Here is a 57,671-nt window from a genome sequence, read left to right on the forward strand (position 1 = left end):
ACACGAAAGAGCGGCGAGTCCGTCCACATCTCGGAATCGTCGCTGGTGGCGGGCAAGATCGTGCCCCCGGCACCGGCCAGGCGGCGGGGTCCCGCGGCCTCTTTCGAGGAGCTGGCGAGGGTCGGCGCGCGGGCCTGGCAGCCGCTGGAGAGCGAGCCGCTGGGCGAGTGGACGCTGCGGGCGGCCGGCGGCTTCACCCGGCGGGCCAATTCGGTGCTGCCGCTCGGAGACCCGGGGGTGCCGCTGGACGAAGCACTCGCGCGAGTGACGTCCTGGTACGCGGAACGTGAACTTCCGGCGTACGTGCAGACGGCGACCGGCGCGGTCGGCACGCAGGAGCTGCTCGGCGCGGAGCTGGAGCGCCGGGGCTGGGTGAACGAGGTGTCGGCGGAGGTCCGGATCGCGGCGCTGGCGCCGATCGCGGACGTGGACACCGGTGCCACCGCCTCCGAGGTGCGGCTGACCCGCGCCCCGGACGAGGAGTGGCTCGGGATGTACGGGCGGGTCGAGGACCCGGAGGTGGCCCGGCGCGTGCTGGTCGCGGGGCCGTCGGTGTGGTTCGCGACGCTGCCCGGGCGGGCGATAGGGCGGCTGGTGGTGGACGGCCGGTGGGCCGGCTTCGCGGCGGTCGAGGTCGACCCGGAGCACCGGCGCGGAGGACTGGGCACGGCGGTGATGGCGGTACTGGCCCGGCGGGCGCTGGAGGAGGGCGCGTCGGCGGCGTGGCTCCAGGTGGAGGCGGACAACGCGGGGGCGCTGGCGCTGTACGACGGGCTCGGCTTCGCGACGCACCACGCGTACCACCACTTCCGCAATGCCGGGGCTGCGCGATGAGCGCGGAGTCGCGGGCGCGGTTCGCGGAGGAGGCCCGCTCGGAGCGGCCGGACCTCGCCCTGCTGTGCCTGCTGCTGGCCGCGGAGGCGGATCCGGAGCTGGACGAACGGGCGATGGACTGGGCGCAGATCGAGCTGGACCGGCTGGCGGGGATGCTGCCGTACGGACTGCGCGGCGCAAAGGCCTGGGCCTCGGCGGTGACGGAGCTGCTGGGCGGCCGGATGGGCTTCCACGGCACGCCCGCCGACTACGACCGGCTGTCGTCCTCGCTGCTGCACGAGGTGCTGCGGCGGCGCCGGGGCCTGCCGATCCTCCTGTCCGTCGTCTGGCTGGAGGTCGCGCGGCGCGCGGGCGCGCCGGTGTACGGGCTGGGGCTGCCGGGGCACTTCGTGGTGGGGTTCGGGGACCCGGACGAGGGGCTGGTGGTGGACCCCTTCGCCGGGGGCGCCTCGCTGGGGGCCGGGCCCGCGGAGCAGGCGGCCGAGCCGCGGACGCCCGCGCGGACGCTGGACATCGTGCTGCGGATCCTGAACAACATCAGGGCGTGGGCGGCGGCCCGGCCGGAGCAGTCGGGGGTGGCGCTGTGGGCGCTGGAGCTGTCGCTGCTGCTGCCCTCGCATCCGGCGTCGCTGCGCTACGAGCGGGCGAAGCTGCTGGTCGAGCGGGGGCAGTTCGCGTTCGGCGCCGCCGAGATGGAGTCCTACGCGGAGGTCGTCGACGCGATCGATCCGCCGGCCGCGGCGCGGATCCGCAGCGAGGCCCTGTCGGCCAGGGCCCTGCTGAACTGACCGCCCGGGCCGACCGCCCGGGCCGACCGCCCGGGCCGACCGCCCCGCGCCGCCGCGCGGGGCGGATGCGCTACAGCCAGCCCTTTTCGCGGGCCGTGCGGATGGCTTCCGCGCGGTTGCGGGATGCCAGCTTCTGGATCGCCGTCGACAGGTAGTTGCGGATGGTGCCCTGGGAGAGGTGGAGGCGGGCCGCGAGTTCGGCGTTCGTGGCGCCGTCCTCGGCCGCGCGCAGGACTTCCCGTTCGCGGTCCGTCAGCGGGTTCGCGCCTTCCGCCAGGGCCGCCGCCGCCAGGGTGGGGTCGATGACGCGCTCGCCCGCCAGGACCTTGCGTACGGCCTCGGCCAGCTGGGCGGCCGGGGCGTCCTTGACCAGGAACGCCGAGGCCCCCGCCTCCATCGCCCCGCGCAGGTAGCCGGGGCGGCCGAAGGTGGTCAGGACGACGATCTTGAGGTCCGGGACCGCGGTCCGCAGGGCCGCCGCCGCCTCGATGCCCGTCATGCCCGGCATCTCGATGTCGAGCAGCGCGACGTTCACGTCGTGCGCCCGGGCCGCCGGCACCACCTCGTCGCCGCGGGCGACCTGGGCCAGTACCTCGATGTCCGGCTCCAGCCCGAGGAGGGCCGCGAGGGCTTCCCGGACCATGGACTGGTCCTCCGCCAGGAGGATCCGGATGGGGCGTGCGCTCATGATCCCGATCCTAGGGGGACGCGGGCCAGCAGGCGGAAGCCCTTCTTGCCCGTCTGTCCGGCCGACAGGGTGCCGCCGACCGCCTCCAGGCGTTCGGTCAGGCCCGTCAGCCCGTTGCCCGCCTCCGCGGGTCCGCCCCCGCCGTCGTCGGCGACCGACAGCTCCACCACCGGTCCGGCCAGGGTCTGCAGGGTCTCCAGCCGGACGGTGCACCGCTGTGCGCCGCTGTGCCGGACCACGTTCGTCACCGCCTCGCGCAGCGACCAGGCCAGCGCCGACTCCACCTCCTCGGGGAGGTCCTCCACCGGCTCCGCCGGGAGGTCCGCGACCACGCCCGCCGCCGTCAGCGCGGTGCGGGCGCCCGCCAGTTCGCCCGGCAGGGTCGGCCGCCGGTAGCCGCTCACGGCCTCCCGTACGTCGACCAGTGCCTGCCGGCTGACCTGCTCGATGTCCGCCACCTGGCGGGCCGCCTGCTCGGGGTGCTCCGGCAGCATCCGCCCCGCCAGCTCGCTTTTCAGCGTGATCAGGGACAGCGAGTGGCCGAGGAGGTCGTGCAGGTCCCGGGCCATCCTCAGCCGTTCCTCGTTCGCCGCGAGCTGCGCCACCGTGGCCCGCGCCTCGCGCAGTTCCATCGTCGTGCGGATCATCGCGCGGATGCCGACCATCGCGAATCCGCCCATCAGGGCCGGGATCAGCAGCCCGGCCAGGTACTCGTCGCCGCCCGGCACCGCGAAGGCGGTCAGCGCGAGCAGGGCGGTGGCGCCGGGCACCGTGAACCGGGAGATCTCCCCCGGCAGCGCGGCGCCGGAGGCGATCGCCACGTACACGAAGAGGACGAGCCATTCGCGGCCCAGCGACAGCGACAGGATCGTCGCCTGCGCGGAGAGGACCGCGACCGAGAGCAGTACGCGCCGCACCTCGGACTGCCGGGCGGTGCGGAAGACGAGGACCAGGTACCAGGCGACGAAGGCCACGAGGCCCAGGCCGCCGAGCAGCCGGGCCCCGAGGCTGTGTCCGCCGCTGACCAGGTCGGTGACGGGAGCGCTGAGGTAGAACAGCCAGACGCTGATCCACAGCGACTTCACGATCTTCTGCCGGCGGTTCTCGGGGCGGAGCCCGACCCGGGGGCCGCCTTTCGTTCCCATCAGACCGGTCTCGGTCATCGGCTCCGCCGCACCGGTTCCACCGGTCGACCCCGTCGCACCCATCACGCTCGTCACACCCGTCACGCCTTCAGCGAGTCCTTGCGGTACAGCCATGCGGCGGCACCGGTGAACAGTACGAAGTACACCGCCAGGATCGCCACGTCCTTCAGGTGGGGTGCGCCCCCGAGCTCGATGGCCTGGCCGAGGCCCGCGTAGGCCCGGGTCGGCAGCCATTCGCAGATGTTCTGCAGCCACTGCGGGAAGTTCGCGGTCGGCATCCACAGGCCGCCGAGGATCGACAGGCCGAAGTAGAACAGCATCGTGATCGGGCGGACGGTGTCGCCGCTCGCCAGGTAGCCGATCGCCACGCCGAGCGCGGCGAAGACCAGGCTGCCGGCCCAGATGGAACCGGTCAGGGCGAGCCACTGCCAGGCGTCGAACCGTACGCCCTTGACGAGCGCGGCGACCGCGAACACGACCAGGATGGCGGGCAGCGAGAGCACGCCCGCGCTGGCGGTCTTGCCCAGGACGTAGCCTCGGCCGGGCAGCGCGGTCAGCCGCAGCTGGCGGACCCAGCCCTTCTCGCGCTCCTTGGCGATGCGCTCGCTGTTGCCCATCAGGACGGCGGTCAGGGCGCCGAAAGAGGCCATGGCGACCATGTAGAAGGCCGGCATGGTCAGTTCGGTGCCCATGACCTTCGTGGTGCCGTTCAGGGTGCCGCCGAGCATCAGGAACAGCGCGGCCGGGTAGAGGACCGTGAAGAACAGGTACTTCTTGTTGCGCAGGGCGCGGCTGATCTCCAGCTTGATGAGCTGGAGCGTTCCGGTGGTCGGCATTACTTGGCCTCCTCGGCCTCGGTGAGGGCGAGGAAGGCCTGCTCCAGGCCCAGCCCTGCGACTTCCAGGTTCCGGGGGTAGAGCCCCAGCGCGTACACGGCGTGGACGGTGGCGTCGGCGTCGCGCGACTGCAGCCTGACCGTGTCGCCGCGGCGCTCGTAGGCCGTCAGGTGCGGGAGGGCGCGCAGCGCCGTCTCGTCCACGGGTGCGTCCGCGGCCAGGTCGAAGGCGATCCGGCGGGCGCCGGCCCTGGCCTTGATCTCTGCGGCGGTGCCGTCGGCGAGCAGCCGGCCCTTGTTGAGCACCAGGACGCGGTCCGCGATCGCGTCGGCCTCTTCCAGGTAGTGGGTGGCGAACAGGACCGTGCGGCCCTGCGCGGCCTGCTCCCGCATCGTGGCCCAGAAGGCCTGGCGGGAGGTGACGTCCATGCCGGTGGTCGGCTCGTCGAGGACGATCAGGTCGTTGTCCCCGGCGGTGGCGAGGGCGAAGCGGACGCGCTGCTCCTGGCCTCCGGAGAGCTTGTTGACCATGCGGTCGGCGATCTCGGCGATCCCGGCGCGGCCGAGCACCTCCTCGACCGGGTGGCGGCGGGGGTGCAGGGCGCAGCCGAGGGCGACGATCTCCCGTACGGTCACGTCCTCCATCAGGCCGCCGCTCTGGAGCATCGCGCCGACCCGGCCGGCCGCGATGGCCTCGCGGGGGGCGGTGCCGAAGAGCCGGACGGTGCCGGAGTCGGCGGGGCGCAGGCCCAGCAGCAGGTCGAGGGTGGAGGACTTGCCGGCGCCGTTGGGGCCGAGCAGGGCGACGGTCTCGCCGGGGTGGAGTTCCAGGGAGAGGCCGTCGACCGCGCGGACCGCGCCGTAGCTCTTGGTCACGTTGCGGAAGGCCACCACGGGACCGGTGCCGTGGCCGGTGTCCTTCGCGGCGGCGGTGTGCGCCGAGGTCGTCGTCGTCATGACCGAAGATTCCCTCGTACGGGGGTGCGCGCGGCAGTGTCTGCGGTCGTGACTGGTGGATGACGGATGTCATGTGGCGGGCATGACAGACGCTGCGAGCGGCCCGCCCGGGGGCCGGCCGGCGGGCCGCGGGGCCGGCGGCGGACATGGCGCAGCCCCCGCCCGAGGGATCGGACGGGGGCTGCGGCGGGCCGGTTCGGCCGCCGGGTCGTGTCGTCGAAGTCCCGTCCGGCGGGCGGGTCCGGCGGGCGGGTCCGGCCCGCACGCTCCGGACGCCGCGGGCCCGGGCGGGGCTGTGCGGACGCCCCCTAGCTGCCGTTGGTGTTGATCGCGACCGTCCGCTCGGCCGCGGTCTTGCCGCGCAGCGCCTGGCGCAGGGCGCCGACGACGTCCTGCGGGGTGACGGCCGTCTTCTCGCCCGTGCCGCGCGTGATCAGGACCCCGTCGAAGGCGTTCCCGTACGTCGCCTTGAGCGCTTCCAGGTCGTACTTCTCGGTCAGGTGCCCGTCCACGACCTGCATGCTGAGGATCTTGGGCAGGGACTTGGCGCCGAACGGGAGGGACTTGCCGCCCGCCTTGACGGTCGCGACGCCGGACATGGCGGGCTCGGCGAACTCCTTCATGGCCCGGTCCAGTTCGGCCTGGTCGACGACCGGGTTCCTGGTGACGACCGGGAGTTCGACCGGGGCCGCCTTGCCGGTGGCGACCAGATCGCGGAAGGCCTTCTTGACCAGCTCGGCGGAGGCGCCCGCGTCCAGGGTGGTGCCGGGCTTGCCGGGGACGGCGACGGCCTTGCCGGTGTCGAAGGTGATGGTGCCCTCGGTGACGGTGCCGGCGGTGCCGGCCAGCTCCTGGAGCGCGACCTGGAGCTTCTCCTCGTCGACCGGCAACTCGGCTTCCGCGATGCGCTCGTTGCCCAGGAGCGAGCCGATGACCGTGACGGGGTTGTAGTCGCTGCCCGCCGCGTTGCGGACGGTGGTCTGGGCGTCCAGGCTCAGACCGGCCTTCTCGGGCTTGAGCTCGACCTGCTTGCCGCCGACGGTCAGCGTGAGCGGCGTGGCGGCGCGGTTGGCGAAGGCCGTCTGGAGCTTGCCGACGGCCTCGTCACGGCTGCCGCTGATGTCGACGCCCATGACGGTGGTGCCCTTGGGGACGTCGGAGTGGTTGAGGAGCAGCCCGGCGCCGTAGGCCACGCCGAGCAGGGCGATGATGCCGCTGCCGAGGAGGACCAGCTTGGAGCGGCCCTTCTTGACCTTGGTCGGCGTCATGGAGGCCGGCTTCGGGCGTGCGGGGGCGGCCGCCGCAGGGGCGGGGGCCGGTGTCGGGACCGGCATCGGGCCCCGGCCGGGACCGCCCGGGCCGGGGATCGGCGGGAGCGCATCGTCCAGCTCGGGACCGGGCCAGCGGGAGGCCCCGTCGCCGCGGGGTGCGCCGACCGGGGCGGAGCCGAGCGCGGGGCCGCCGGTGGGGCCCGCCGGGGCGCCGGTACCGACCGGGCCGCCGTACGCGGGGAACGCCTCCGTGGCGGGGCCGCCGTCGGTGTCGGGGTAGCCGGGGTGGCCCAGGGGCGTGCCGACGCCGGGGCCGCCGGGCATCCGGGGGGCGAGCGGCGCCTCGGGGCCGGGGCCCGGGCCGTAGCCGGAGCCCGCCGGGGCTCCCGTACGGGGACCCGGGCCGGCCGGGCGGCCCGGTGCGAAGCCGGCCCCCGGGCCGGGCGGCGGCACGGGGCCGGGGCCGGGGCCCGCCGGCGTACGGGTGGGCAGCACGGGCGCGGGACCTGCCGCGGCCGGGGTACGGGTCGGCAGCGCCGGGGGCGGAGCCGCGGCGGACGCGGGCGCCGGGGCGGGCGACTTGCGGGGGGCGAACCAGTTGCTGGCCGCCTCCTCGGGCTCGGCGGCGGGCGCGCTCCCCGCGGGCTCGGCCGCGGGCTGCCCGGCGACGGCGTCGGTCTCGGCCGCCTCCTCCGGCTCCGGCTCGGCGGCGGCCGCCACCGGCTTGCGTACGACCACCGGCGGGATCGGCCGCGAACCCGGGATGTTGATCCGGATCCGGGTCGTCAGGGTGGTCTCGGTCTTCGGCCCGTCGGTGTCGGGCGTGGACGGGTTCGAGGTCACAGGGTTCTCCTCCGAGGCAGTCGCCGCGCCAGGCCCAGGCGGCACAGGCAAGGACGGGTTTCGGCCGGTTCCGTACGGCGGTGTACCCGAGGGGTAGGCGGCTCCACCGCGCCCTTGGGGCCCGGAGGACGAACTGTCGGTTTCACGACTCAAGGCAGGTTCTCCCGGTTGGCTCCGCCGCCCGCGTGCCGTGCGCGGGCAGCTCGGCGGCCCGACCACCATACTGGCCGCCGCCCTCGCGCAACTGTCCTAGGGGAATCAGGGGTTCCTCTTCAACCCCCTCGTGCCCCCTCCGAGCAGCTCGCGGACCCCCGTCCAACCCCCGTGAACGCACACCCCGACCGAGTTCAACGGCACGTCACTTGCCGGACCGCGAGGCCGAAACCGGCCCCTCGAACGGGCCGCGCAGCGTGGCACACATCACAGCCAGCACCGCCCCACCCAAAAGGTAGACGTACATGCCGATTCCGGACGAACCGAGCAGGAAGTCCCCCTCGGGCCGCGGCACGCCGAGCACCACGTACGCGAGGAACCAGCCGAGCGCTCCGGCGCCCACGCCGAGCCCGGTCCCGACGGCGATCCGGCCTCCGAGGAACAGCCCGAAGAGCGCCAGCAGTCCCAGCAGCAGCCCGGCGGGGAACCACAGGTCCACGACGAGCCAGCCGGCCGCGCCGGTCAGCAGGCCGGCGACCAACAGGCCGAGCAGGGTGGCGATCCGCCCGGGGGTCAGGGTGCCGGTCACGCGTCCACCCCCGCGAACAGGTCGTGCTCGCGCTCGCCCGCCGGGGCGCCCGGCCGGCCCGCGACCAGTTCGTAGTACTCGCGGGCGAACAGCGGCTGGGCGAGGTCGTTGGAGAGCGCGAAGAAGGGTCCGTCCACGGCGATCTGGGTGGCGTGTGCGCGCATCGCGGCCGCTTTGGCCTCGACGAACGCCTCGTCGGCCGCGATCTCGGCGGTGACCCGGTCGTCGGCGACGACACCGGGCACGTCGTCCGGCGAAGCCAGCCCCGGGAAGGGCGCCTCGCCCTCCCCCCCGGCCGCCGTGGGACGGTGCCCCCGGGCGGCCTTCAGCCGGGCGAAGCCCTCCTCGACCACCGAGCGCGGCACCCGGTTCCAGTAGATCTTGTCGATCCGCCAGGGGTCGCCGAGGTCCCGGCGGTACGTGGCCTCCGCGGCCAGCTCCGCGCCGCGCATGGCGACCCGGTGGGCCTGGATGTGGTCGGGGTGTCCGTAGCCGCCGTCCGGGTCGTACGTGACGAGCACCTGCGGGCGGACCTCGCGGATGACCTCGACGAGATGTGCGGCGGCCTCGTCCACACCGGTGGACCAGAAGGACCCGGGCCGGAGGTTCTGCTCGGCGCCCATCATCCCGGAGTCCCGGAAGCGGCCGGGGCCACCGAGGAACCGGTGGTCGGTGACGCCGAGTTCCGCCATGGCGGCGGCGAGCTCGCCGACGCGGTGGGGCCCCAGCGTGTCGTCGCGGTCGGGCGCCAAGTGCGCGAGACCGGGCGGGATGACCTCGCCCTCCTCGCCGAGGGTGCAGGTCACGAGCGTGACGTGGGCGCCCTCGGCCGCATACTTGGCCATGGTGACGCCGTTGTTGATCGACTCGTCGTCCGGGTGCGCGTGCACGAGGAGCAGCCGACGGGCGGGAAGACCGTTCATGGGGCCAAGCCTACGATCAAGCGGCGCGCGGCCTACAGCTTGAGGCCGCTGATCATGCTGGCCACGTTGGTGGTCAGCTGGCTGAGGGTCGGCGCGATGGTCGAACTCGCCAAGTAGAACCCGAGGAGCACACAGACAGCGGCGTGGCCCGCCTTCAGGCCCGACCGGCGGACCAGCAGGAAGACGACGATCGCCAGCAGCACCACGGCCGAGATCGAGAGTGCCACGGCGTTTCACCTCCACGTCGAGCGGACATCGGTACGCGTACTCGTACTCAGTGCTCGGCGGAGTACATACCCACCGTGCGCTACGGATCATAACTATCCGTACCAGCGCATCGATCGAATTCCGGCAGCACGAGGGGCGCACGCCGCGCATGCGCAGGGTCACGGGGGAGGCCGGCCAGGGAGTCTGTACGCCTCCCCGGCCGGCTGTCGGCACCCGCACGGCCGCACGGGACCCAGGCTGCACGCCCCAGATCTCGGGACAGAAACGGTCAAGTTGCCTGCGTGTAAACCGGGTTGGCGGGAAGGTGACCCTAACGGAGCGAATCCGCGCGGGGTGGCCGGATTTCGCCTGCGAAGTGACAGGCCGAAGGGTGGGCCGCCGGACCGGAGGGGAAGGCCTCCGGAACCGCCAGCAGCGGGACCTCCTCCGTGCACCGCGGCTGGGCCTTCCAGCACCGGGTGCGGAACGGGCAGCCGGAGGGCGGATTGGCCGGGGAGGGGACGTCGCCGGCCAGGATGATCCGCTCGCGGTGGGCGCGGGCCCGCGGGTCCGGAACGGGGACGGCCGACAGCAGGGCCTGGGTGTACGGGTGGGTCGGGTGGTCGTAGATCTGCGTGTCGGTGCCGATCTCCACGACCCGGCCCAGGTACATCACGCCGACCCGGTCGGAGATGTGCCGCACGATCGAGAGGTCGTGCGCGATGAACACGTAGGAGAGGTCGAACTCGTTCTGGAGGCGCTCCAGGAGGTTGATCACCTGGGCTTGGACGGAGACGTCGAGCGCGGACACCGGCTCGTCCGCCACGATGACCTCCGGCCGCAGGGCGAGGCCGCGGGCGATGCCGATGCGCTGGCGCTGGCCGCCGGAGAACTGGTGCGGGTACCGGTTGATGTACTCGGGATTGAGCCCGACCACGTCGAGGAGTTCCTGGACCCTGCGCCGCCGGTCGCCCTTCGGGGCCACCTCGGGGTGGATGTCGTACGGCTCCCCGATGATGTCGCCGACCGTCATGCGCGGATTGAGCGAGGTGTACGGGTCCTGGAACACCATCTGGATGTTGCGGCGGACGGCCTTGAGGGCCCTGCCGGACAGCTTGGTGATGTCCTCGCCCTTGTACGAGATCGCCCCGGCCGTCGGGCGTTCCAGGTGGACCAGCATCTTGGCGACGGTGGACTTGCCGCAGCCGGACTCGCCGACGATGCCGAGCGTTTCGCCGCGCGCGAGGCCGAAGGAGACCCCGTCGACCGCTTTGACCGCGCCGACCTGCTTCTTGAACAGGACGCCCTGGGTCAGCGGGTAGTGCTTGACGAGGTCCTTGACCTCCAGGATGGTCTCAGCCACCGAGGCACTCCTTCCAGAAGAAGCACGCGCTGGCGCGGTCCGGTCCCACCTGCGCGAGCGGCGGGACGTCGGTGCGGCAGACCGCCTGCGCCATCGGGCAGCGCGGGTTGAAGGCGCAGCCGGGCGGGATGGCCAGCAGGTTCGGCGGCAGGCCCTTGATGGCGTACAGCTCCTGGCCCTTCTGGTCGAGGCGCGGGATGGAGTCGAGCAGGCCGCGGGTGTACGGGTGCGCGGGCGCCGCGTAGATCTCGTGGACGGGGGCCGCCTCGACGATCCGGCCCGCGTACATGACGGCGATCTTGTCGGCGACGTCGGCGACCACACCGAGGTCGTGGGTGATGAGGATGAGCCCCATGTTGAGCTCGCGCTGGAGCTCCGCGAGCAGGTCCATCACCTGGGCCTGGACGGTGACGTCCAGGGCCGTCGTCGGCTCGTCCGCGATGATCAGGGAGGGCTCCAGGGCCAGCGCCATCGCGATCATGATGCGTTGGCGCATGCCGCCCGAGAACTGGTGCGGGTAGTCCCCCACCCGCTGCCGCGCCGCCGGGATCCTCACCCGGTCCATCAGCTCGACGGCCCTGGCCTTGGCGTCCTTGCGGGACATGCCGCGGTGGACCTCGTACATCTCGCCGAGCTGGGCGCCCACGCTGAGGACGGGGTTCAGGGAGGACAGGGCGTCCTGGAAGATCATCGCCATCTCGGCGCCGCGGATCCTCCGCCGCTCCTCCTCCTTCATCTTCAGCAGGTCCTTGCCCTTGAAGAGGATCTCGCCGCCCGCGATCCGGCCGGGCGGCACGTCGAGGATGCCCATCACGGCCTGGGCGGTCACCGATTTGCCCGAGCCGGATTCGCCGAGCACGGCGAGCGTCTCGCCCTCCTCCACCGAGTAGTTGACGCCGTTGACGGCCTTGGCGACTCCGTCCCGCGTACGGAACTCCACATGGAGGTCGCGGACTTCGAGCAGCATGGTGACCACTCCTCAGCGCAGCTTGGGGTCGAGGGCGTCGCGGACCGCGTCGCCGAGCATGATGAACGCCAGCACGGTCAGGCTCAGCGCGCCCGCCGGCCAGAGCAGCATGTGCGGGGCGTTGCGGATCTGCGGGGCCGCGTTGGAGATGTCGATGCCCCAGGAGACGGTGGGCGGCCGCAGGCCGACGCCGAGGAAGGACAGGGTGGCCTCCAGGGCGATGTACGTGCCCAGGGCGATGGTGGCGACGACGATGACGGGGGCGACGGCGTTGGGCGCCACGTGCCGCAGCAGCATCCGGCCGTTGCCGGCGCCGAGGGCCCGGGCGGCGTGGACGTAGTCGTTCTGTTTGGCGGTGATGACGGAGCCGCGGCCGATGCGGGCGATCTGCGGCCAGCCGAGGAGCACGATGAAGCCGACGACCGGCCAGACGGTGGTACTGGTGACCACGGACAGGAAGACGAGGCCGCCGAGGACGACGGGGATGCCGAAGAAGATGTCCGCGACCCGGGAGAGCAGCGAGTCGCCCCAGCCGCCGAAGAACCCGGCGAGCCCGCCGAGCAACGAGCCGAGCAGGGCGGCGCCGAGGGTGGCGCAGACGCCCACGGTGATGGAGGCGCGGGCCCCGTAGACGGTACGGGTGTAGACGTCGCAGCCCTGGGTGTCGTAGCCGAAGGGGTGGCCCGGCGAGGAACCCTGCTGGGACTTGGACAGGTCGCACTGGAGCGGGTCGCCGCTCGCGATGAGCTGCGGCCAGATCGCGATGATCACGAGGAACAGGATCAACAGCGAGGAGATGATGAAGACGGGGTTGCGGCGCAGCTGGTGCCAGGCGTCGGACCACAGGGAGCGGGCCTTCTCGCCCGGACCGGTGGGCGCGTCGCCGAGCGTCTTCTCCAGGCTCTCGGCCTCGTCGAGGGCCAGATCCATGGGGCCGCCCTGGCCGGTGGGGGCGATGGCCTCCCCCTTCGCGGGTTCCAGTGGGTCGTAGGCGGGCTCGTTGCGCTCAGGCATAACGGATCCTCGGGTCCAGGACCGCGTAGAGCAGGTCGACGAGCAGGTTCGCCAGCAGGAAGACGATGACGAGGATGGTCACGAAGCCGACCACCGTCGGGGAGTTGTTGCGCAGGATGCCCTGGTAGAGCTGGTATCCGACGCCGTGGATGTTGAAGATCCGCTCGGTGACGATGGCGCCGCCCATCAGGGCGCCGATATCGGTCCCGATGAAGGTGACGACGGGGATGAGCGAGTTGCGCAGCAGGTGGCGGGTGACGACCCGGCGGCGCGGCAGGCCCTTGGCGACGGCGGTGCGCACGTAGTCGGCCTTCACGTTCTCGGCGATGGAGGTGCGCGAGAGCCGGGTGACGTAGGCGAGGGAGACCAGCGCGAGCACGATGCCGGGCAGGATCAGCTCGTTGAAGGGGGCGTCCGGGGAGACGGTGGGCCGGACCCAGCCCCATTTGACGCCGAAGAGGTACTGGAGGAGATAGCCCGTCACGAACGTCGGCACGGAGATGACGACGAGGGTGAGCACCAGCACGGAGGTGTCGACCGACTTGCCGCGGCGCAGCCCGCTGACCACGCCGAGGGTGATGCCGATGACGATCTCGAAGAAGATCGCGACGATGGTCAGGCGCAGGGTGACGGGGAAGGCCGAGGCCATCAGCTCGGTGACCGGCTGGCCGTTGAAGGCCGTGCCGAAGTCGCCCTGGAAGATCTGGCCCATGTAGTGGAGGTACTGCTCCCACAGGGGGCGGTCGAGGTAGAGGTCCTTGCGGATGCGCGCGGCGGTGGCGGGGTCGGGCGCCTTGTCGCCGAAGAGGGCGGCGACCGGGTCGCCGAGCGCGTACACCATGAAGAAGATCAGGAACGTGCTGCCGATGAACACCGGGATCATCTGGAGCAGCCGCCGGATCACATAACGTCCCATGGACTGCTCCAGGATCGATCCGACAGGTGGTCAGCTGACCTTGATCTCGTTGTAGACGGGGACGCTGAACTGGTTGAGCGCCACGTCCGAGAGACGCTCGGCGTAGCCCGCGCTGCCGTTCTGGTACCAGAGCGGGATGGAGGGCATCTGGGCGGCGAGGATCTTCTCGGAGTCCTGGAACTTCCCGATGGCCTTGGCCGCGTCGCTCTCCTGGTTGGCCTCGTCGACGAGCTTGTCGAACTCCGGGTTGCTGAACTTCCCGTAGTTGGAGGAGGCACCGGTGTAGTACAGCGGCTGGAGGAAGTTCTGGATCAGCGGGTAGTCGGCCTGCCAGCCGGAGCGGAAGGGGCCGGTCAGCTTGAAGGAGCTCTGCTGGTTGCGGAAGTCGGCGAAGGTGCCGATCGGGTTGACCGTGCAGACCGGACCCTCGCCGATCGCGTTGTTGATGCTGTTGCAGACCGCGTCCATCCAGTCGCGGTGCGAGCCGGTGTCCACGTTGGACGTCAGCGTGACCTTGCCGCCGGGGAGCCCGCCGGCGTCCTGGATGAGCTTCTTGGCCGCGGCCGGGTCGTACTTGCAGGCGTCGCCGCAGATCGTGGCGTTGAAGCCGCCCTTCTCCCCGAGTGCCGGGGAGGTCCAGTCCTTGGCCGGGGTGCGGGTCTCGCGGAAGATCTGCTTGGTGATCTCGTCGCGGTTGATGGCCATCGAGATGCCGCGGCGGACGTTCTCCATGCCCTCCTTGTTCCACTGCGGGTCGTACAGCGGGAAGGTGAGGGTCTGGATGATGAGGGCCGGCTGGTTGATGTACCGGTCGCCGAGGTCGTTCTTGACGTTCTTCAACTGCTGCGCGGGGATGTCGTCGACGAGGTCGAGGTTGCCGGAGATCAGGTCCGTGTAGGCGGTGTTGTTGTCGGTGTAGACCTTGAGGTCGACGCCGCTGTTCAGCGCCTTGTCCGCACCCGGGTAGGCGTCCCAGGTACGCAGCTTCATGCCGGTGCCCTTGGTGTACGAGTCCACGGTGTACGGTCCGTTGCCGATCGGCTTGTTCAGCCAGCCGGCGTGGTCGGTGAAGAAGGCCTTGGGCAGCGGGGAGAAGGCCTGGTAGCCGAGGGTCTCGGGCCAGGTGGAGAACTTGTTCTTCAAGGCGACGGTGAAGGTCTTGGAGTCCTTGACGACCAGTCCGGACATCGTCTTGGCCTTGGGCTCCCCGGAGGCGGGGTGGACGTCCGCGTAGCCGACGATGTCGGAGAAGAACGGCGCGTTGTTCTGCTTGTTGCGCACGTCCGCGCCGTAGTTCCAGGCGTCCACGAAGGACTGCGCCGTCACCGGCTCGTCGTTGCTGAACTTCCAGCCGTCCTTCAGCGTGACGGTGAAGTGCTGGCTGTCGGTCGTCTCGATCTTCTCGGCGAGCATGTTCTCGGCCGCGCCGGTCTTCGGGTCGTACCGCTTGAGGCCCCGGAAGATCATGTCGAGGACCTTGCCGCCCTGCACCTCGTTGGTGTTGGCCGGCTCCAGAGGGTTCTGCGGGTCACCCCAGGAGGAGCTGACGACTCCCGCGCCACCGCCGCCGCCTCCGCCGCTGTCGCTACCGCCGCAGGCCGTTGCCGCGAGGGCGACGGCCACCGCACATGCGGCCCACTTGGCGTGGGTGGCTCCGCGCATGGAGTGCCTCCTATGGCTCCCAAGACTCACTTAGGCCCCAATGTCACCCTATGTGCGGGCCGGAACACCCATGGTTGGACCGATTGCACCTTCGCGTCCCGCGCCTGTCACCCGCGCGAGTGCAAACGCAGCTCCCAGGTGTCCACCGCGTAGTGCAGGGCCATGCCGTGCGCCTCGTACAGCGCGAGCGCGCCGCTCTCGTTGCGGGTGTCCACGCCGAGGCCCACGGTGGCCCGGCCGCGGGCCGCGTAGGCGGCGAAGGCGTGGCGCAGCAGGAAGCCCCCGATGCCGCGGCCGCGCAGGTCGGCGCGGACGCCGAGGTGGCCCAGCCAGGCCATGCTGGTGCGGTCGTCGCGGGTCAGCAGGACGCCCGCGTCGCCGGCGCCGGGCAGGCTCGCGATCCAGACCAGCGACCAGTCGAGGGTGTGGGCGTCGAGGTGGTCCAGCCACGCCTCGTACGGGCGGTGCACATGGCCGAAGTGGGAGGCGAAGGCCTCCTCGACCAGGGCGTGGGCCCGGCGGCGGTCGGCCTCGTCGGCGGCGCAGTCGCGCAGGACGAGGTCCCCGGGAGGGGCGGGCGGCAGGTCGGCGGCCGGCGACAGGGCCCGGGTCATCACGTGGTGGCGGCGCACGGACCGGTAGCCGCGGCCGGGCAGCACGTCGGCGTCGAGGACGGGTTCCGCGTTGAGCCGGAGCCGCATGACGGCGTCCCCCGCCCCGGCGGTGAGCTCGCGGGCCCGGATCTCCATCAGCTCCAGCAGCCGTACGGCGGCCTCGCGGTGGCCGGGCAGCGCGTAGTGGTCGGAGTCGACCCGGCCGGGCCCGGAGTCGTGCCACACCTGGGCGCAGGCCACGAGCCGGCCGCCCTCGAAGGCCAGCCAGGAGTCCTTGGCCAGGTCGGTGTCGGGGTGGTGGAGGTCGGCCTCGACCGCGGCGAGGTCCGTCTCCGGTCTGCCGATCTCGATGACGTCCACGGCGTTGAGCAGGGCGCAGATGTCGGACGCGTCCCCGGGCCCGGCGGGCCGTACGGTCGGCGTGCGCCGGCTCCGGCGGGCGTACGGTGTCGCGGTCACCCGCCCACTGTCCGCCCGCCGCGGGCGCACCCGCAACTCCCTTTCGGGTGCGTTCCCCGGCGGGGTGTCAGTTGAGCTCGACGTGCGCCAGGTCCATGCGGCCCTGTGCGTCGACCCCGACGTTCTTCACGGTCTTGGAGTAGGCCACGGCCGACATGTAGGTGAAGACGGGGATGTACGGGAGGTCCCTGATGACGATGTCGTCGGCCTGCTGGTAGAGCTTCAGGCTCTCGGCCGGGTCGGTCGCGCGGTCGGCGGCGGCGAGGACGGCCTCGAACTCGTCGCTCCCGTAGCGCCCGAAGTTGGAGCCGTTCGCGATGGCCTCCTTGGAGAAGACCGGGCGCAGGTAGTTCTCGGCCGCCGGGTAGTCCATGGCCCAGCCCATGCGGAAGGCGCCCTTGAACTTCTGCGACTTCACGTCGTCGACCAGGGCGGCGGAGCTCTGGTACGGCTTGGCGGTGACCTCGATGCCGAGGTTCGCCTTCAGCTGGGCGGCGACGGCCTCGATCCACTCCTTGTGGCCGCCGTCCTCGTTGTAGCCGAGCTCCAGCTTGTTGCCGGGTATCCCGCCGGCCTGCTGGAACAGCGCCTTCGCCTTGGTCGGGTTGTACGTACCGGCCTCGCCCAGGGCGCCGCGGCGGTAGCCGGGGACGATCGGGCTGATGAAGTCGTCGGCCGGTTTGCGGGTGCCCCGGAAGATCTTCTTGGAGATGGCCTCACGGTCGATGGCCATCGAGACCGCCTTGCGGATCTCGGCCTTGCCGAAGGCTTCGGGGTTGGCCTCCAGCGGGAAGCCGAGGTAGCCGACGGATGCTTCCGGCTTGTAGATGTAGCGGTCGCCGAACTCCTCGGAGACGGTGGCGAGCGCGGAGACCGGCAGCTTGTCGGTGATCTGCAGGGCGTCCTTGTGCAGGTCGTTGTAGGCGGTGTCCAGGTTGTCGTAGATCTTGAAGGTCACGGCGTCGAGCTTGGCGCGGCCCTCGGCCGGGTACTTGTCGTACTTCTTGACCTTGATCTGCTTGTGGTGCTCCCACGCGCCGTCCATGCGGAACGGGCCGTTTCCGATCGGGGATTCGCCGAACCCCTTCGGGTCGGCCTCGAACGCCTTGGGCAACGGGTAGAAGGCGTCGTATCCCAGCATGGTCCTGAACTGCGAGAACGGCGCCTTCAGGGTGACGGTGAAGGTCCTGTCGTCGATGACCCGCAGGCCCTTGAGTTCCTTGGCGGTGGGCGTCTTGCCCTTGCCCGGGGCCAGCTCCTGCGAGCCCTCGATCTTCGAGAAGAAGCCCATCGACTCGGCGGTGTTCTCCTGGTTGGCACCCCAGTTCCAAGCCCGTACGAAGGACTGCGCGTCGACCTTCTCGCCGTTGTGGAAGGTGTACCCGTCCTTGATCCTGATCGTCCAGGTCTTCGAGTCCGTGGTGTCGACGGACTCGGCGATCGCCAGCTTGGGCTCGTTGGTCTTGGTGTCGTACGCGACCAGGCCCGTGAACAGCGCGTGGAGGACCTCGGCCCCCTCGGTCTCGGCGGTCTCCTGCCCCACCAGCCCGTGCTGCGGCTCACCGAGGACCACGGTGATGTGCCCGCCCGTCCTGCCGGCCTTCGGTTCTCCGCCGGGGCCGCACGCCGTGGCGGCCATCGCCAGGACGACGGCACCGACGATCCACTGGGCGCTCGCTGTGCGCATGGGTGGTTGCCTCCTCGGGAGTCACTTTCGGTGGGGCGGGAAAACCGTACGGGGCCCAGCCGGTATCGGCTGGGCCCCGTACCGGTTTTCCGGTGGGATCAGATGGCCAGGACGGCCTTCTCCTCCGCGAAGTGGCACGCCGACTCGTGCGCGGCCAGGGCGTTCACGCCCTGGAAGCGGGTCGGGATCGCCAGCAGCGGCTCCTCCGTGGCGCAGCGCTCCTCGGCCTTCCAGCAGCGGGTGCGGAAGCGGCAGCCCGACGGCGGGTTGGCCGGGGAGGGGACGTCACCGGTGAGGATGATCCGCTCGCGGCCCTCGCGGGCCTCCGGGTCCGGGACCGGGACGGCCGACAGCAGCGCCTGGGTGTACGGGTGCGTCGGGTGTTCGTAGATCTGGGCGTCGGTGCCGATCTCGGCCAGCTTGCCCAGGTACATGACGCCCACGCGGTCCGAGATGTGCCGGACGATCGAGAGGTCGTGCGCGATGAAGATGTAGGAGAGGTTGAACTCCTCCTGCAGCTTCTCCATCAGGTTGATGACCTGAGCCTGCACCGACACGTCGAGCGCGGAGACCGGCTCGTCGCAGATGATGATCTCCGGGTTGAGCGCGAGGCCGCGGGCGATGCCGATGCGCTGGCGCTGGCCGCCGGAGAACTGGTGCGGGTACCGGTTGATGTACTCCGGGTTGAGGCCCACGACGTCCAGGAGCTCCTGGACCTTGCGGCGCCGGTCGCCCTTGGGAGCCACCTCGGGGTGGATCTCGTAGGTCTCCCCGATGATGTCGCCGACCGTCATGCGCGGGTTCAGCGAGGTGTACGGGTCCTGGAACACCATCTGGATGTTGCGGCGGACGGCCTTCAGCGCGCGCCCGGACAGCTTGGTGATGTCCTGGCCCTTGTAGAAGACCTCGCCCGCGGTGGCCCGCTCCAGGTTCATCAGCAGCTTGGCGACGGTGGACTTGCCACAGCCGGACTCGCCGACGATGCCCAGCGTCTCGCCCTGGTACAGGTCGAAGCTGACGCCGTCGACGGCCTTGACCGCGCCGACCTGCTTCTTGAACAGGATGCCCTGGGTCAGCGGGAAGTGCTTGACCAGGTTGCGGACCTGGAGGATCGGCTCGCGCTCGGGGGCGTTCTTGGTGAGCTCAGCCATGGAGCTGCTCCTTCCAGAAGTGGCAGGCGCTGGCGCGGCCGGGCAGCTCGGAGCCGTCCTGCTCGCTGACCACCTGGAGCAGGGGCACGTCGGTACGGCAGATGTCCTGCGCGACGGTGCAGCGCGGGTTGAACGAGCAGCCGGTCGGCAGCCGCAGGAGGTTGGGCGGCAGGCCCTTGATCGCGAAGAGGTCCTGGCCCTTCTGGTCCAGGCGCGGGATCGAGTCCAGCAGACCGCGGGTGTACGGGTGTGCCGGGCGCTTGTAGATCTCGTGCACCGGGGCCGTCTCGACGATCCGGCCGGCGTACATGACCGCGATCTTGTCCGCGACGTCGGCGACGACGCCGAGGTCGTGGGTGATCAGGATCAGGCCCATGTTGAGCTCGCGCTGGAGCTCCGCGAGCAGGTCCATGACCTGGGCCTGGACGGTCACGTCGAGGGCCGTGGTCGGCTCGTCGGCGATGATCAGGTCCGGCTCCAGCGCGATCGCCATGGCGATCATGATGCGCTGGCGCATACCGCCGGAGAAGTGGTGCGGGTAGTCGTCCACACGCTCCTTCGCCGCCGGGATCTTGACCTTGTCCATCAGCTCGATGGCCTTGAGGCGGGCTTCCTTCTTCGACAGGCCCTGGTGGACGCGGAACATCTCGCCCAGCTGGTAGCCGACGGTGAGCACCGGGTTCAGCGAGGAGAGGGCGTCCTGGAAGATCATGGCGATCTTCCGGCCGCGCAGCTTGCGCCGCTCCTCGAAGCTCATCTTGAGCATGTCCTGGCCGCGGAAGAGGATCTCGCCCTGCGGGATCTTGCCGGGAGGCATGTCGAGGATGCCCATGATGGCCTGCGCCGTCACGGACTTGCCCGAGCCGGACTCGCCGAGGACGGCGAGGGTCTCGCCGGCGCTCACGCTGTAGTTGACGCCGTTGACGGCCTTGGCCACGCCGTCCCGGGTGTGGAACTCGACGTGCAGGTCGCGCACTTCGAGGAGCGGGCTCTGCTGGTTCCCGTCACGCGGGGAGGGAACGGTGCTGGTGTTGTCCATGGTGATCACGTACGCCCTCCTCAGCGCAGCTTGGGGTCGAGGGCGTTGCGGACCGCTTCGCCGAGCATGATGAAGGCGAGCACGGTCACGCTGAGCATCAGCGAGGGGTAGAGCAGGATGTGCTCGGCCACGCGGATCTGAGCGGCACCGGCCGAGATGTCCACGCCCCACGAGATGGTCGGGGACGCGAGGCCCAGACCCAGGTAGGACAGGGTGGCCTCGGCGCCGACGTAGCCGCCGAGCGCGATCGTGGAGACCACGATCACGGGAGCCATGGCGTTCGGCAGGACGTGCCGGAAGAGGATCCGGGTGGTGCCGGCGCCCAGCGCCTTCGCGGCGTGCACGTAGTCGGCCTGCTTGACGGTGATGACCGAACCGCGCATGACGCGGGTGATCTGCGTCCAGCCCAGGAAGGCCAGGGCGAAGACGACCGTCCACACCGTGCGCTTGGTGAAGGCCTGGAGGACGACCATCGAGCCGAGCAGGAACGGGATGCCGAAGAAGATGTCGGTGATGCGGGAGATGATCGCGTCCGTGGCGCCACCGAAGTAGCCGGAGATCATGCCCGTGATCGAGCCGACGACGGTCACGATCAGCGTCACGGCGACGGCCACGATGATCGAGGCGCGGGTGCCGTAGATCAGGCGGGCGTACACGCTGCGGCCCTGGCCGTCGTAGCCGAACCAGTCGGGCGAGCCTATGCTGCCCAGCTCCGGCTTGGTCAGGAAGTGGTGCACCAGGTCGCCCTTGGTGGGGTCGGCGCTGGTGAACAGGCCCGGGAAGGCGGCGATCAGCAGGAGCAGGAAGATCAGCACCGACGACACGAGGAAGTACGGGTTGCGACGCAGGTCTGCCCAGGCGTCGCCCCACAGACTGCGCGGCTTCTCGTGGGTGACGGGTGCGATCGCGTCGACGGGGGCGACAGCGCCCTCGGTCGAAAGGGCTTCGGTCTTGGTCATGTCAGGCATACCGGATCCTCGGGTCCAGGACCGCGTAGAGGAGGTCGACGAGAAGGCTGGCGACGAGGTAGACCACGACCAGCACGGTGACGACACCGACGACGGTCAGGCCTTCGCGGCGGATGATCGAGTCGTAGATCAGACCACCGACGCCCTTGACGTTGAAGATGCCCTCGGTGACGACGGCGCCGCCCATGAGGGCGCCGATGTCGGTACCCAGGAAGGTCACGACGGGGATCATCGAGTTGCGCATCAGGTGCACACCGATGACGCGGCGCTTCGGGAGGCCCTTGGCGACGGCGGTGCGCACGTAATCGGCGCGCAGGTTCTCGGCCATCGACGTGCGGGTCAGGCGGGCCACGTAGGCGAGGGACAGCGAGCCGAGCACGATGGCCGGCGTGAGCAGTTCGCCCCAGGTCTCGTTGTTGCTGACGTTGGGTTCGATCCAGCCGAGCTGGAAGGCGAACACCGTCTTGATGATGAAGCCGAGCACGAAGACCGGCATCGAGATGATCAGCAGCGTCAGGATCAGTACCAGGTTGTCCGCCAGCTTGCCGGCCTTGAGGCCGGCGACGATGCCGAGGCCGAGGCCCACGACCATCTCGATGGCGAAGGCCAGGAGAGCCAGGCGGAGCGTGACCGGGAAGGCGCTGCCGAGGACGTCCGTGATCTCACGTCCGCTTCGGATCTGCTTGCCGAAGTCGAAGTGGAACAGGATGTCCGAGATGTAGTTCCAGTACTGCTGCAGGATCGGCAGGTCCAGACCGTGCTCGTGCCGGAGTGCGGCCAGCGTGGCGGGGTCTGTGCCCTTGTCACCGAAGAGTCCGGCCACGGGGTCGCCGGGCAGGCTGTAGACCATCAAGAAGATGAGCAGGGTCGTCCCGAAGAAGACCGGGATCATCTGGAGCAGTCGTCGTGCGACATAGCGCCCCATCATGCCTCCGTAGAAGATGCGGCAGAGGCAGCCGGACGGGCCCTTTCGCCACGCACGCACGTGACGGAACCGTCACTGCGTCGCGAAAGGGCCCCCCGGGCTCTGCATTTAGGCCCGGATGCGGGCCGGCTCCCCGCCGGCCCACATCCGTCGAGCGGAATTACGCTGTGGGACTTACTTCTTGACCTCGACGCCTTCGAGGATCGGGTCGCCGTCCTGGGCGTACTTCACGTTCTGGACCTTCTCCGAGAAGCCCGCGTTGACCTTGTAGTACCAGAGCGGGATCGACGGCATGTAGTTCACCAGGTCCTTCTCGACCTGCTGGTACGCCTTCACCGACTCGTCGAGCGACGCGGCCGTGTCGGCAGCGGCGATCTTGGCGTCCAGGTCGGGGTTCGAGAAGCCACCCTGGTTGCCGCCCGCGCCCGTACGGAACAGGTCGCTGATGAAGTTGGCGTTCACCGGGTAGTCGAGGACCCAGCCGGAGCGGTAGATCGACTTGACCTGCTTCGACTTGCGGGCCTGGAGGTCGGCCTGGAAGTCGGGCTTGGCGTCACCGGTGCACTTGACGCCGGTGGCCTGGGTGATGCTGTTGCAGACAGCGTCGACCCATTCCTTGTGACCGCCATCCGAGTTGAACTGGATGAAGATCTCGTTGTTCGGAACGCCACCGCCCGCGGTGATGAGCTCCTTGGCCTTGGCCGGGTTGAACTTGGTGACGTCACCGGTGGCGTTCGGCGTGTAGCCGAGGACGCCCTTGGCGACCCAGCCCGTGGCCGGCTCGCGGGTGCCCTGGAGCACCGTCTTGGTGATGGTGTCGCGGTCGATCGCCATCGACAGGCCCTGGATGACCTTCGGGTCGACCGGCTTCGGGGTCTTCCACTGGTCGGCGTAGAAGGCGATGGCCAGGGTCTGGATCGCCGAGTACGCCTGGTCCACGGCGCGGTCGCCGAGGTCGTTGCGGTAGACCGGGAGGTCCTTCGGGCCGATCTGACGCAGGACGTCGACGTTGCCCGACTTCAGGTCCTCGTAGGCGGTCTCAAGGGTGGAGTAGTTCTTGAGAATCACGCCACCGTTCTTGGCCTTGTTCTCGCCCTTGTAGTCGTCGAAGCGGGTGAGCTCGATCTGCTTCTTGTGCTCCCACGACTTGAACTTGTACGGGCCGTTGCCGACCGGCTTCTCGCCGGCGGCCTTCGGGTCCTTGTAGAAGGACTCGGGCAGCGGGGAGAAGACCTCGTAGCCGAGCTTGTACGCGAAGTACGGAACGGCGTTGGCGAGCTCGATGGTGAAGGTGTTCTCGTCGACGACCTTCAGGCCCTCCAGCGCCTCGGCGGTGGGCTTGGCGCCCTCGGCCTCGGGGTGGAGCGCCTCGAAGCCCTTGATGTCCGCGAACCAGGACGCGTTGCCCTGCTTGTTGTTGATGTTCGCGGCCCAGTTCCAGGCCTTGACGTACGAGTCGGCGGTCACCTTGGTGCCGTCGTGGAAGGTCCAGCCCGGCTTCAGCTTGACGGTCCAGAGCTTGCTGTCCTTGGACTCGACCGACTCGGCGTTCACCATGACGAGCTTGCCGTCGGCGTCGTAGTCGACGAGCTGCGAGAACAGCCCGGACATGACGATCGAGCCGTTGGACTCCATCGTGTCGGCCGGCTGGAGGAGCTTCTCGGGCTCGCCCACCTCGACGGAGTAGATGCCGTTCGGGTCAACTTCACCCTTGCCGGCGGCGCCGCCCTTGTCGTTGCCACCGCAGGCGGTCGCAGCCAGGGCGACGACAATCGCGCCCGCTACCCACTTGGCGCTCTTGGCACCGCGCATGGGTTTCCTCCTCATGAGTCCACTGTTTGATGTGCGGGACACATGGACGTTTCGCCGACACCCCTGACGGCGAGTTGAACAGTGCCCCGAGTGTGCTCGTGAGTCGACGCTCCCCACAGCGTGTGACCCATTGACCCGAGCTCAATGGAGCCATCCTCAGGGACGGCTTGACCGTAAACCACACTTAACTGGTCTCGTTTTCACAACATCACCTCATGGCGAAAACCCGAAATCCGGACAAACGGATAGGAGACAGACACGTGCGAAACGGACTGTTAGTTCATCTTCCGGAGTGTCACGGTCGGTATACGGACACCGTGGACACTGGAACGCAACAATCCGGTTGACAAACGCCAACAACCCCTCCCCCACGAGACCGTGGTGAAGGGGTTGCCGGTGGAGCGACGGCCCGACCGGGCCGACGTGCTGTTACTTCGCGGACTTGGCGCGCGACGCGGTGCGCGAGCGCTCCTTCTGGTCCAGGACGACCTTGCGGATGCGGACGGCCTCCGGGGTCACCTCGACGCACTCGTCGTCGCGGCAGAACTCCAGGGACTGCTCCAGGGAGAGCTTGCGCGGCGGGATCACGTTCTCCGTGTTATCCGCCGAAGCCGCACGCATGTTCGTGAGCTTCTTCTCCTTGGTGATGTTCACGTCCATGTCGTCGGAGCGCGAGTTCTCGCCGACGATCATGCCCTCGTACACCTCGGTGCCGGGGTCGGTGAACAGGACGCCGCGCTCCTGCAGGTTGATCATCGCGAACGGCGTGACCGAGCCCGCGCGGTCGGCGACCAGCGAACCGTTGTTGCGGGTGACCAGCTGGCCGAACCACGGCTCGTGGCCCTCGTGGATCGAGTGGGCGATGCCCGTACCGCGGGTGTTGGTCAGGAACTCCGTGCGGAAGCCGATGAGGCCGCGCGACGGGACGACGAACTCCATGCGGACCCAGCCGGAGCCGTGGTTCGACATGTTGTCCATGCGGCCCTTGCGGATGCCCATGAGCTGCGTGACCGCGCCCATGTGCTCCTCGGGCACGTCGATCGTCATGCGCTCGACCGGCTCGTGGACCTTGCCGTCGATCTCCTGGGTGACGACCTGCGGCTTGCCGATGGTCAGCTCGAAGCCCTCGCGGCGCATCTGCTCGACCAGGATGGCGAGCGCGAGCTCACCACGGCCCTGGACCTCCCACGCGTCCGGGCGCTCGGTGTCGAGCACGCGGAGGGAGACGTTGCCGATGAGCTCGCGGTCCAGGCGGTCCTTGACCTGGCGGGCGGTGACCTTGCGGTCCTTGACCGCGGACTTCGCGTCCGCGCCCTTGCCCGTGCCACCGCGGCCGACGAGCGGCGAGGTGTTGGTGCCGATGGTCATGGAGATGGCCGGCTCGTCGACCGAGATCAGCGGCAGCGCGATCGGGTTCTCCGGGTCCGCCAGGGTCTCGCCGATCATGATGTCGGGGATACCGGCGACGGCGCAGATGTCACCGGGGCCGGCGACCTCCGCGGGCTTGCGGGTGAGCGCCTCGGTCATCATCAGCTCGGTGATGCGGACGTTCGACATGGTGCCGTCACGCTTGATCCACGCGACCGTCTGGCCCTTGCGCAGCTCGCCCTGCTCGACGCGGAGCAGCGCGATGCGGCCGAGGAAGTTGTCGGCGTCCAGGTTGGTGACGTGGGCCTGGAGGGGGGCCTCCTCGTCGTACACCGGGGCGGGGACGTGCTCCAGGATGGTGGAGAAGAACGGCTCCAGGCTGTCGCTGTCCGCGGGGACGGTGCCGTCCTCGGGCTTGGTCAGCGAGGCGATGCCGTCACGGCCGCAGGCGTAGACGATCGGGAACTCGATCTGCTCCTCGGTCGCGTCCAGGTCCAGGAAGAGGTCGTACGTCTCGTTGACGACGTCGTCGATCCGGGAGTCCGGGCGGTCGGTCTTGTTGATGCAGAGGATGACCGGCATCTTCGCCTGCAGGGCCTTGCGCAGGACGAAGCGGGTCTGGGGCAGCGGACCCTCGGAGGCGTCCACCAGCAGAACGACGGCGTCGACCATCGACAGACCGCGCTCGACCTCGCCACCGAAGTCGGCGTGGCCGGGGGTGTCGATGATGTTGATCGTGATCGGGGCCCCGCCGTCCTTGGGGTGATACTTCACCGCCGTGTTCTTGGCGAGGATCGTGATGCCCTTCTCACGCTCCAGGTCGTTCGAGTCCATCATGCGGTCGTCGAGGTGCTGGTGGGCGGCGAAGGCACCGGCCTGCTTGAGCATGGCATCGACGATGGTCGTCTTGCCATGGTCGACGTGGGCGACGATGGCGACGTTACGGATGTCGTGGCGCGTGGGCACTTCGGCGCTTCTCCCGGGATCGTGGATGGCGGCGCGTACGGTCCGGCACGCGCGCCTCGACCGGGCGGAAAACCTGCCACGGCCTTACCCCATCGTACGTCGCGTGGCGGGAACCGCCCGCCGGGGGGTCTGTCAAGAGGCCGGAAGGCTGAGGGGGGCCGGGTTCGGGGTGGGGGGTTCCCGGCCGTGGGTACTGCGGGTATTGCCGCGGGTCAACGGGTATGGAACGACCTTGCCCGCCGGAGATCCGGCGGGCAAGCGACTTGAGTCACATCTGAGCTTGGGAGCCGAAGCTCAACCTGTCCGGCCCCGTTTTGTCATCACTTCTTCTTCAGGTCTCCCTTGGCGGCCGGCGGCTTCTTCCAGCCGATGTCCTGGAAGCGGGGGGTGCCGAGGCCGAAGGCGCCGGCGTTGGCCAGGTTGGTCTTGGCGGCCACCAGCTCGGGGCGCTGGTAGAGCGGGATGGACCCGGCGGCGGCCCAGATGCGGGCGTCCGCCTTGCGCATCAGCTCGCGCGAGGCATCCTCGTCCAGCTCGCCGAGCGCCTGGTCGAAAAGCTGGTCGATGTGGTCGGTGCCGACGCGGGTGTAGTTCTGTTCGACGAGGAGCGAGCCGTCGGCGGCCGGCTCCGGCTTGGCGAAGATCGGGCGGGCGTCGGTGGCCGGGTAGGCCGTCGCCGGCCAGGAGTAGAGCGCCAGGTCGTACTGGCCCGAGGCGATGTGGTCCTTGAAGAAGCTCTCGTCGGCGACCTTGGTCACCTCGGTGCCCACACCGACCTTCTTGAGCATCTGGGCGATCCGCTCGCCGACCGTGCGCAGGGCCTCCGAGCCGGGGCCGGCCGGGAGGACGAAGCGCAGGTTGAGGGCCTTGCCGTCCTTGGCGAGCATGTTTCCGGAGGTACGGGCCTGCTGGGCCGGAGCCGGCGCCGGGGAGGCGCTGGCCGCCTTGCCGGGATCGGGCGCCGCGCCGTCACGGGCGGGGGCCCGCTTGTCGTCGTCCACGGCGCCCGGGTCGGCGGCCTCGCCCTCCTGGCCCGACGGGTCGATCCGCTCTCCCCGCACGCCCTGGGCGAACGTTTCCCCGCCCGTCTTGATCGCGGACCCCACCACCGGGATCCCCCGGTCCAGGCTGTCCCCGTTGCGCCCGTCGGTCTCGCCCACGATGTACAGGCCGTCGTTGCCGGTGCCCGGGCCCGAGGGGGTCTTCGAATCGTCCTGGCCCTCCTCCCCCTCCGGGCCCGCCTTCGCGCCCGGAGGCTGGGTGATCTTGCCGCCCCGGCGCCAGCCGGCGTCCGCGAGCAGCGCCTCGGCCGCGTGGAGGTCCTTGCCGCCGAGCGCGTCGCTGTTGTCGGCGTACGCCCGCTGCCCGGCCAGTGCCACGTGGCTGCCCACCGGCTTCGCGGGGAGGCCCAGGGGCTTCAGTACGATCTCGGCCAATTCCTTGCGGTCCAGGGCCCGGGCCACGGCCCGCCGGACCCGCTCGTCGGCCAGCGGTCCGGAGGCCCCGTTCATCGCGAGCTGCGTGTAGGCCGGCTCCAGGGACTTGCGGACGGTGAAGGAGCGCAGGGCCGACTGTTCGTCCGCGTAGCTCTTGGCCGCCTCGGCGTTCTGTGCCCGGCTCTCGCGCTCCGTCGCGGCTTTGCCCTCGTCGGAGCCGTACGCGACCGCCCAGGACAGCGTGGCCTGCGCCGGGGTCATCGCGGCGCCCGGCCCGTGCGCCGGGGCCCCGCCCGGGCCCTGGCTCTTCTCCGCGTCCCGGTGGGCCAGCGCGATCCGGTCGGCGCCCGCGCGGTCGATCTCCGCCAGGTCCACCTTGCCGGCGGCCAGCGCCGCCGGGCGCTGGGCGCGGGGCACCGCGGTCAGGACCAGCGAGTCCAGCTTGGCCGGCCGGCCCCACCAGCGGGCGCTGCGGGTCAGCGCGGCGGTGCCGGTCTTCTTGTCGATGGCCCCGAGGTTGAACGGCCCGGCGGTGACCTTGAGGGTGCCGCGGGCGCCCTCGTTGAAGGCGTCCGGGGTGCCGGTGACCTGCTTGGGGTAGAGCGGGGAGAACAGGGAGCGCCAGTCGGTGTACGGCTTGTTGAAGGTGACCTTGACCTCCAGGTCGGTCTTGCCGCGCTCGATCTTCTCGATCCGGTCGTACCCGGCGTTGCGGGCCGTCCAGTAGGCCGAGTCCTTGCCGTTCAGGGCCCGCCACTGCGCCACGAAGTCGGCGGCGCCGATCTCGCGGCCGTCGCTCCACACCGCCTGCTGGTTCAGCTTGTACAGGACGACCTGCTTGGGCTCGCGCTCGACGACCTCGGCCTTCTCGAGGTAGTCCCGGTTGGCGACCGGCCGCCCCTTGTCGTCGAGGACGAACAGCTGCGGCAGCACCGCCCCGGCGATCCGGGTGGTGGTGGCGTCCGCGTCGGCCTGGAAGGTGTTCAGGGTGTCCGGAAGGGAGTCCACGGCCCAGCGCAGCACGCCGCCGTCGGCGACCTTGTCGCGGGCCGTCGCCGCGATGTCCTGTCCGGCGGCCACCGGGCCGCCCTCGTCGTCACCAGAGCCGCAGCCCGCGAGCAGCGGCAGTGCGAGGACTCCCGAGGTCAGGAGCGCCAAGGACCTGCGCCTTCTCTGGGACATGGGTGGTACCTCCGGGGCGGGGCGTGAAAGGGGCAGCTTGATCACGTTTGGCGGTATATGGAGCTGATCACACTGGGTGCCGCAACACACTGAAATCCACCGCTCGCCGCACCTCTCGCAGCCGGCCCTCGCCACGCCGCGAACCCCACCCGTGCGGACCAATCCGGCTTGCGCCGCGGACGGGCGTTCGCTCGGAAGAGGGATCAAACTGGGAGCAGGGAGGGGCGCACAGATTGCGCCTGCGCGCCCGCAATCGCTGCACGTCCCTTCACAACCGGGGACGGGAGGCGCGACACTCGCAGGCGCACATGAGCGTTGCCACCGCAACCAGCGGAAGTGAGGGCAAGTCATGTCCCTGCAAGACGATTTGACCGCCGTACGACGCAACCTGAACGAGCTGGTCCGCTCGGTGGAACGGCTGGAGCAGGACATCGCCCGGCAGGCTCCGGCCACCCCGCGGGCCCCACGGCAGGAGGGGATGGTCCCGGTCCCGGACGCCCCGTACGACAGCTCGCTGTGGAAGGACGTCGACGACGAGGGTCTCGGCGCCCGCGATCGCCGGGCACCCTGACCCTGCGGGCCCGCGCCCGCACCGGCGCACCCGCGCCCGCACCCCCGCACAGCCCAGCACCCCACCCGGCCCAGCCGTCCGCGGCTGGGCCTCGTGGGTCACCCCTCATCACTCCACCCGGAGTCCCCTTTGGCCACAGGCACGGAACCACCCCGGCAGCTGACCGGCGTCCACGACGCCTCCCGGGCCGCGATCTCCGCCCGGCACCTGCGCACCGACCGGTGGTGGCTGGCCCCCGCCGTCACCGCGGCCGGGCTGCTCGCCTTCATCGTCTACTCGACCTGGCGGGCCTTCGCGAACGCCGACTACTACGCGGCCCCGTACGTCTCCCCGTTCTACTCCCCGTGTCTCGCGGAGAACTGCCAGGAGATGCGCGGCGGCCCGAACCTGGACCTGTTCGGCAGCTGGTGGGGCCTGTCCCCGGCCCTGCTGATCCTGGTCTTCCCGCTCGGCTTCCGGCTGACCTGCTACTACTACCGCAAGGCGTACTACCGGGGCTTCTGGGCCTCGCCGCCCGCCTGCGCCGTCGCCGAGCCGCACGCGAAGTACACCGGCGAGACGCGCTTCCCGCTCGTCCTCCAGAACGTCCACCGGTACTTCTTCTACGCGGCGGTGCCGGTCGCTGGCATCCTCACGTACGACACCGTGCTGACGTTCCGCAACGACCGGTACGAGTGGGGCCACATGGGCCTCGGGACGCTGCTGTTCCTCGTCAACATCGCGCTGATCTGGGCCTATACGCTCTCCTGCCACTCCTGCCGGCACATCATGGGCGGCCGCCTGCGGCACTTCTCCAAGCACCCGGTGCGCTACCGGCTGTGGGGCTGGGTCAGCAGGCTCAACACCCGCCACATGCAGCTCGCGTGGGCTTCCCTGATCAGCGTCGCCCTGTGCGACTTCTACGTGTACCTGCTGGCCGGCGGCACCTTCACCGATCCGAGGTTCTTCTGAGATGGCTCAAGTCGACCGGCAGCAGTGGGACGTGGTCGTGGTCGGTGCGGGCGGCGCCGGGCTGCGGGCCGCGATCGAGGCCCGCGAGCGGGGCAAGCGCACGGCCGTGATCTGCAAGTCCCTGTTCGGCAAGGCCCATACGGTGATGGCGGAGGGCGGGATCGCCGCCTCCATGGGCAACGTCAACGAGGGCGACAACTGGCAGGTGCACTTCCGCGACACCATGCGCGGCGGGAAGTTCCTGAACCAGTGGCGGATGGCGGAACTCCACGCGAAGGAGGCCCCCGACCGGGTCTGGGAGCTGGAGACCTGGGGCGCGCTCTTCGACCGCACCCCGGACGGGAGGATCTCCCAGCGCAACTTCGGCGGCCACGAGTACCCGCGCCTCGCGCACGTGGGCGACCGGACGGGCCTGGAGCTGATCCGCACCCTCCAGCAGAAGATCGTCCAGCTCCAGCAGGAGGACTTCAAGGAGTTCGGGGACTACGAGGCCCGGCTCAAGGTCTTCCAGGAGTGCACGGTCACCAGGGTCTTGAAGGACCGCGGCCCGAAGGACGGGCAGAGGGTCTCGGGGGCCTTCTGCTACGAGCGCGAGTCCGGCCGGTTCTTCGTCCTGGAGGCCCCGGCGGTGGTCCTGGCCACGGGCGGGATCGGCAAGTCGTTCAAGACCACCTCCAACTCCTGGGAGTACACCGGCGACGGCCACGCGCTGGCCCTGCTCGCCGGGGCGCCCCTGCTGAACATGGAGTTCGTGCAGTTCCACCCGACCGGGATGGTCTGGCCGCCCTCGGTCAAGGGCATCCTCGTCACCGAGTCGGTGCGCGGCGACGGCGGGGTGCTGCGCAACAGCGAGGGCAAGCGGTTCATGTTCGACTACGTCCCGGACGTCTTCAAGGAGAAGTACGCGGAGTCCGAGGAAGAGGGCGACCGCTGGTACGAGGACCCCGACCACAACCGGCGCCCGCCCGAACTGCTCCCCCGCGACGAGGTGGCCCGGGCCATCAACTCCGAGGTCAAGGCGGGCCGCGGCTCCCCGCACGGCGGGGTCTTCCTCGACGTGTCCACCCGGATGCCGGCCGAGCGGATCAAACGGCGGCTGCCCTCCATGTACCACCAGTTCAAGGAGCTGGCGGACGTGGACATCACCGCCGAGCCCATGGAGGTCGGCCCGACCTGCCACTACGTGATGGGCGGGATCGCGGTGGACTCCGACACCGCCGCCACCGTCGGGGTCCCCGGCCTGTTCGCGGCCGGCGAGGTCGCGGGCGGCATGCACGGGTCGAACCGGCTCGGCGGGAACTCCCTCTCCGACCTGCTGGTGTTCGGCCGGCGGGCCGGGCTGCACGCGGCCGAGTACGCCGACGGCCTCGCCGGAGCGCTGCCCGCGGTCTCCCAGGCGGAGATCGACGCCGCCGCGGCGGAGGCGCTGGCCCCGTTCCACGCCGCCGAGGGCGCGGAGAACCCGTACACGCTCCACCAGGAGCTGCAGACGACCATGAACGACCTGGTGGGGATCATCCGCCGCGAGGGCGAGATGGCCGAGGCCTTGGAGAGGCTGGCGGGTCTGCGGGTACGGGCGGCCCGGGCAGGCGTCGAGGGGCACCGGCAGTTCAACCCGGGCTGGCACCTCGCCCTGGACCTGCGGAACATGCTGCTGGTCAGCGAGTGCGTGGCCCGCGCGGCCCTGGAGCGGACCGAGAGCCGCGGCGGGCACACCCGGGAGGACTGCCCGTCGATGGAGCGCACCTGGCGCCCGGTGAACCTGCTGTGCCGTCCGGTGGAGCCGGTGCCGCAGGACCCGGCCGCCGACCGGATCTCGCTCGTGCGGACCCGTACCGAACCCATCCGCCCCGACCTGCTCGCGCTCTTCGAGAAGGAAGAGCTGGCCAAGTACCTCGCCGAAGAGGAGCTCTACGAATGAGTACGTACGACGCGAGCTTCCGGATCTGGCGGGGCGACGCGGAAGGCGGGGAACTGCGGGACTTCACCGTCGAGGTGCACGACGGCGAGGTGGTCCTGGACATCGTCCACCGGCTGCAGGCCACGCAGGCCTCGGACCTCGCGGTGCGCTGGAACTGCAAGGCGGGCAAGTGCGGCTCGTGCAGCGCGGAGATCAACGGCCGGCCGCGGCTGATGTGCATGACGCGCATGTCCACCTTCGAGCGGTCCGAGACGATCACGGTCACGCCGCTGCGCGCCTTCCCGGTCGTCCGGGACCTGGTGACGGACGTGTCGTTCAACTACCGGAAGGCGCGGGAGGTCCCGGCGTTCGTGCCGCCCGAGGGGGTGGCTCCGGGCGCGTACCGGATGCAGCAGGTGGACGTGGACCGCTCGCAGGAGTTCCGCAAGTGCATCGAGTGCTTCCTGTGCCAGGACACCTGCCATGTGGTGCGTGACCACGAGGAGAACAAGACGGCCTTCGCCGGCCCCCGCTTCCTGATGCGGGTGGCGGAGCTGGACATGCACCCGCTGGACGCGGCGGCCGAGGCGGGCCTGGACCGCAAGCGCACCGCCCAGGAGGAGCACGGGCTCGGCTACTGCAACATCACCAAGTGCTGTACGGAGGTCTGCCCGGAAGGCATCAAGATCACCGACAACGCGCTGATCCCGCTGAAGGAGCGGGCGGTGGACCGCAAGTACGACCCGCTGGTGTGGCTGGGCAACAAGATCCGCAGGCGCGCTGATCTGTAGCACCCCCGGCCGTTCACTTCGCCGGACACAATGCCCCCTGGGAGAACGTCGCATGACGTGATGCCAGGGGGCTTTGCGGTGCGGGTGGGGGATGAGCTGGCCGGCCGGTACCGGCTGGAGCAGCGGCTCGGCCGGGGCGGCATGGGCGAGGTGTGGCGCGGGCGCGACCTGATGCTGGACCGGTCCGTGGCGGTCAAGGTGGTGCGGGAGGCGGCCGCGCACGACGAGGTGGTCGCGCGGTTCAGGCGCGAGGCCACGATCGGGGCGCGGCTCCAGCACCCCGGGATCACCGTGGTGCACGACGTGGGGCAGCAGGGCGGGCGGCTGTTCATCGTGATGGAGCTCCTCTCCGGGGAGGACCTGGCCGCGGTGCTGGCGCGGGACGGCAGGCTCGCCGTGGACCTCGCGGTGGACCTGGCCGCGCAGACGGCGGAGGCGCTGGCCGCCGCACACGAACAGGCCGTGGTCCACCGGGACCTGAAGCCGGGGAACCTGTTCCTGCTGCCGGGCCGGCGGATCAAGATATGCGACTTCGGCATCGCGCACTCCGCGGACGCGACGGCGGGCTGGACGGTGACGGGCCGGATCATCGGCACCCCCGCGTACATGGCGCCGGAGCAGTGGCGGGGCGAGCGGGTGGGCGCCCGGTGCGATCTGTACGCACTGGGGTGCGTGCTGTACGCGCTGGTGAGCGGGGCGCCGCCGTTCGGGCAGACCGAGGGGCCGTACGTCCTGATGCACCGGCACGTGGCGGAGGCGCCGCTCCCGCTGCGCGAGGCGGGGACACCGGTTCCGGCGGAGCTGGACCGGCTGGTGCTGGCCCTGCTGGAGAAGGACCCGGCGGACCGGCCGGAGTCGGCGGAGGCGGTGGGCAGGGCGCTCCGGGCGCTGCGGGGCCTTCGCGGGGGCGAGGACGCGGGCGAGCACGGAGGCGAGGACGGGGGCGGGCCGGGCCCGGGGTACCCCCTCCCCGCCCGGGCGCCGGTGGCCGGGCCGGTGCCGGTGGCCGGGCCGGTGCCCGGGCGGGCGCCGGTGTCCGGGCCGGACCCGGTGTCCGGGCGGGCGCCGGGAGCGGGGCCGGCGGCCGAGGGTGTGGGCCCCGAGGTGCGGGAGTTCGTACGGGGGCTGCTCGCCGAGGCGCAGGACGCGCTGCGGGAGCTGCCGGGTGGCGACGGCGCCCGCGTCGAGGTGCTGGCCATCGCCGCCGACGCCGCGGCCCGCTTCGACGCGGACCTCGCGGCCCGGCTGCTGGCCGGCGCCGAGAGCGCGGCGTGGGCCGGCGGCGGGGGCGACGGGGCCCGGGTGGCCGGGCTGCTGACGGTGCTGGCCCGGAACACCGCCCCGCACGCCCCGGCGCGGGCGCGGCGGCTGCTGACCGAGGCGCAGCAGGCGCTGTTCACGGTGCCGGGCTCGCCGCGCGAGGGTCCGCTGCGCGCGCTGGCGGAGGAACTGGTCAAGGCGGCTCCCGAAGAGGCCTCCCGCATCGCCGGGTACCACCTCGGCGGGCGCCCGGCACCCGGGGGGCTCCGGGCCCGGATCCAGGCGGCCCTCGACGCGGAGCGGCCCGAGGAGGCCGAGCAGCGGCTGGCCCGGATCCAGGATCCGGGCCAGCGCGCGGCCGCCACGTACGACACGGTGCTGGCCGTCGCCCCGCGGGACCTGGAGAGCGCGCTGCGCCTGAGCGAGCGGCTCGGCTCCGCCGGGGCCCGGCTGCTGGCGCTGTGTCAGGTGGCGTGCGACCGCGCCGAGGCCGGGGACGCGGCGGGCGGTGCCCGGGCCCTGGAGCAGGCCGAGGAGGAGCTTCCGCGGTTCCTGGAGGAGCGGGCGGCCTGGCTGCGCGAGGAGGCGGCGCACCACGCCGAGCAGGGGCGGTTCGAAACGTCCGGGCAGCTGCGCGCCGGGGCGGCCGCCCTGCTGCGTCGCGATCCGGAGGAGGCCGCCGACGACAAGGCCGGCCACGCCCTGTCCTCGCTGGCCGAGGCCCGGGCCCGGGTCCGGCTGGCGCTGCTGCCCCCGCTGGACCCGGCGGCGGCACGGGAGGGCGCGGACGCCGCCCGCGGCCTGCCGGACCCTGCGGTACGGGCCCGGGCGCTGGCCCGCACCGCGCGGGAGTGCCTGGCGACGGACCGGATGCCCTGGCTGGCGCAGGCGTCCGCCGACGCGGGGGCCCCTCCACCGCCCGGCACGACGGCCCTGGCCGGCCCGGACGCGGGGTTCGGGGCCCCTTCGCCGCTCCCGCCCGCGGACCCCGGGACCCGTGTCTGGCACACGGGGGCGCGGCCCGACGCCCTGTACGCCGCCGGGGCGCACGTGGTGTGGCGGGCGGGGACCGAGGTGGGCTGCGTACGGGCCGAGGCGGGCACGACCCGCTGGTCGGCCCACGCGGACGAGGGCACGGCCGCCCCGCCGCCGCCCGGGACCGGATCGTTGCTGGTGTCCTGCGTGGCCGACGCCGCCACGGTGTACGTCGACGTACGCCGGGACGGCGGTCCGGGCGTACGGATCATGGCGCGGGAGCCGCGCGACGGGCGGGTGCGGTGGTGGCGGGACCTGCCGCAGGGCGGGCTGCTGCGCAGTGCCGGGCCGGTGCTGGTGCACGACGCTCGGGGCGAGCTGACCGTGCTGCGCGCGGCGACGGGCGAGGTGGAATGGCGGCGCTCGCTGCCGGAAGGCACCCGCTCCCTGGCTGCGGTGGGCGACTGCCTCGTCCTGGTGGACGGCCCGTGGCTCCGGGGACTGCACCTGCCGACCGGGCGACGGCTGTGGACCACGCTGCGGGACTCCCCGCTGGGGCGATCCGATCCGCTCGACCGGACGGCCGGAGCGCAGCCGCTGCACCTGGTGGACGGCATGAGCCTGCGCGCCCTGGAGCGCGGCAGCGGCCGGGAGCTGTGGGAGTGCGCTCTCGGGGCCCCGGCGCAGCGGCTGCTGGTCGAGCGCGGCGTGGTGTACGCGGCGGCGCACAGCGTCTCGCAGGGGGACGTGGTGACCGCGTTCGACGCACGGACGGGGAGGCTGCGCTGGCAGCGGACGGTGGTCCGGAGCGAGGGTGCGGAGTGCGCGCTGGATCTGCTGGGGCTGCGGGCGGGCGGGCTGTACGTGAAGGCCGCCCGCGGTGGCCGGCGCGGGCGGCTGGGCCGGCAGTCGGGGCCGTTCGTCGCCGTACTGGACCCGGCGACGGGCAGACCGCGCCGCCAGTGGGAGCAGCCGGAGCTCGCCGACGGGGACACCCTGCTGGTCGGCGACCGGCTCGTCCTGTCCGGCCCGGAGCTGTCGGCGTACGCCCTCCCTTGAATCGCGTCGCTCCGGGTGCGGGTGGTCAGAGCCGCCCATACCCTCCCAAATGTGATGCCGCCCACGAGCAGGTCGAAGCGACGCACCACCGCCGGGATATCCGTTCGGGCCGGGCTCGTCCTGGCCGCCGCGCTGCTGGGGCTCGGCGGCTGGGGGGTGGCCGGGGCGCCGGCCGCCCGGGCCGAGGACCCCGTCACGCTGTCCGGGCAGGGGCAGATCACCGACCGCGTGGGCGCCCTCGGCGACCGCACCGCCGCCGTCACCACCGCGCTGGAGAGGCTGTACGCAGGCCATCGGATCCAGCTCTTCGTGACGTACGTGCACGATTTCTCCGGGCGTTCCGCGCAGAGCTGGGCGGACGCCACCGCGCAGAAGAACGGCCTCGGCCAGGACGACGTGCTGCTGGCGGTGGCGACCGGGGCCCGCCAGTACGCCTATTCGGCCGACGTCGACTCCGGTTTCACCGCGGCGCAGCTCGCGGACGTCGCCCGGGGCGCCATCGAGCCCGCGCTGAGGCAGAACGACTGGGCGGGCGCCGCGATCGGCGCCGCCGACGGCTACGGGGCCGTGCTCGAAGGGAAGCCCGTACCGGTGCCGGCCGTCACCCCCGGCGTGGCGGACCCCGGCGGTGGCGCGGGCGGGGACGGCGGGGCCGGGGACTACGTGCTCCCGGTGGTCGCCGTCGGCGCGGCGGGCGCCCTCGGGGCGTACGCGTACAGCCGCCGCAGGCGCAAGGGCGGCGGCGGCTCCGGTACGACGGGCTGGGGCGCGCAACCCGCCACCACGACCGCGCTCCCGCTGCCCGAGCTGGACGCCAAGGCCAGGGCCCTGCTGGTGGAGACCGACGACGCGATCCGTACGAGCAACGAGGAGCTCGGCTTCGCGGCCGCCCAGTTCGGCGACGCGGCGGTGGGCACGTTCACCGCCGCCGTGGCCTTCGCGCAGAGCGAGCTGACGGCCGCGTTCCGGCTGCGCCAGCAGCTCGACGACGCGTACCCCGAGGACGATCCGACGCGGCGGCGGATGCTGGACGAGATCGTGGCCCGCTGCACCGAGGCCAACCGGCGGCTCGACGCCGAGTCGGCGGACTTCGACCGGCTGCGGGACCTGGAGAAGAACGCCCCGCAGGCGCTCGCCACGGTGGAGGCGCACTTCCGCGAGCTGACGGGCCGTACGACGACGGCCGAGGCCACGCTGACCGCGCTGGCCGGACGCTACGCGGACTCCGCGGCCGCGCCGGTGGCCTCCAACGCCGAACAGGCCGAGGACCGGCTGCTGTTCGCGACGACCAGCCTCGGCGAGGCCCGGGCCGCGATCGACGGCGGCGACAACGGCAAGGCGGCCGTGCACGTACGGGCCGCCGAGGGCGCGGTGGACCAGGCGGCGACGCTGGTCGACGCGGTGGAGCGGCGGGCGCAGGAGCTGGCGGAGGCGGCCGGGAAGCTGCCCGGGGCGCTCACCGAGACGGACACCGACCTCGCCGACGCGCGCGGCGTGCTGACCGGCACCGCGGAGGGGGCCTCGACGGCGGACCTGCGCGGCCGGATCGGCCGGGCGGAGGCGGTCTTGGCCGACGTGCGGCGGGAGCAGGCGGCCGGCCGGTACGACCCGATCGACGCCCTGCGCCGGGTGGAGGAGGCCGATGCCGTCCTCGACGAGGCACTGGCCGGGGCCCGGGAGCGCGAGACGGGGCGGCAGCGGGCGGCCGCGCTGCTGGACCAGGCGGTGCTCTCGGCGCGCAGCGCGATCGGCGCGGCGGCGGACTACATCACCACCAGCCGGGGCGCGGTCGGCAGCCGGGCCCGTACCCGGCTGGCGGAGGCGCAGCGGCACATGGAGCGGTCGGCGGCCCTTGCGGGCCCGGACCCGGCGGCCGCGCTGGCGCAGGCGCAGAGGGCGGACGGGCTGGCGCGGCAGGCGCAGGAGTTGGCGGAGCAGGACGTACGGGCGTACGAGGACCCGTACGGCGGGCAGCGGCAGCGGCGCGGGGGCATGGGCGGCGCGGTCCTCGGCGGGATCATCCTGGGCGAGATCCTGGGCGGCGGCCGGGGCCGGGGCGGCGGGTTCGGGGGTGGCGGCTTCGGCGGCGGCTTCGGCGGCGGGGGGCCGGGCCCGGGCTCGTTCGGCGGCGGGGGCACCCGCGGCCGCATGGGCGGCGGCGGCCGTTTCTGACCCGATCTTCCCACTCCGTGAAAGGGCACCGATGAGCAAGCAGACCATCCTCGGCCGCGTCACCCAGCTCGCGAAGGCCAACATCAACGCGCTGCTGGACCAGGCGGAGGACCCGCAGAAGATGCTGGACCAGCTGATCCGCGACTACACGAACAACATCGCGGAGGCGGAGCAGGCGGTCGCCACCACGATCGGCAATCTGCGGATGCTGGAGGCGGACCACACCGAGGACGTGGAGGCGGCCGCGGAATGGGGCGGCAAGGCGCTCGCGGCGAGCCGGAAGGCGGACGAGCTGCGGGCGGCGGGTTCGACCGCCGACGCGGACAAGTTCGACGGCCTCGCGAAGGTCGCCCTGGGCCGCCAGCTCCGGTCGGAGAAGGAGGCGAAGACGGCGGAGCCCGCCATCGCCGCCCAGACGGAGGTCGTGGACGAGCTCAAGTCCGGGCTGGCGTCGATGAAGGACAAGCTGACGGAGCTGACGGCCAAGCGCGACGAGCTGGTGGCCCGGGCCAAGACCGCTCAGGCGCAGAACACGATGATGGACGCGGTGAAGAACATCGACGTCATGGACGAGCGACATCGCCCGCTTCGAGGACAAGGTCCGCCGGGAGGAGGCCAGGGCCTTGGGGCGGCAGGAACTGGCGGCCTCCTCCCTGGACGCCCAGTTCGAGGCCCTGGACGACCTCGACACGTCCGCGGAGGTCGAGGCCCGCCTGGCCGCGTTGAAGTCCCGGGCCGCCTGACCCCCGCTGCGCGGGGCCTTCCCCCCGCGCAGCGGGCCCGCCCGCGGTCAGCCGTACATGCTCAGCAGCTGCTCCGCGGAGAGCTCCGTCACGGGCTCCGAACCGCCGCCGGGCAGCGGCAGCTCGAACCACACCGTCTTCCCCCGGTGGGTCCGCCGCGTGCCCCAGCCCGCCGACAGCATGCCGACCAGCTGGAGGCCCCGCCCGCCCTCGTCGGTGTCCCGGGCTCGGCGGCGGCGCGGCTGCACCAGGTTCCCGTCCCAGACCTCGCAGACCAGGGTCCGGTCGAGCAGCAGCCGCAGCCGGATCTCGCCCTCGCCGTACCGGAGGGCGTTCGTCACCAGCTCGCTGACCAGCAGTTCGGTGGTGTCCAGCAGCCCCTCCAGCCCCCACGCGGGCAGCTTCGCCCGCGCCAGCTCCCGCGCCCGGCCCACCGAGCGGGCCTCGCGCGGCAGCTGCCAGTCGCCGACGGCGTCCATCGGCAGCCCCTGCACCCGTGCCATCAGCAGCGCGATGTCGTCCTCGCCGTGCCGCGTGTCCAGCGTGTTCAGCACGTGGTCGCAGACGTCCTCCAGCGGCCGCACCGGGTCGGCGAGCGCGTCCCGCAGGCCGCGCAGCCCTTCTTCCAGCGGGTGGTCGCGCGATTCGACCAGCCCGTCCGTGTAGAGGGCCAGCAGGGCCCCTTCGGGGAGGTCGACCTCCACCTCCTCGAACGGTTCGCCGCCCACCCCGAGCGGCATCCCGGGCGGCACCTCCAGCAGCAGGGCGGGCCGCGGCGGGGCGCCCGGTTCCGCCGGTTCCACCAGCACCGGCGGCATGTGGCCGGCGTTGGCGATGGTGCAGCGCCGGGTCACCGGGTCGTAGACGGCGTACACGCAGGTCGCGAGGTACACCTCCGAGCGGTCCGCGTCCCGGGAGTGCAGCGCCGCCCGGGAGGCCTGCTGGGCGCCGCCGGGCGCGCCGAGCCCGCGGGCGATCTCGTCCAGCGCGGTCAGCACCTCCGCCGGCTCCAGGTCGAGCAGCGCCAGGGTCCGTACGGCGGTGCGCAGTTCGCCCATCGCGACGGCGGCCCGCAGCCCGCGGCCCATCACGTCGCCGACGACCAGCGCGGTGCGGTGCCCGGGCAGTTCGATGACGTCGAACCAGTCCCCGCCGACCTCGGTGGCCGCGTTGCCGGGAAGGTAGCGGCAGGCGATGTCGAGGCCGGCCGCCTCGGGGTCGCCGGGCGGCAGCAGGCTGCGCTGGAGTATCAGTGCCCGCTCGTGCTCGCGCCGGTACAGGCGGGCGTTGTCGATGCAGACGGCGGCCCGGGCGGCGAGCTCCACGGCCACCGCCCGGTCCCGTTCCCCGAAGGGCTCGCTGCCCTTCGTACGGGAGAACTGGGCGAGCCCGACCACGGTGTCGTGGGCGACCATCGGGACGACGAGCGTCGACTGGACGAGGTCGTCCGCCCCGCCGCCCTCGATCAGCCGGGGCCGCGCGGTCCGCAGGGCCAGCGCCCCCGGCGAGGCCGCCGGATAGCGGTGGACCTCCCCCACGGAAACGGGCGCCCCCTGATCCGACAGCGGACCGTCCGAGACGGCCGAGGCGAAGGCGACCCTCCGCAGCGGCGGGGAGGGCGCCCGTTCGGGACCCCGACCGTGCGGCAGCGGGGGCACGCCGGGCCCGTGCGGCCGCGCGGGCCCGTCGTCGTCGCCGAGCAGCAGCCCCTGGTAGAGGTCGACGGCGGCGAGGTCGCAGAAGCCCGGGACGGTCACGTCCAGCAGTTCGCGGGCGGTGGTCTCCAGGTCGAGGGAGTTCCCGATGCGGTGCCCGGCCTCGTTGAGCAGGGCGAGGTTGCGCCGGACCCCGGCGGCCTCGCGGGCGGCGAGGTGGCGGCGGGTGACGTCGGTGCCCAGGCCCGCGACGCCGACGGGGCGGCCGGTGCCGCCGTGGACGCGGTAGAGGTTGATGGACCAGTGGCGGTGGTCCCGGCTGCCCGGGGCGGCGCCGGTGATCCGGAGGTCGGTGACGGAGTCGCCGGTCTCCAGGACCCGCCGCAGGGCCTCGGTCATCCGATCGGCCTCCTGGGGCGGGAGGTAGTCGTGGACGGTGCGGCCGCGGTGTTCCTCGACCGCGCCGCCGAAGACGGTCGCGAAGCGGCGGTTGGCGCGCTGCACGGTGAGGTCCGTGCCGAAGAGCAGGAAACCGAAAGGAGATTGGCCGAATATGGCCTGCGAAGCGGCAAGATCGGATTCGATGCGGCGCAGCGCGCGTACGTCGACGACGACGCACAGCGCGGCCCGCTCGGCGGTCTCGGTCTGGGTGGGCATCACGTAGATCTCGGCCACGCCGTGCGCCCCGCCCCCGCCGGGAATGCGGAAGGGGACGAGGCCGGTCCATTCCTTGCCGTCGAGGATCTCGGCCATTCTGCGGTGGCCGTCGGCGCGCAGCTCCGGCGGCATGAAGGCGTCCACCGGGTCCCGGCCCACGGCCTGCGCGGCGGTCAGCCCGAACAGTTCCTCGGCGCGCAGGCTCCACTGGTCGACGAGCCCGTCGGGTCCGATGGAAAAGGACGCGACCTTTATGTAGTCATATATCGAGCCAGGCGGGCTGCTGTGCCACAGGGAGTCGTGCCATGTCTCCCCGGGCACACGGGCCTGATGTGCCTGCGCAGGTATCTCGCTCACGCGACCGTCCCCTCCAGCTCACCGCAACCGGACCGGCCATGACCGAAGTATTCAGCACCACGGCCCCGCACGGCACGGCGTTCACGATCACAAAAAGGTCCCGACTATTTCGAGCCATGCCCTGTGATCGTCGGCCATCCGTCACCTTGTTACTCACCAGGAAGCGCCAACTCGAACCACACGGTCTTACCCGATTTCCCGTGCCGGGTTCCCCAGCGCTGCGCCGAGACGGCGACCAGATGAAGCCCCCTGCCCCCCTCGTCCTCCGGCGTCGCGACCCGTTCGCGGGGCGGATCCGGAAGCGGATCGGACACCTCCACCAACAGCGCGGGGCCCCCCGCGGAGCTTCCACTGGCCGGATTCTGCCGCACCAGCCGGACCCCGATGGGGCCGGAGGCGTACCGCAGTGAGTTGGTGACCAACTCGCTGACCAGCAGGACGGTGACATCGCCGACGGAGTCGAGGCCCCAGGAACTGAGCGTGCCGCGCACGGCGTGGCGGGCGGTGCGGACGGCGCCGGGCTCTGCGGGGAAGGCCCACTCGGCGCATTCACCGTCTGTGTCGATCACGCCGATCACTTCCCGGGCCGGCTACGGCCCCAGTCCGATTCCGCAGGGACAGAGCCACGAGGGGCAGTACACGATAGGGACTAATAGCGACATACCCGATATTCGAGGCGTCGTACCACCCGATCCCTCACGCACCGGCGCACTGTGGCGCAGACGGCCCAGTGCACGCGCGTCACGCGCCCCCGTGCGACCTGGTGTGCCGTTCGCGGCGCTCGGCGCGCCCGTCGCGCCCGTCGCGCTCGCCATGTCCGGCCCGCCCGTCGCGCCCGGCCCGCCCGTCGCGCAGCCGGCGGCCGGCCTCCGCGACGGCAGGCCGGTCCTGGTCGAGCCAGTCCACGGAGTCCAGCTCCTCCGGCCCGAGCCAGCGCAGCTCGTCGTGGTCCTCCAGCGGCGCGGGCTCTCCGGACAACAGCCGCGCGGTCCACACGTGCAGGACGAGACCGGGCCTGAGCGGCCATTCGCCCGGGATCCGCTCCAGCGCCTCGGCCTCCACGCCGAGCTCCTCGCGCAGTTCGCGTACGAGCGCCTCGGGGACGGACTCGCCGGGCTCGGCCTTGCCGCCGGGCAGCTCCCACCGTCCGGCCAGCTCGGGGGGTGCGCTGCGGCGGGCGGCCAGCAGGCGGCCCTCATGACAAAGGGCTCCGCCCACGACCACGCGTACCGTCATGGGGCGGAGCCTATGCCAACGTGCGGACGCTCAGTTCGTCGTGGCGGTCTGACCGATCCGCTCCACCCAGTACAGCTGCTTGTGGCCCCTGTCTTCGAGGCTGTCGACGACCTTCTGGGCCTCGGACCGGGTGGGGTAGCGGCCCACCCGGTAGCGGTTGCCGTTGTCGTCCTGACGTATGACCAGCCATGGGAGCAGGGCACCGCTGTCGTTCATCGCGTTTCACCCTCCGCCGATGTACCTGCCCGGGAAACCGCATTGCGCATATGCCCGAGCTTACGCCCGACCTTTACGGAGCGGATACGGTTTTTTACGAAGAGGTACCTCACAGGCGTACGCATCCGGCCAAGCGTACGAGCGGGCCGTGCGCGCCGGTCCGAACCCGGCGCACATCGCGGCGAATCACACGGTCAACCGGCACGGGGCGAGGGCGAGTCCGGCCGCGGGGCCGGCGCGGAACCGGCGGCGGGCGTCGGCGCAGAGGGCGCACGAACGCAGAAGGCGAGGACCGGCGCGGCGGGGGCGATCACCATCGCGCCGAAATCCGCCGGGTCCATGACGCCCCGTCAAAGGACGGCGCTCCCCCGGGGGCCGCGCCACCGGGGTGCGCCGGAGTCCGCCGTGCGCCGGCTACCGCACCGGCAGGTGGTACGAGAGGCGGTAGCGGTCCGCCGGGACGACCACGTCCGCGGTCTCGACGGCCAGCCCGGACGCGAAGTACGTACGGCCGATCACCAGGACCACATGGCCCGGGACCCCGCCCAGCAGCATGTTCTCCTCGGCCAGGCCCGGCCGTGCGCCGACCTCCTCCACCACGTTGTCCACGACGACGTCGATGGCGGCCATCCGGTCCACCACCCCCGAGCCGCCGAGCGGCCCCTCCTCCGGCAGCATCACCGGGGTCCGGCCGGTGACCGCGAGCGGCTCCCAGGAGGTCGAGAGCATCATCGCCTCGCCCGCGTCGCGGAACACGTACCGCGTCCGCATCACCCGCTCGCCCGGCTCGATGCCGAGCCGCTTGGCGATGTCCGCCGGCGCGGCCGCCTGTTCGCTGCTGGACTCCCACGTGCCGCGCGCGCCCGCCTCGGCCTGCTCCTGCCGGAACGGCGTCGACGCCCCTCCCGTGCGGTATCCCGAGCGGGCGACCCGCCTCGGCACGGGCTGCTCCCGTACGTACGTACCCGACCCGGAACGGCCCTCGACCAGCCCCTCCGCCATGAGGACCTTGCGCGCCTCCAGCGCGACCGTGTCGGAGACCCCGTACTCCTCGCGGATCCGGGCCTGCGAGGGGAGCCGGGCGTGCGGGGGCAGGGACCCATCGACGATCTTCCGTCGCAGATCCCCGGCGACGCGCAGATAGGCCGGCTGCTCACCGAAAGTCACTGGCCACTCCCATCAGCTTGACAGACAGCTACACCCTGGCAACCGACGGTTGTACATCGCAAGCAAAGGCCAGAGTTTCACCCGAAGTGATGAAGCCAGGTCACTGAAACCCGTTACCGTGCGTTACGGCAGCTGTGCTCGACGGCGCCTCAGACCGCGGACGAGGACGCCCCCTCCGAGTCGCCCGACGAGCCCCCGTCCGAGTCCTCCGGGTCGCCGTCCGAGCCGTCCGACTGCCCCGCCAGCCATTCCGGCACCGTCGTCGCCAGCCCGTACGCCCCGCGCAGCGCCTTCTCCGTGTCCACGGACAGCGCGGCCGAGGCCTCGTCCCACGCGGCCTGGAACTCCGCCGGCTTCGTCGCCCGGGCCGCCCGCTGCCACCCCGCGCGCGCCGCTTCGACCTCCTTGAGCTGCGCACCCGCCGGGCCCGCCAGCCCCGGCCGCTCCCGCACCCCGTCCAGCAGCCCCGCCTCCACGCCCAGCGCCCGGTCCACCGCTCCGGCCCACTCCAGGTACCGCGGCAGCGCCTCGTCGATCTCCTCCTCCGGCTCACCGCCCAGCGCCAGGTCGACCTCGTTCATCACGCGCAGGAAGGCCCCCTGCTCCGGCGTCAGCATCGCGGCGTCCCTGCGCAGGCTGCCGCGGTGCTCCTGCTCCGCCGTGCCGATGACGCAGAGCAGTCGCCGGTCGCCGCCGCTCCACGACTCGCGCGAGGGCACGAAGTAGAACATCTCCGCGTACGAGGGCAGCGCCCACGAGTCCATCGCGTACGCGTCCTGCGCCTTCCAGCAGGTGTCCACGGAGGTCCGCCTCAGCTCGTGGTCGCCGGGGAAGGCCGCGCCGCCCGCGAGCCGGGTCGAGGCGGTGACCTCCCCCTCGTGCGGCTCGGCGCAGGCGATCTTGTAGATGAACGGGCGCTCGGCGAGCAGGTCGCCGCCGGGGACGTTGAAGCAGTCGCCCGCGCGCATGTCCTCCATGGCGGTCAAGTCGCCCTCGGCCTCCTGGTACTGCTCCAGCGTGTCCAGCCGGTCGAAGAGCCGCTCCCCCACCCGGTCCGCCACGAGGACCAGGGACGCGGTCATCGCCAGCGACACCGCCAGGCCCGTGATCGCGAGCGCCTTGCCCCGCTCCCCCTTCCGGGCGATCTGGACGAGCGCCACGATCCCGAAGACGGCGCCCAGCGGCGGCAGGCACAACAGACCGGCCAGCAGCGACGCGAGCGCGAAGCCGTTGAGTGCCGGCTCCCCGTACGCCTGCCGCGCGGGCGGAGGGGGCCAGTGGGGCGGCGGCGGGGTGCTCATGGGGCGAGGGGCTCCATCACGGGGGGCGCACGAACGAATGCGCGAAATAGTACGCAGCGGGGGCGACCGCCGTAACGGTCGCCCCCGCGCTCTCCCTGCGTGAGGAGTGCCTCAGAAATGGTTCACGAGCGCGTCAGAACTGGAGCGCCCAGGAGTCGATCTTGCCGGTGTCGAGGTTGGCGTTGTCGTTCACGCGGAGCTTCCACACCCCGTTGGCCGCCTCCGAGGAGGCGTTGACCGTGTACGTCTTGACGATGTTGTCCGCGCTGCCGCCGCTGCGGTTGTGCAGGTTGTAGACCGAGCCGTCGGGGGCCACCAGGTCGACCTTCAGGTCCCCGATGTACGTGTGCTTGATGTCGACCGAGACGCTGAGCGCCGCCGGGGCGTTGCCCGCGACCCCGCTGACGGTGACCGGCGACTCGACGGTCGCGTTGTCGTTGACCGCGTAGTCGGCGGTGTTCTCGAAGCGCTTGCCCGGGTTCGGCGGGGTGGTGCCGCCGCCCACGTACAGCAGGCGGTTCGGGGAGCCGGAGCCGGGACCGGTCACCACGTTCGGGGTGGAAGCCGCCACCAGGGCCGCGGAGACCTGCGCCGGGGTGCTCGCCGGGTTCTGCGAGAGGTACAGCGCGGCCGCGCCCACGACGTGCGGCGTGGCCATCGAGGTGCCCGAGATGGTGTTGGTGGCGGTGTCGCCGGTGCCCCATGAGGAGGTGATGGAGGAGCCGGGGGCGAAGACGTCCAGGATGGAGCCGTAGTTGGAGTAGCTCGCCTTGGCGTCGGTGCTGGTGGTGGCGCCCACGGTGATGGCCTCGGCGACGCGCGCCGGGGACTTGGTGCTCGCGTCCGTGGACTCGTTGCCCGCGGCGACGGCGTACGTGATGCCGGCGGCTATGGAGTTGCGGACGGCGGTGTCGAGCGCGGGGTCGGCGCCGCCGCCGAGCGACATGTTCGCCACGGCCGGCTTGACGGCGTGCTGGGTGACCCAGTCGATGCCGGCGACGACCTGCTCCGTCGTGCCGGAGCCGTTGTTGTCGAGGACGCGGACGCCGACGATCTTGGCCTTCTTGGCCACGCCGTACGAGTTGCCGGCGACGGTGCCGGCGACGTGCGTGCCGTGGCCGTGCCCGTCCTGGGCGGTGTTGTCGTTGTCGACGGCGTCGTAGCCGTAGGAGGCGCGCCCGCCGAACTCGGTGTGGCTGATGCGGACGCCGGTGTCGATGATGTAGGCCGTGACGCCCTCGCCGGCCTGGTCCGGGTAGGTGTAGCTGTTGTCGAGCGGGAGCGGGTGCTGGTCGATGCGGTCCAGGCCCCAGGACGGCGGGCCGGGCTGGGTGCCCCGGGCGTCGTCGACGGTGAAGGTCCGGTTCTGCACGACGGACTTGACCGCCGGGTCGGCCGCGAGCTTCTTGGCCTGCGCCTCGGAGACCTTGACGGAGTAGCCGTTGAGGGCGGCGCTGTACGTACGGCCGATCGTCGCGCCGTAGCGGCGGGCGACGGCCTTGCCGCTTTCGGCGGTGGAACGGGCGGCCGAGTCCTTCAGGGTCACGATGTAGCTCTCGGCGACCGCGCCCGGGGCGCCGGCGTTCTCGATGACGCCCCGGGGCCCGTTGTCGGCGGCGGAAGCGGGTAACGCGGCGGCCGCGCCCAGGGCGAGGGCGGCGGCGGTCGCACTGAGGCCGGCGATCTTCCGGCGGGTGTGACGCATCGCGGACATGTGGGGGGTCCTTCTCGTCGGTGGCATGAAGAGCGGACACCGGGCTTTAGGCATGACCATGACAATGATACCCATGTTCTCCCGGCTGCCGCTGCCGAAAGGTTGGCGCACCCTCCGGCCGTCCCACAAGAGGATGACGAACGCTTAACATCCGTGCCATACAACGGCCATGAACGAGCAAAGGCGCTCCGCACATGACGCACGCACTCCCCGGCTACGTCTGCCCCGAAGACGCCACGCGCGCAGACGCCCGGACGGCCCCCTGGTGCTGCCCGCTGTGCGGTGGACCGTGGGATCTCGACTTCACCCCGGATCCGGCCAGTCCGCTCGAACCGGCCGCCGGACCCAACTCGCTCTGGCGGTTCGGCTCCGTGCTCCCGCTGCCGGGGGCGTTCTCCGTGACGCTGTCGGAGGGGAACACCCCGCTGGTCCCGCTCGCGGAGCGCATTCACGCCAAACTCGACTTCCTGATGCCGACCCTGTCGTTCAAGGACCGGGGCGCGGTGATGCTCGCGGAACTGGCCCGGCGACTGGCTCCGCAGCGGGTGGTCGCGGACAGCAGCGGGAACGCGGGGACGGCCGTGGCGGCGTACTGCGCGCGGGCCGGGCTCCCTTGTGAAATTTTCGTGCCCGAGGGCGCCTCGGAGAAGAAGACGGGGCAGATCCGGGCGCACGGGGCGGCGGTCCGCGTCGTACCGGGCGGCCGGGAGGCCGCGGCGGTGGCCGCCCGTGAGGCCGCCGACCTCCCCGGCGTCTTCTACGCGAGCCACGTCTTCAACCCCTACTTCCTGCACGGGACGAAGACGTACGTGTACGAGGTGTGGGAGGAGCTCGGCGGCCGGCTCCCCGAAACCCTCGTCGTCCCCGTCGGCAACGGCACGCTGCTGCTGGGGGCCGCGCTGGCGGTGGCGGAACTGGCCCGGCGCGGGGTGAAGCCGCCCGCACTGATCGCGGTCCAGGCCGAGGCGGTGTCCCCGCTGGCCGCGGCCTTCGCAGCGGGCGCGGAGGACGCCGACCCGGTGGAGCAGCGACCCACCCTGGCCGAGGGGATCGCGATCCCGGCCCCGCCGCGGGCGCGCCGGATCCTGGCGGCGGTCCGCGAGTCGGGCGGCACCTTCCTGACGGTCCCGGACTCGGACCTGCGCGCGGCCCAGCGGGACCTGGCGCGGCGCGGGCTCTTCGTGGAGCCGACGGCGGCGGCCTGCTGGGCCGCGGTGGGCCCCCTGGCCCCCGCCGACCCCCTCCGGGGCCGCACGGCGGTGCTCCCCCTGTGCGGAGCGGGCCTGAAGGCCGGCCTGGCGTAGCCGCCGCGCCCCTCGGGGTACGTGTCGGAAAATCGCCAGCCGAAGCCTCGTCCGCTCTGATGAACTGGGCCGATGACCACCACCGTTGACCTCGCCCGCCGTTTCTCCGCCCTGCACACCCCCGCCGCGCCGCTGGCCCTGGCCAACGCCTGGGACGTACTCAGCGCCCGCCTCGTCGAGGCCGCGGGCGCCCCCGCCGTCGCCACCACCAGCGCCGGGGTCGCCTGGTCCCTCGGCACGCCCGACGGGGACGCCCTGAGCCGGGACCGCGCCCTCGACCTCATCGCCCGGGTGGCCGCGGCCGTCTCCGTCCCGGTGACCGCCGACATCGAGGGCGGCTTCGGCGCCGACCCGGCCGGGGTCGCCGAGACCGTCACCGGGGTGCTCGAAGCCGGCGCCGTCGGCATCAACATCGAGGACGGCACGCGGGCCCCCGCCGACCACGCCGAGCGGGTGGCCGCGGCTCGCGCCGCCGCCGACGGCGCCGGGGTGCCGCTGTTCATCAACGCCCGCATCGACACCTTCCTCTTCGGCCTCGGCGAGGAGGAGAACCGCCTCGACGAGACACTCGCCCGCGCCGCCGCGTGCCTGCGCGCGGGCGCCTCCGGCATCTTCGTCCCCGGCGTCACCGACCCGGCCACCGTCACCGAGCTGGTCAAGGGCATCGACGCCCCGCTCAACCTCCTCGCCGGCCCGGGCGCCCCGGCCGTCGCCGAGCTCGGCGCCCTCGGCGTCGCCCGCGTCAGCCTCGGCTCCGGGGTCGCGTCGGCCGCGTACGACGTGGTCCGCCGCGCCGCCGAGGAGCTGCTCGCGGGGGGCACGTACAGCGCGCTCGACCCGGGCCTGCCGTACGGCGAGCTGAACTCCCTGCTCAAGGGCTGAGACGCCGGTACCGGGGAGCGGGTACCCCACCACGAACCTAGGATCCCGTCATGCGCACCTCGGAGACCGCCGGGAGCGGGGAGCCGCCGCAGTCCGCGCCCCGCGGGGTCGGCGCGGCCGTCTGGACCGCGCTCGCCCTCGTCTACGTCGTCTGGGGTTCCACGTACCTGGCCATCCGGGTGGTCGTCCAAACCATGCCGCCCTTCCTCTCCGCCGGAGCCCGCTTCCTCGCGGCGGGCCTGCTGCTGCTCGGCCTCGTCGCCTGGCGGTACGGGCCGGGCGCGCTCCGGGCCACCCGTACGCAGGCCGGCTCGGCGGTCGTGGTGGGCCTGCTGCTGGTGCTGGGCGGCAACGGCCTCGTCGTCCTCGCGGAGACCTCGGTGCCGTCCGGCCTGGCCGCGCTGCTGATCGCCGCCGTGCCGATGTGGCTGGTGGTGCTGCGGACCGCCACCGGCGACCGGCCGCCGCTGCGCACCCTCGGCGGCGTGCTGCTGGGCTTCGCCGGGCTCGCGGTGCTGACCAGCCCGGGCATCGGCGGCGACGTGCGGCTCTCCGGGGTGGTGCTGGTGGTCGTGGCGTCCCTGCTGTGGTCGCTGGGCTCGTTCTCCGCGTCGAAGCTGTCGCTGCCGGACAACCCGTTCACGGGCAGCGCGTACCAGATGCTCGCGGGCGGGGCCGGCGGGATCGCCGTCGGCCTGGTGCGCGGTGAGCACCGCACGCTGGACTGGGCCGCGTACTCCACCGCCTCCTGGCTGGCGCTGGGCTACCTCGTGGTCTTCGGCTCGGTGGTCGCCTTCACGGCGTACGCGTGGCTGCTGCAGTCGGCGCCGCTGTCGCTGGTGGCCACGTACGCGTACGTCAATCCGGTCGTGGCGGTCGCGTTGGGGGCGCTGATCCTGGACGAGGCGCTGACCGTTCCGATCCTCGTCGGCGGGGCGATCGTCGTGGTGGCGGTGTGCGTGATCGTCAGCACCGAGCGCAGGCAGTGACCGGCGCCGCCCTCGACGCGGTCCGGCGCGGACCTCAGTCCCGCGCGGCCCGCTCGTACAGCGCCTTCGCCCTCTCGTCGAACAGCGCGGCCGTGGAGTCCACGTCCGTCTGCCCGCCGCTCAGCACCCCGATCAGCCGCCCCGGGTTCCCCGGGCCGCCGCGGTCGGCGATCCAGGGGCTTCCGCTGGTGCCCGACCAGAAGCCCGCGCAGCTGATGTAGAGCATCGCGGGGTCCTCCTGGTCGTGGCCGGTCTGGGTGGTGCAGGAGACGGGCTTGTTCTGCGGGTTGCGGTCCGACTCCGGGTAGCCGACGACCGTCACCTCGCGCTCGTACCCGGAGGTCCAGTCGGGCTTGGGGGCTTCGCCGGCGCCGCCGACCGCCTGCTGCACCGTACGGCCGTCCTCGTCCGGCTCGATGCTGAGGAAGGCGAAGTCGGCGGTGTCCTCCCCCCATTTGGTCCATCGCTCGTCCACGTGGACCGCGCGCACCTTCCACACCCCGAGGGGGCGGCGGCCGCCGCCCTCCCCGGTGAAGGCGGGGGCGAAGGAGAGCGCGCCGATGGCCATGCCGTCGTGCGCGACCGCTCCGGGCTCGCCGTTCTCGCCCGCCGGGGCCACGCAGTGCGCGGCGGTGGCGACGACGGTGCCCTTCGGGCTGTCGACGACGCTCGCCGTGCACCAGTGCTCGCCGTTGGCCATGAGCACGCCCACGCCGGGGAAGGCGTGCACGGCGCCCCGGTCCTCGTCCGTCGCCTCGACGAAGCCCACGGCAAGGGCCGCCGCCACGGTGGCGGCGGCAGCCGCGAGGGCGCCCCGGACGACCGCCTTCATCGCACGGCGGGGTCGGGGGTCGGTGCCAGCATGACCTTGCTGATCCACTCCAGAGCGCCCTCCCTCATACCGCGGACGTACGACTTCCCGTTGTGCTCACCATCCTGGATCACCTGGAGCGTGGTGTGCACGGGGCCCTTCCCGTACTCCTGCATGAACTTCTCGGCCTTCTCGCGGCCGGACTCCTTGGTGCCGATCTGGAAGTTGATGTAGACGTCCGGGCCGCCCTCCTTGATCAGCTTCGCGGCGAGCTTCTCGGGGTTGTTCTCGTCCATGGCCTGCGTGTTCCCCTTCCACAGCGGGGAGTCGGGGACGATGTCGACCCCGCTCGCGATGGCCGCCTTGAAGCGGTCGGGGTACTTCAGGACGTGCTTGAACGCGCCGAAACCGCCCGCGGAGGAGCCCATGAAGGCCCAGCCGTCCCGGGAGGTGAAGGTCCGGAAATTGGCCCTCGTGAAATCCGGGATGTCCTCGGCCATCCAGGTGCCCATCTTGGGCTCGCCGGGGATGTCGGAGGCGTCGAAGTGGTGCTTGGTGTCCGCGTTGTGCACCGGCATGATCAGGATGAAGGGCAGGCTGGTACCCGCCTTCACCCCGTCGCTCACGGCCTTCTGGAGGCCGAGGCCGGGGCCCGTGCCCCAGTAGTTCGTGGGGTAGCCGCGCCCCCCGGGCAGGGAGATCAGGACCGGGAAGGCGCTCTTGGCGTACTTCGGGTCGTCGTACTGCTTGGGGACCCAGACCCACACGTCGCCGGTGAACCCGGACTTCGCGCCGGTCAGGGTCGTCCGGCCGATCTGCGTGCCGTCGGGGAGCCGGTACGTCCGGACGAACTCGGCCTTCGGTCCCGTCGGCATGCTCACCCCCGGCCGGATCTCCTCGGCGGCGGCGGCCGATTCCTGGACCTTCCCGAAGGAGACCGGATCCCCTATGTCCGAGAACAGCTTGTACTTGTACGCCGCGGCGCCGCCCCCGGCGGCGAGTGTGAGCGCCAGCGCACCGCTGATCAGAAGCCTGCGCAGGCGCTTGGGACGGCGGCGGCCCGTGGTCTGCGGGCCTTCCTCGGTCATGAGGTCGCCGTCATCCTGAAGCTGGTCATGCTGCACGGATTTGTCCCGTTCCTTCTCCGGCGCTCCCGAAGAGCGCGGGTCGGACCGATCGGTCCCCCTTCACCCCTTACAGAGGTGTCAACGATCGGATGGGTTGCCTGGGACCGGCGGGACGTGGTGCGTCCCACGCCGGTCCCGTCACACCGTGCGTACGGGCTGGTCAGCCGGTGGCGGGCAGGCCGGCCGAGGGGGCGGTCAGCCGGTGGCGGGCTGCGGGGCCTTGAGCACCTTGCTGATCCACTCCAGGGAGCCCTCCTTCATGCCCAGGACGTAGTGCCAGCCGTTGTGCTCGCCGTTCTGGATGTCGCGGATGGTCGTCTTGACGGGGCCCTTGCCGAACGACTGCTGGAACCTGGTCATCCGCTCCCTCCCCGACTCCTTGGTGCCGATCTGGAAGTTGATGTAGACCTCGGGGCCGTTGCCGTCGATCAGCTTCTTGGCGAGCTTCTCGGGGTTGTTCGCGTCCATCTCCGCCTGGTGGCCCTTCCAGAGCGGGGAGTCGGGAACGATCTCGCCGCCGCTGGCGATCACGGCCTTGAAGCGGTCCGGGTACTGGAGGACGGTCTTCATGCCGACGAAGGCGCCGGAGGAGGAGCCCATGAAGGCCCAGCCGTCGCGGGACTTGTACGTGCGGAAGTTGGCCTTGGTGAAGGCCGGGACGTCCTCGGCGATCCAGGTGCCCATCTTGGGCTGTCCGGGGATGTCGGCTCCGTCGTAGTAGTACTTACTGTCCGGGTTGAGCACCGGCATGATCACGATGAACGGCAGGCTGGTGCCGGCCTGGACACCCTCGCTGATGGCCTTCTGGAGGCCGAGGCTGCGGTCGGACCAGTAGTTGGTCGGGAAGCCGTTGCCGCCGGGAAGGGAGATGAGCACCGGGAAGGCGCTCTTCTCGTACTTCGCCTCGTCGTACTCCTTGGGCGTCCAGACCCAGACGTCGCCCTCGAAGCCGGACTTCGCGCCCGCGAGGCGGGCCTTCGCGATGACCGTGCCGTCGTCCAGCTTGGCGGTCTGCCTGAAGTCGGACCTCGGGCCGGTCGGCAGCAGCACGTCCGGGTCGCCGCCGGGCGGGGCGGAGGGCGACGGCGCGCCCGGGGAGGGCCCGCCCGCACCGGGGGCGGCGGAGGCGTCCGAGGCGGGCCGGGCCGGGGCCTTGCCGAAGCTCACGGATGCGCCGTTGCCGGAGAACCATTCGAGCTTCCGGGCGGCGAAACCGGCGCCGCCGAGCAGGAGCGCGAAGGCCACGGCGGCGGATATCCACAGCGCGCGGCGTGAGCGCCTGGCGGGCGGGGGCTGGTGCACGGACTTCGCTCCGAACGGTCGTCGCCGTCCCGGTCGGGACGGAACAGCGGGGTATCGCCTTGGTTCTGATGTACGAGAACTCACCTCTGGGCGTCGAGGACCTCCGCGCACCGCCCGAGCAGGCCGATCAGCTGCTCACGCTCCTGCGCCGAGAACGCGGCGGCGAGCGCCCGCTCCACCCGTACGGCACCGGCGTCGGCGAGCTCCATCGCGGCCCGCCCCTCCTCCGTCAGCCGGGTTTCGAGCACGTTGCGGTGCCATTCGTGCGGGGTCCGCTCGATGAGCGCGCGCTCCTGGAGGTTCTTCAGCACGGTGTTCATCGTCGGCGGCGTCACCCCGCACAGACGGGCGAGCGCGGCGGCCGAGATCCCCGGCTTCTCGGAGAGCCAGAGCAGCGCGGCGTACTGCGGAACCGTCACTGCGGCGGGCTTGAGCGCGGCGTTCTTGGCCGCGAGGAGCGCCTGTTCGGCGCGCTTGACGTGCGAGCCGATGCGCTCCTCAGGAGGCATGGAGGTCATTGCTGCATCCTAAGGCCCTTGCATGCATTAGAGCTCTAACTTATCTTCGTGTTCACCTAGACGGAAGAGGACACCTGCTGTGCTGAAGAAGCTCCTGCCCCCGACCCTCCTGACCCTGACCACGGCTCTCACGCTGGGCGCGATCCCGGCGGCGCACGCGTCGCAGGCCGCCCCGGCCGCCTCCTCGGCCGCACCGGTCTCCGACAGCCGCGTCTCCACCGCCTTCACCCTCCCCGGCGGGAAGGTCTACCCCGAGGGCATAGCCACCGACCCCCGCGACCACACCGTCTACGTGGGCTCGTACGCCGACGGCACCGTCTACCGGGCCCGCCCCGGGCAGCGCACCGCCGAGGTGTTCCTGCCCGCCGGCGCCGACGGCCGCCACACGGCGAACGGCCTGCGCATCGACGCCCGCGGCCGCCTGTGGGTGACCGACTCCACCTCCGGCGTCGCCGTCTACGACACCGCCTCCCGCCGCCGCCTGGCCCACTTCGAGGTCGCCGGGGCCGGCGGGCTCTTCGTGAACGACCTGGCCATCACCCCGGACGGCACCGCCTACCTGACCGACAGCGTGCGCTCGGTGATCTACCGGGTCACCCCGGCCCAGCTCGCGGCCGGTTCGGGCGCGCTGCTCCCCGCGTACGACCTGAACGGGCACCTCACCCCGTCCCCGGCGGGCAGCTTCACCCTCAACGGCATCGTCTCGGATCCGGCGGGCCGCTTCCTGCTGGCCGTGGACATGACCGCGGGCGACCTCCACCGCATCGACCTGCGCACCGGCTCGATCTCCCGCGTCGCCCTCCAGGGCGGGGACCTCACGCACGCCGACGGCATGGACCTGGCGCCCGACGGCACCCTGCGGGTGGCCCACAACACCACGAACACCCTGACCCGGTGGCACGTCAGCCCCGACGGCACCCGGGCCCGGCTGACCCGGACGATCACGGACCCGTCGCTGCAGATCCCGACGACGCTGAGCCACGGCCCGGGCCGCACGCTCGTGGTCCGCTCCCAGTTCGACAAGGGCGGCCCGATGGGCCCGGGTACGCCGACGGCCTTCACGATCGCCTCGGTCCGCGGCCTTTGATCAGCGGGCGGCGCCCAGGCGGGCCTGTTCCTCTTCGACGATGCGGCGGGCCAGCGAGGCGTCCGAGACGTCGACCGCCTCGGGCGCCGACTCCGCCAGCACGCTGCGCCGGGCGTACGCGTCGAAGAGCCGCGCCTTGCGCTCCAGCACCTCCAGCATCCGCTGGTCCACCCCGTCGGTGGCGAGCAGCCGGTGCACCCGTACCGCGCGCACCTGGCCCATCCGGTGCGCGCGGGCCACGGCCTGCTGCTCCGTGGTCGGCTTGACCTGCGGCTCGCACAGGATCACCACCGACGCCGCCTGGAGGTTGAGCCCGATGCCGCCCGCCTCGATCTGCGCGAGCAGCACCGCGTGCCCGGCCGCCGCCCCGAACCCGTCGACGAGCCGCTGGCGGCGGGCGGGCGGCACGCTCCCGGAGATCGGCCCGAAGAGGAGGCCACCGCCGCCACCGCCCGCGTGCGGCGGCCGGCCGAGCGCCTCCTCGACCGCCCCCAGCACCTCGCGGAAGGCGGAGAACACCACCACCTTCAGCCCGTTGGCCGCGGCCTCCGCCACCAGCTCGCGCAGCCGCCGCAGCTTCGCCGACTCCTCCGGCTCCGCGTACGCCGCCCTGCGCATCGCCATGAAGTTGCCGGCCCGCACCGCCGCCCCGTACGCCTCCCGGTCGGCCGCGCTCAGCTCCTCCCACTCGTCGGTCCACTGGACCCCGGGCAGTTCGGCGAGTACGTCGCGCTGGTTGCGCCGCAGGTACGCGGGCGCCACGGCCTTGCGGAACGCCCTGGACCCGGCCACCGTGTCGACGTCGCCGATCCCGGAGGCCGCCTCGGGCCGCAGGATCCGTACGAGACTTCGGAACTCCGAAACCCGGTTCTCCATCGGGGTGCCGGTCAGGAAGAGGACGTACGTACACCGCGCGGCCCAGGCGGCGACCGCGAGCGAGCGCTGCGCCTGCGGGTTCTTGACCTGGTGCGCCTCGTCCACGACGAGCATCCCCAGCCCGTCGGCCGCCGTCGCCGGTTCGGGGAATCCGGTCAGCGCCTGGAAGGTCGTCACGGCCACCCCGCCCTCCCCCCGCCAGTCCGCGTAGGCGTCGTGCCGGTCGGGCCCGTGCAGGGCGACCGCGCGCAGCGTGCTGCGCGCCTCGATCTCGCGGGTCCAGTTGATCAGGACGCCGGCCGGGCAGACCACCAGGAAGTGCCGGTGTCCCTGCGCCGCGAGGTGTGCGAGGGCGGCGAGTGCCTGGATCGTCTTGCCCAGCCCCATCTCGTCGCCGAGGATCACCCGCCGCTGGGCGAGGGCGAAGCGGGCGCCGAAGGACTGGTACCCGCGCAGCGAGACCCGCCGGTGCGTGCCGTCGAGGGCCTGGGCGCGCACGCGCTCGACCAGGGCCTCGGGCAGGAACCCCTGGGCGGCGGCCGGGTCGGCGCCGCCGCCGGGCCGGTCGGTGACCTCCGCGAGCAGGCCGTAGTACTCGGCGGAGCGCAGCTCGAAGTCGACCCAGGCGGCCGCCTCGTCGGCGGGGCCGCGCAGCAGGTCGACCGAGGCCTGCCCGAGCAGGACGGGCACTCCGTCCGCGGCGGCCCGGCCGGTCCGCCGGCCGATCTCCGCGAGGGCGGCGAGGGCCCGCTCGCGCCGCTCCCGGCCCGCGAACCACCCGCGCAGCCGGCCGGCGGCGGGTGCGGCGTCGGCGAGCAGCGGTCCGAGCGCGGCGTCGAGGGCCGTGGCCGCCTCGACGGCCCGGCGGGCGCCGGGCCCGGCCTCGACGAGCGGGTGCAGGGCGGCGACCAGGGCGGTGGTCCGGGGCTCGGGACGGTCCACGTCGAGGTGGACGGCGACGGTCTCCCCGACGGCTTCGGCGAGCTGCCGCGCGGCTGCGAGCGCCTGGTCGGCGGTCTGCTGCCCGACCCCGGGGATCTGCCGGAGCCGGTGGCGCCCGGCGTCCAGCACCCGCTGCACGGTGTCGAACCCGGCCGCCTCGATGGCGGCCACGGCGCCCGGCCGCAGCCGCCCCTCGGTGACGTGGGCCAACCGGTCGGCGGGGATCCGCCGCAGCTCGGAGCGGGCCAGGTCGGCGTGGATCGGGGCCCAGGCCTCCCGTACGGCCTCGACGGCCCGCCGGTGGTCGGCCAGCAGCGCGCCGGCGGCCGCGTACAGCCGTTCGCCC

46 protein-coding genes and 1 pseudogene (2 of these 47 running past the window's edge) are annotated in these 57,671 nt (G+C 72.0%); 13 read left to right on the plus strand and 34 right to left on the minus strand.

The window, feature by feature from the left end; genetic code table 11:
* Together ACIBAD_RS06295 and ACIBAD_RS06300 are read left to right on the plus strand one after the other, a co-directional pair.
* On the plus strand, window positions 1-834 hold the 3' portion of the coding sequence (locus tag ACIBAD_RS06295; RefSeq protein WP_134071502.1) for a GNAT family N-acetyltransferase. The gene continues 162 nt to the left of window position 1, outside the view; the window shows 834 of its 996 coding nt (coding positions 163-996); its start codon lies beyond the left edge, outside the window; it ends in the stop codon at window positions 832-834.
* Window positions 831-1,622 carry a transglutaminase-like domain-containing protein gene (locus ACIBAD_RS06300; RefSeq protein WP_134071504.1) on the plus strand — a complete coding sequence of 264 codons (792 nt, stop codon included), beginning with the start codon at window positions 831-833 and terminating at the stop codon, window positions 1,620-1,622. Before ACIBAD_RS06295 ends, ACIBAD_RS06300 begins: the two co-directional genes overlap by 4 nt.
* A 70-nt stretch (window positions 1,623-1,692) precedes the next feature.
* Here ACIBAD_RS06300 and ACIBAD_RS06305 read toward each other — a convergent pair whose 3' ends face one another.
* The 22 genes from ACIBAD_RS06305 to ACIBAD_RS06410 all read right to left on the minus strand — a co-directional run bounded on the left by ACIBAD_RS06305 (window position 1,693) and on the right by ACIBAD_RS06410 (window position 28,762).
* The gene (locus ACIBAD_RS06305) at window positions 1,693-2,310 is read right to left on the minus strand and encodes a response regulator transcription factor (protein WP_134071506.1); all 618 of its coding nucleotides are present in this window, start codon (window positions 2,308-2,310) and stop codon (window positions 1,693-1,695) included.
* A complete protein-coding gene (locus ACIBAD_RS06310; protein WP_398904909.1) occupies window positions 2,307-3,473 on the minus strand; it encodes a sensor histidine kinase in 1,167 nt (388 codons plus the stop codon). Before ACIBAD_RS06310 ends, ACIBAD_RS06305 begins: the two co-directional genes overlap by 4 nt.
* A gap of 62 nt (window positions 3,474-3,535) precedes the next feature.
* Window positions 3,536-4,291 carry an ABC transporter permease gene (locus tag ACIBAD_RS06315; protein WP_030153411.1) on the minus strand — a complete coding sequence of 252 codons (756 nt, stop codon included), beginning with the start codon at window positions 4,289-4,291 and terminating at the stop codon, window positions 3,536-3,538.
* Entirely contained in the window at window positions 4,291-5,247 is a 957-nt protein-coding gene (locus ACIBAD_RS06320; RefSeq protein WP_134071510.1) for an ABC transporter ATP-binding protein, read from the minus strand. Before ACIBAD_RS06320 ends, ACIBAD_RS06315 begins: the two co-directional genes overlap by 1 nt.
* Window positions 5,248-5,555: 308 nt before the next feature.
* Complete coding sequence (locus ACIBAD_RS06325; protein WP_398904912.1) at window positions 5,556-7,361, minus strand: hypothetical protein; 1,806 nt, start codon at window positions 7,359-7,361, stop codon at window positions 5,556-5,558.
* Between the two features lie 358 nt (window positions 7,362-7,719).
* Window positions 7,720-8,103 carry a DUF6113 family protein gene (locus tag ACIBAD_RS06330; RefSeq protein ID WP_398904914.1) on the minus strand — a complete coding sequence of 128 codons (384 nt, stop codon included), beginning with the start codon at window positions 8,101-8,103 and terminating at the stop codon, window positions 7,720-7,722.
* Window positions 8,100-9,026, minus strand: a complete 927-nt coding sequence (gene mshB, locus ACIBAD_RS06335) for an N-acetyl-1-D-myo-inositol-2-amino-2-deoxy-alpha-D-glucopyranoside deacetylase (RefSeq protein ID WP_134071516.1) — start codon at window positions 9,024-9,026, stop codon at window positions 8,100-8,102. The genes ACIBAD_RS06330 and mshB overlap by 4 nt, the downstream gene beginning before the upstream one ends.
* A 32-nt stretch (window positions 9,027-9,058) precedes the next feature.
* The gene (locus tag ACIBAD_RS06340; RefSeq protein ID WP_030153401.1) at window positions 9,059-9,253 is read right to left on the minus strand and encodes a hypothetical protein; all 195 of its coding nucleotides are present in this window, start codon (window positions 9,251-9,253) and stop codon (window positions 9,059-9,061) included.
* 311 nt (window positions 9,254-9,564) lie between these two features.
* On the minus strand, window positions 9,565-10,596 hold the full coding sequence (locus ACIBAD_RS06345; RefSeq protein WP_134071518.1) for a dipeptide ABC transporter ATP-binding protein: 1,032 nt from the start codon (window positions 10,594-10,596) through the stop codon (window positions 9,565-9,567).
* Window positions 10,589-11,563, minus strand: coding sequence for an ABC transporter ATP-binding protein (locus ACIBAD_RS06350; protein WP_134071520.1), 975 nt, complete (start codon window positions 11,561-11,563; stop codon window positions 10,589-10,591). The genes ACIBAD_RS06345 and ACIBAD_RS06350 overlap by 8 nt, the downstream gene beginning before the upstream one ends.
* Window positions 11,564-11,575: 12 nt before the next feature.
* The gene (locus ACIBAD_RS06355) at window positions 11,576-12,577 is read right to left on the minus strand and encodes an ABC transporter permease (protein WP_134071522.1); all 1,002 of its coding nucleotides are present in this window, start codon (window positions 12,575-12,577) and stop codon (window positions 11,576-11,578) included.
* Window positions 12,570-13,493 (minus strand): ABC transporter permease, encoded by a 924-nt coding sequence (locus ACIBAD_RS06360; RefSeq protein ID WP_053691752.1) that lies wholly within the window; start codon window positions 13,491-13,493, stop codon window positions 12,570-12,572. Before ACIBAD_RS06360 ends, ACIBAD_RS06355 begins: the two co-directional genes overlap by 8 nt.
* 30 nt (window positions 13,494-13,523) lie before the next feature.
* Window positions 13,524-15,155, minus strand: a complete 1,632-nt coding sequence (locus tag ACIBAD_RS06365; protein WP_398904918.1) for an ABC transporter substrate-binding protein — start codon at window positions 15,153-15,155, stop codon at window positions 13,524-13,526.
* Between the two features lie 107 nt (window positions 15,156-15,262).
* Entirely contained in the window at window positions 15,263-16,228 is a 966-nt protein-coding gene (locus tag ACIBAD_RS06370) for a GNAT family N-acetyltransferase (RefSeq protein ID WP_398904920.1), read from the minus strand.
* A 67-nt stretch (window positions 16,229-16,295) separates the two neighbouring features.
* Window positions 16,296-17,915, minus strand: a complete 1,620-nt coding sequence (locus ACIBAD_RS06375) for an ABC transporter substrate-binding protein (RefSeq protein ID WP_134071525.1) — start codon at window positions 17,913-17,915, stop codon at window positions 16,296-16,298.
* Window positions 17,916-18,013: 98 nt separating this feature from the next.
* The gene (locus ACIBAD_RS06380) at window positions 18,014-19,066 is read right to left on the minus strand and encodes a dipeptide ABC transporter ATP-binding protein (protein ID WP_134071526.1); all 1,053 of its coding nucleotides are present in this window, start codon (window positions 19,064-19,066) and stop codon (window positions 18,014-18,016) included.
* Window positions 19,059-20,105, minus strand: coding sequence for an ABC transporter ATP-binding protein (locus tag ACIBAD_RS06385; RefSeq protein ID WP_398905414.1), 1,047 nt, complete (start codon window positions 20,103-20,105; stop codon window positions 19,059-19,061). The genes ACIBAD_RS06380 and ACIBAD_RS06385 overlap by 8 nt, the downstream gene beginning before the upstream one ends.
* Before the next feature lie 20 nt (window positions 20,106-20,125).
* Window positions 20,126-21,073, minus strand: a complete 948-nt coding sequence (locus tag ACIBAD_RS06390; protein ID WP_134071528.1) for an ABC transporter permease — start codon at window positions 21,071-21,073, stop codon at window positions 20,126-20,128.
* On the minus strand, window positions 21,066-21,998 hold the full coding sequence (locus ACIBAD_RS06395; RefSeq protein ID WP_134071530.1) for an ABC transporter permease: 933 nt from the start codon (window positions 21,996-21,998) through the stop codon (window positions 21,066-21,068). The genes ACIBAD_RS06390 and ACIBAD_RS06395 overlap by 8 nt, the downstream gene beginning before the upstream one ends.
* A 174-nt stretch (window positions 21,999-22,172) precedes the next feature.
* Entirely contained in the window at window positions 22,173-23,810 is a 1,638-nt protein-coding gene (locus ACIBAD_RS06400) for an ABC transporter substrate-binding protein (protein WP_134071532.1), read from the minus strand.
* 429 nt (window positions 23,811-24,239) lie between these two features.
* Entirely contained in the window at window positions 24,240-26,144 is a 1,905-nt protein-coding gene (typA, locus tag ACIBAD_RS06405; protein WP_134071534.1) for a translational GTPase TypA, read from the minus strand.
* Window positions 26,145-26,464: 320 nt separating this feature from the next.
* The gene (locus ACIBAD_RS06410; RefSeq protein ID WP_398904924.1) at window positions 26,465-28,762 is read right to left on the minus strand and encodes an ABC transporter family substrate-binding protein; all 2,298 of its coding nucleotides are present in this window, start codon (window positions 28,760-28,762) and stop codon (window positions 26,465-26,467) included.
* Between the two features lie 349 nt (window positions 28,763-29,111).
* Between ACIBAD_RS06410 and ACIBAD_RS06415 the strand changes: the two genes are divergently transcribed.
* From ACIBAD_RS06415 to ACIBAD_RS06445, 7 genes and pseudogenes are all read left to right on the plus strand, one after another.
* Window positions 29,112-29,333, plus strand: coding sequence for a hypothetical protein (locus ACIBAD_RS06415; RefSeq protein WP_134071538.1), 222 nt, complete (start codon window positions 29,112-29,114; stop codon window positions 29,331-29,333).
* Between the two features lie 129 nt (window positions 29,334-29,462).
* Window positions 29,463-30,284 carry a hypothetical protein gene (locus ACIBAD_RS06420; protein ID WP_134071540.1) on the plus strand — a complete coding sequence of 274 codons (822 nt, stop codon included), beginning with the start codon at window positions 29,463-29,465 and terminating at the stop codon, window positions 30,282-30,284.
* A 1-nt stretch (window position 30,285) separates the two neighbouring features.
* The gene (locus tag ACIBAD_RS06425) at window positions 30,286-32,205 is read left to right on the plus strand and encodes a fumarate reductase/succinate dehydrogenase flavoprotein subunit (protein ID WP_134071542.1); all 1,920 of its coding nucleotides are present in this window, start codon (window positions 30,286-30,288) and stop codon (window positions 32,203-32,205) included.
* Window positions 32,202-32,975 (plus strand): succinate dehydrogenase/fumarate reductase iron-sulfur subunit, encoded by a 774-nt coding sequence (locus tag ACIBAD_RS06430; protein ID WP_134071543.1) that lies wholly within the window; start codon window positions 32,202-32,204, stop codon window positions 32,973-32,975. The genes ACIBAD_RS06425 and ACIBAD_RS06430 overlap by 4 nt, the downstream gene beginning before the upstream one ends.
* A 78-nt stretch (window positions 32,976-33,053) precedes the next feature.
* Window positions 33,054-36,269 carry a protein kinase gene (locus tag ACIBAD_RS06435; protein WP_398904928.1) on the plus strand — a complete coding sequence of 1,072 codons (3,216 nt, stop codon included), beginning with the start codon at window positions 33,054-33,056 and terminating at the stop codon, window positions 36,267-36,269.
* 54 nt (window positions 36,270-36,323) lie between these two features.
* On the plus strand, window positions 36,324-38,441 hold the full coding sequence (locus tag ACIBAD_RS06440) for a TPM domain-containing protein (protein ID WP_134071547.1): 2,118 nt from the start codon (window positions 36,324-36,326) through the stop codon (window positions 38,439-38,441).
* Window positions 38,442-38,472: 31 nt separating this feature from the next.
* Window positions 38,473-39,184 (plus strand): annotated as a pseudogene (locus tag ACIBAD_RS06445) (PspA/IM30 family protein).
* Window positions 39,185-39,231: 47 nt separating this feature from the next.
* Here the strand turns inward: ACIBAD_RS06445 and ACIBAD_RS06450 are convergent.
* From ACIBAD_RS06450 to ACIBAD_RS06480, 7 genes are all read right to left on the minus strand, one after another.
* The gene (locus tag ACIBAD_RS06450) at window positions 39,232-41,790 is read right to left on the minus strand and encodes a SpoIIE family protein phosphatase (protein ID WP_398905417.1); all 2,559 of its coding nucleotides are present in this window, start codon (window positions 41,788-41,790) and stop codon (window positions 39,232-39,234) included.
* A gap of 212 nt (window positions 41,791-42,002) precedes the next feature.
* Entirely contained in the window at window positions 42,003-42,431 is a 429-nt protein-coding gene (locus ACIBAD_RS06455) for an ATP-binding protein (RefSeq protein WP_398904930.1), read from the minus strand.
* Window positions 42,432-42,594: 163 nt separating this feature from the next.
* Window positions 42,595-43,089, minus strand: coding sequence for a (deoxy)nucleoside triphosphate pyrophosphohydrolase (locus tag ACIBAD_RS06460; protein ID WP_398904932.1), 495 nt, complete (start codon window positions 43,087-43,089; stop codon window positions 42,595-42,597).
* Between the two features lie 30 nt (window positions 43,090-43,119).
* Window positions 43,120-43,305, minus strand: coding sequence for an SPOR domain-containing protein (locus ACIBAD_RS06465; protein ID WP_030159654.1), 186 nt, complete (start codon window positions 43,303-43,305; stop codon window positions 43,120-43,122).
* 414 nt (window positions 43,306-43,719) lie between these two features.
* Window positions 43,720-44,472: a GntR family transcriptional regulator gene (locus tag ACIBAD_RS06470; protein WP_053690273.1), complete on the minus strand. Its 753-nt coding sequence runs from the start codon at window positions 44,470-44,472 to the stop codon at window positions 43,720-43,722.
* A 149-nt stretch (window positions 44,473-44,621) separates the two neighbouring features.
* Complete coding sequence (locus tag ACIBAD_RS06475) at window positions 44,622-45,773, minus strand: DUF4190 domain-containing protein (RefSeq protein WP_398904935.1); 1,152 nt, start codon at window positions 45,771-45,773, stop codon at window positions 44,622-44,624.
* Window positions 45,774-45,906: 133 nt separating this feature from the next.
* Window positions 45,907-47,487, minus strand: coding sequence for a S8 family peptidase (locus ACIBAD_RS06480; RefSeq protein WP_398904937.1), 1,581 nt, complete (start codon window positions 47,485-47,487; stop codon window positions 45,907-45,909).
* A gap of 194 nt (window positions 47,488-47,681) precedes the next feature.
* Here ACIBAD_RS06480 and ACIBAD_RS06485 point away from each other — a divergent pair, with 194 nt between their 5' ends.
* The 3 genes from ACIBAD_RS06485 to ACIBAD_RS06495 all read left to right on the plus strand — a co-directional run bounded on the left by ACIBAD_RS06485 (window position 47,682) and on the right by ACIBAD_RS06495 (window position 50,662).
* The gene (locus tag ACIBAD_RS06485; RefSeq protein WP_398904939.1) at window positions 47,682-48,791 is read left to right on the plus strand and encodes a pyridoxal-phosphate dependent enzyme; all 1,110 of its coding nucleotides are present in this window, start codon (window positions 47,682-47,684) and stop codon (window positions 48,789-48,791) included.
* A 72-nt stretch (window positions 48,792-48,863) separates the two neighbouring features.
* Window positions 48,864-49,673, plus strand: a complete 810-nt coding sequence (locus tag ACIBAD_RS06490) for an isocitrate lyase/phosphoenolpyruvate mutase family protein (RefSeq protein WP_134071561.1) — start codon at window positions 48,864-48,866, stop codon at window positions 49,671-49,673.
* A 50-nt stretch (window positions 49,674-49,723) separates the two neighbouring features.
* Window positions 49,724-50,662 carry an EamA family transporter gene (locus tag ACIBAD_RS06495; protein ID WP_134071563.1) on the plus strand — a complete coding sequence of 313 codons (939 nt, stop codon included), beginning with the start codon at window positions 49,724-49,726 and terminating at the stop codon, window positions 50,660-50,662.
* A 34-nt stretch (window positions 50,663-50,696) separates the two neighbouring features.
* On the opposite strand, the gene ACIBAD_RS06500 is transcribed toward ACIBAD_RS06495, so the two are convergent.
* From ACIBAD_RS06500 to ACIBAD_RS06515, 4 genes are all read right to left on the minus strand, one after another.
* Window positions 50,697-51,494, minus strand: coding sequence for a trypsin-like peptidase domain-containing protein (locus tag ACIBAD_RS06500; protein ID WP_134071565.1), 798 nt, complete (start codon window positions 51,492-51,494; stop codon window positions 50,697-50,699).
* A complete protein-coding gene (locus ACIBAD_RS06505; protein ID WP_134071567.1) occupies window positions 51,491-52,561 on the minus strand; it encodes an alpha/beta hydrolase-fold protein in 1,071 nt (356 codons plus the stop codon). Before ACIBAD_RS06505 ends, ACIBAD_RS06500 begins: the two co-directional genes overlap by 4 nt.
* A gap of 234 nt (window positions 52,562-52,795) precedes the next feature.
* Entirely contained in the window at window positions 52,796-53,902 is a 1,107-nt protein-coding gene (locus ACIBAD_RS06510) for an alpha/beta hydrolase (protein WP_398904943.1), read from the minus strand.
* Window positions 53,903-53,982: 80 nt separating this feature from the next.
* Window positions 53,983-54,420, minus strand: a complete 438-nt coding sequence (locus ACIBAD_RS06515; RefSeq protein WP_398904945.1) for a MarR family winged helix-turn-helix transcriptional regulator — start codon at window positions 54,418-54,420, stop codon at window positions 53,983-53,985.
* A 79-nt stretch (window positions 54,421-54,499) separates the two neighbouring features.
* Between ACIBAD_RS06515 and ACIBAD_RS06520 the strand changes: the two genes are divergently transcribed.
* Window positions 54,500-55,507, plus strand: coding sequence for an SMP-30/gluconolactonase/LRE family protein (locus ACIBAD_RS06520; protein WP_398904947.1), 1,008 nt, complete (start codon window positions 54,500-54,502; stop codon window positions 55,505-55,507).
* Here ACIBAD_RS06520 and ACIBAD_RS06525 read toward each other — a convergent pair whose 3' ends face one another.
* Window positions 55,508-57,671: the 3' portion of a DEAD/DEAH box helicase gene (locus tag ACIBAD_RS06525; protein ID WP_398904949.1), read on the minus strand. It continues 35 nt past the right edge of the window; the window shows 2,164 of its 2,199 coding nt (coding positions 36-2,199); its start codon lies off the right edge, out of view; the stop codon is at window positions 55,508-55,510.

Source organism: Streptomyces sp. NPDC051109, from assembly GCF_044455885.1.
Taxonomy (GTDB): Bacteria; Actinomycetota; Actinomycetes; order Streptomycetales; family Streptomycetaceae; genus Streptomyces.

Bases quoted from the DNA above. Each gene is read 5' to 3' on its own strand.
- ACIBAD_RS06300 (WP_134071504.1), top strand. From the start codon at position 831: ATGAGCGCGGAGTCGCGGGCGCGGTTCGCGGAGGAGGCCCGCTCGGAG.
- ACIBAD_RS06305 (WP_134071506.1), bottom strand. From the start codon at position 2,310: ATGAGCGCACGCCCCATCCGGATCCTCCTGGCGGAGGACCAGTCCATG.
- ACIBAD_RS06310 (WP_398904909.1), bottom strand. From the start codon at position 3,473: ATGACCGAGACCGGTCTGATGGGAACGAAAGGCGGCCCCCGGGTCGGG.
- ACIBAD_RS06315 (WP_030153411.1), bottom strand. From the start codon at position 4,291: ATGCCGACCACCGGAACGCTCCAGCTCATCAAGCTGGAGATCAGCCGC.
- ACIBAD_RS06320 (WP_134071510.1), bottom strand. From the start codon at position 5,247: ATGACGACGACGACCTCGGCGCACACCGCCGCCGCGAAGGACACCGGC.
- mshB (WP_134071516.1), bottom strand. From the start codon at position 9,026: ATGAACGGTCTTCCCGCCCGTCGGCTGCTCCTCGTGCACGCGCACCCG.
- ACIBAD_RS06350 (WP_134071520.1), bottom strand. From the start codon at position 11,563: ATGCTGCTCGAAGTCCGCGACCTCCATGTGGAGTTCCGTACGCGGGAC.
- ACIBAD_RS06355 (WP_134071522.1), bottom strand. From the start codon at position 12,577: ATGCCTGAGCGCAACGAGCCCGCCTACGACCCACTGGAACCCGCGAAG.
- ACIBAD_RS06360 (WP_053691752.1), bottom strand. From the start codon at position 13,493: ATGGGACGTTATGTGATCCGGCGGCTGCTCCAGATGATCCCGGTGTTC.
- ACIBAD_RS06365 (WP_398904918.1), bottom strand. From the start codon at position 15,155: ATGCGCGGAGCCACCCACGCCAAGTGGGCCGCATGTGCGGTGGCCGTC.
- ACIBAD_RS06375 (WP_134071525.1), bottom strand. From the start codon at position 17,915: ATGCGCACAGCGAGCGCCCAGTGGATCGTCGGTGCCGTCGTCCTGGCG.
- ACIBAD_RS06380 (WP_134071526.1), bottom strand. From the start codon at position 19,066: ATGGCTGAGCTCACCAAGAACGCCCCCGAGCGCGAGCCGATCCTCCAG.
- ACIBAD_RS06385 (WP_398905414.1), bottom strand. From the start codon at position 20,105: ATGGACAACACCAGCACCGTTCCCTCCCCGCGTGACGGGAACCAGCAG.
- ACIBAD_RS06390 (WP_134071528.1), bottom strand. From the start codon at position 21,073: ATGCCTGACATGACCAAGACCGAAGCCCTTTCGACCGAGGGCGCTGTC.
- ACIBAD_RS06395 (WP_134071530.1), bottom strand. From the start codon at position 21,998: ATGGGGCGCTATGTCGCACGACGACTGCTCCAGATGATCCCGGTCTTC.
- ACIBAD_RS06400 (WP_134071532.1), bottom strand. From the start codon at position 23,810: ATGCGCGGTGCCAAGAGCGCCAAGTGGGTAGCGGGCGCGATTGTCGTC.
- ACIBAD_RS06410 (WP_398904924.1), bottom strand. From the start codon at position 28,762: ATGTCCCAGAGAAGGCGCAGGTCCTTGGCGCTCCTGACCTCGGGAGTC.
- ACIBAD_RS06415 (WP_134071538.1), top strand. From the start codon at position 29,112: ATGTCCCTGCAAGACGATTTGACCGCCGTACGACGCAACCTGAACGAG.
- ACIBAD_RS06425 (WP_134071542.1), top strand. From the start codon at position 30,286: ATGGCTCAAGTCGACCGGCAGCAGTGGGACGTGGTCGTGGTCGGTGCG.
- ACIBAD_RS06430 (WP_134071543.1), top strand. From the start codon at position 32,202: ATGAGTACGTACGACGCGAGCTTCCGGATCTGGCGGGGCGACGCGGAA.
- ACIBAD_RS06440 (WP_134071547.1), top strand. From the start codon at position 36,324: ATGCCGCCCACGAGCAGGTCGAAGCGACGCACCACCGCCGGGATATCC.
- ACIBAD_RS06460 (WP_398904932.1), bottom strand. From the start codon at position 43,089: ATGACGGTACGCGTGGTCGTGGGCGGAGCCCTTTGTCATGAGGGCCGC.
- ACIBAD_RS06465 (WP_030159654.1), bottom strand. From the start codon at position 43,305: ATGAACGACAGCGGTGCCCTGCTCCCATGGCTGGTCATACGTCAGGAC.
- ACIBAD_RS06475 (WP_398904935.1), bottom strand. From the start codon at position 45,773: ATGAGCACCCCGCCGCCGCCCCACTGGCCCCCTCCGCCCGCGCGGCAG.
- ACIBAD_RS06480 (WP_398904937.1), bottom strand. From the start codon at position 47,487: ATGTCCGCGATGCGTCACACCCGCCGGAAGATCGCCGGCCTCAGTGCG.
- ACIBAD_RS06485 (WP_398904939.1), top strand. From the start codon at position 47,682: ATGACGCACGCACTCCCCGGCTACGTCTGCCCCGAAGACGCCACGCGC.
- ACIBAD_RS06490 (WP_134071561.1), top strand. From the start codon at position 48,864: ATGACCACCACCGTTGACCTCGCCCGCCGTTTCTCCGCCCTGCACACC.
- ACIBAD_RS06495 (WP_134071563.1), top strand. From the start codon at position 49,724: ATGCGCACCTCGGAGACCGCCGGGAGCGGGGAGCCGCCGCAGTCCGCG.
- ACIBAD_RS06500 (WP_134071565.1), bottom strand. From the start codon at position 51,494: ATGAAGGCGGTCGTCCGGGGCGCCCTCGCGGCTGCCGCCGCCACCGTG.
- ACIBAD_RS06505 (WP_134071567.1), bottom strand. From the start codon at position 52,561: ATGACCGAGGAAGGCCCGCAGACCACGGGCCGCCGCCGTCCCAAGCGC.
- ACIBAD_RS06515 (WP_398904945.1), bottom strand. From the start codon at position 54,420: ATGACCTCCATGCCTCCTGAGGAGCGCATCGGCTCGCACGTCAAGCGC.